Genomic DNA, 47140 nt, shown 5'->3' with positions numbered 1-47140 from the left:
CGGGCCGTCCAGGCCGGTGTCGTCGAGTGCGTGCCCGCCGCCGGCAGTGCCGACGGCTGTCGTGGTCGTTCGGTCAGGCCATCGTCCGCCGGTCCGCGGCCCCGAGTGTCTCCAGAAGCCAGGCGAAGAGCTTGTCGTGAAAGAGCCGCATGGCGCCCGAGTGGCAGTGCGCCCCGCCGCCCTCGTCGGCGGTGAACACGTGCATCGTCTTGGGTGAGTTGAGGCCCGTGTACACCTTCTTCGCGTGCTCCAGGCCGGCGAAGAACAGGTCCTCCTCCGCGTCGAGGACGAGCACCGGACAGCGCACCTGACCGATGACGTCCGCCAGCCCGAACGCGGGCAGCCTACGCAGGAGTTGGGAGGGCGTGTCGACTCCGAACGTCCACATCGAGTGCCGCATCAGCCAGCGGGTGAAGGTCTGCTGAGCGGCGATGCCCCACATCACCGGGTCGGCGAAGGCGTCGCAGTCCTGCTCGACCCACTCCAGTACGAAGGGGGGCAGCCCGACGACGTCGCCCAGCTGCCAGACGGCATCGTGGGCGACGCAACCGGCCAGCCGGTGCTCGAACGCCGCCGCCCGTACCGCGAGCAGCCCTCCGAGGCTGGTGCCGACCAGTGTCAGCCGGTCCGGGTCCACACCGGGCAGGGACAGCGCGTGGTCCACGACCGGAGTGACCACCTTCTCCCAGTCGGGGCGGAAGACGAGTCCCTGCTCCCGCAGGACCGAGCCCTGTCCCGGACCCTCGAAGCAGAGGCAGTGGTACCCGCGAGCGAGAGCCGCGGCCGCCACGAAGAAGTACCCCTCCTCGACGGTGGAGTCGAGGCCGCCGTGGTGGATGATGGTCGGCCTGGGCCCGTCCGAGTCGTCCGCCCGGTAGAAGTAGGCGGGCAGCGAGGTGTCCTCGTAGGGGATACGGAGGAACTGCGGCGGACGGTCCATGAGTGCGGCCGCGTCCGCGAAGGACTCCGTGGACCGTCGCATCAACCGCAGCGCCTCCGGGTCGCGTTGCTGCTCACGCTGGAAGAACTCGGCCGTACGGTAGTAGTTGTGGGCCCGGAGCAGGGAGTGCCGGGCGTCGACGGTGCGGCCCTCCTCCCGCGCCGTGGTGCCCAGCCGGTGCACGCGGTCGGCCAGAGTGCTCCACGCCCGGCGCCAGGCCTCGGTGTCGCCGTCGGGGATGTGCGCGGCGGTCGCCATGACCTCGCCGAGCTGCGCACCGCCGTAGTCGGCGTAGCCGGCGGCGCGCAGCGCCTGGTAGTCGAAGGCGGGGTCGTCGAAGAGAAACTTCATTGCGGCGGCTCCTGGGGAGGTGGAAGGTGCTCCGGTGCCGTGCCGGGTCCTGCGCCGGCACAAGTGGCGCGAGTTCCGTTCAGGAAGGTGTCGACGATGGTCTCGGCGAACGCGGCCGTCGGCACGGGGCGTTGGCGGAGGATCAACCGGGCGGCCATCGGTCCGGTGAGCAGCTCGACCGCGTCGTCCAGGTCGAGGTCGGCACGCAGCTCACCGCGTGCGATGCCGTCCCGCAACGTCCGCACGATGGCTTCGCGCCGGGCGGCGACGACGGTGTCCTCGAACTGCTCCACCAGCTGGGGCCGGCGTACAGCCTCACCGAGCAGGCTGCCGATCAGGCGGTGCAGGTTGGTGTCCTGGCCGCGGTGGCGCAGCTGGTCCACCAGGGTCACGAGCCGGTCTCGCAGTCCGAGTCCGTCCAGCGGCGGGACGGGCAGGTCGAGGGTGCTCAGCGCGGCGAGCACCAGGTCCTCTTTGTTGCTCCAGCGGCGGTAGATGGTGGCGCGTGCGACGCCGGCGCGCTGCGCGATCAAGTCCATGGACAGGTCGCCGAAACTGCGTCCCTCGCCGAGCAGACCGAGTGTGCTGTCGAGGATCGCCCGGTCGGCTGCGGGATCACGTCGGCGGCCGCCCCGGGGGCTGTTTCCCGGGTCGGCCGCCGGACGGTCGGCGTGTTGCGGCATGCGGTTCAGACCTCCGTGGGGTGGAGCTGTCGGTGGGCGACGGCCGCCTCCGCGCCGGGTGCCGCGGCACGTGTGCGCGATGGCAGCGGCAGCGGCAGCGGCAGCGGCAGCGGCAGCAGGTGACGAGGGCCCGGGGAAAGGGTGACGCCCGCGGCGACCAGGGTCGTCAGGTGCTTGGCCGCCATGAAGGGGTGCCTGGCTGCCACGAACGCGTCGTCGGCACGGGCGGCGAGCCCGGAACCAAGTGCACCCGGCTCGTCGGCGACAGTGCGGATACCGGCGACGGACTCCCGCGCCGTGGCCCGCAGCGGCGCGGGCAGCGGCGCGAGGTGGTCGTCGACGTCGTAGCGGTGGGCGACGGGAAGCGCCGGCCCGAGGAGCGCGACGCCGAGCGCGCCGCCCACCTGGCGCAAGACGGTGCTGACGGCCGCCGGTGTCGCCGGCGGCGAGAAGGCCAACTGGGCGGTCGCCAGGGGCAGTAGCAGGCAGCCCGCCCACAACGGGCTCCAGCCCCGCACGCCTTGCAGCGACGTGTCCAGGACGACGAGTAGGAGACTCACCGGCAGGACCGCGAGGACACGCGACCGGCGCGGGTGGGCGGACCGGGTGAGCTGCCCAACGAGCTTAAGGCGTGGCTGAGTTGTCACGGATAGCGCTCCTCGGAGGGGAGAGGAGGTGCGTGAACCGGGTGCCGTGCTTGTGCCGTGTCCCGAAGACGCTAGACCCGCCCACCAATCGAGTCAACGGTGTATCGATACAGACTTGACTTGATTGCTCCATGCTCGGGCGGGCCGCCCTCCCCATCCGCCGAATGGGCCCCCTAGCCCCCAGCCGCCACACGCGCCGAACCCGCTCTGAGTGCACAGCGCCACGTCCGTGCAGGTGCCCACTCGCCCCGGACCCCCTGCGCAGGGTGCTCACTGCCGGCGTCGCGGCCTGTCGCCGCGTCTCACCCGCTTGTCCGCCGCGCTCGTCTGCACACCGCGCCCTGTCCGCCGTACGGCCCCACCGCCCCGGCGATCAGGAAGTCCCCCTCGACGCGGTCGCAGCGCAGATCCCAGCCGGGTGCCGTGGTGCCCAGCCGCCAGGTCCCGTCCTGGGGGTCGGGAGAGAGGCGCAGGCGGCGGAAGTCGTGCGCCAGTCCCGTGCCGAGCGCCTTCGTGTACGCCTCTTTCAGCGTCCACAGCCGGACCAGTCTCAGGTTCCGCTCGGCGGGCGGCAAAGCGTACAACTCGGCGATCTCCAGCGGGTGGCAGAACCTCTCGGCCAGTCCGGCCGCCAGCAGAGGGCGGTCCCACGCCTCGACGTCCACACCGATCCGGTGACCGCGCGCGACGCCGACCACCAACCGGTCCGACGTGTGGCTGATACTGACATCCAGCCCGGCGGGCCGAAGGAGCACCGGCCGGCCGCGGTCGTCGCGGTCCATGACGACCCGGTCCGGATCGGTGCCGCCGACGACGGCCACGATGTGCCGCAGCAGCAGCCGGGAGCCCAACAGCCGTACCCGTACCAGGGGTTCGCGGGCCCGCTGGTACCGGCTCCAGTCCGGACCGAGCACCGCACGCACCGCGGACCCGGTGTGGGCGCCCCGCCCCCAGTCACCGAGCCGGCCGTGGCAGACCACGTGGCCGCGCCGCCGTACGGCCTCCTGGACGGCGCGCCGGTCCGAGGCGGACAGCGGCCCCACCGCGAGCGGCCCGCCGCCCGGCACGCGGCTCCCGGGCGGTGGGCCCGCGTCGGGGACGCGACCCCCGCTCGCCTCGCCCTCGCGCATCCGGTCCCTGTCCGCCATCGGGCCCTCCTTCACCGCTTCGCCAGGCACTGCGTGCCAGCACTGATCGTGCCGTTCCGCACACCCACCGTTGTATCGGCTCGGGTGACGGCCGTCCTCAGAACCCCGAACCCGTGACGTGCGCACCAATTTCCTCTTTACGTCTGCTTTTCACGGCACCCCAAGGCTGAACCCACCGGTGGCACTCGGTGCCTTCCGAGGCGCTGTGCATCGCACCGGTCACCGACCACGGGAAGGACTGTCTGTGCCGCACCAGCCGGACCACCGAACGCTGACGGACGCCGTACGCGCAGGCGCCCAGAACCACCCCGACCGTGCCGCGTTCGTCTACCTGCACGAGGACGGCCCGGACATGCGGGCCGAGGAGCTCAGCTACGGGGAACTGGACCGCCGGGCCCGCGTCGTGGCCGCCCGGCTGCGCGACGCGACCAAGGGCGACCCCCGCCGCCCGGTGCTGCTGCTCTACCCGCCGACCCTGGACTTCGTCACGGCCTTCCTCGGCTGCTTCTACGCGGGCCGCACGGCCATCCCCGCCCCGCTGCCCGACGAGCCCGGCGAACGGCTGGCCCGGGTCAGCGGCATCCTCCAGGACGCCGAAGTGGGCGCGGTGCTGACGCTGCCCGGCTACCGGCAGGCCATCAGCGCCTGGCTGGCCGCCACCGGAGAACAGGACGTGGCGTGCCTGGCCACCGGCGCCGGCGAGGACGACGGCGCGGACCCCGGCCTGTGGACCCCGCCCGGAGTGCGCGACACCGACGTCGCCTTCCTCCAGTACAGCTCCGGTTCCACCAGCGAACCCAAGGGCGTGATGGTCACCCACGCCAACCTCGCCGCCAACCAGGAGGCCATCCGCGCGGCGATGAAGACACCCGAAGGCGTCGTGGCGGGGAGCTGGCTTCCCCTCTACCACGACATGGGCCTCATCGGCATGACGCTCCAGCCGCTGTGGGTGGGCGGCACCAGCGTGCAGATGTCACCGATCTCGTTCATCAAGCAGCCGGTCCGCTGGCTGCGCATGATCCACGACTACCGGGTGGAGGGCACCGCCTCACCCAACTTCGGCTACGAACTCTGCGTACGGCGCGTGACCGAGGAGCAGTCGGCGGGGCTGGACCTCTCCAGCCTGCGGGTCGCGCTCAACGGAGCCGAACCGGTGCGCGCCGACACCCTGCGCGCGTTCATCGGGCGCTTCGCGACGAACGGTCTTCGCCCGCAGGCCGTACTGCCCTGCTACGGCTTGGCCGAGAACACCCTCCTGGTGTCCGGCGACGACCCGGACGCCCCGCACGTGGAACTCGGCGTCGACGCACACGCGCTGGAGCAGAACGAGCTGCGGCCCGCCCGCACCGACCGTCCCACCCGCACCCTCGTCAGCTGCGGCCGCCCGCAGGACACCGAGGTCCTGGTCGTCGACCCGATGACCCTGCGGGTGCTGCCGGACGGACACGTCGGGGAGATCTGGCTGCGCGGGCCTTCGGTGGCGGCCGGCTACTGGAACCGGCCCGCGCTCACCGCCGAGACCTTCCGGGCGTCGACCGCCGACGGCCGTGAGGGCTACTTCCGCACCGGCGACCTCGGGGCGCTGCTCGACGGCCAGCTGTACGTCACGGGGCGGATCAAGGAGATGCTCATCCAGAACGGCCGCAACCTCTACCCCCAGGACATCGAGCAGGCCGTGCAGGAGTCCGCGGACGCCTTCCGGCGCGGCGGCGGAGCGGTCTTCTGCGTCACCGACGACGCCTCCGACCGCAGCCACATGGTCGTGGTGCAGGAACTGCGGCCGCAGGCGACCGGTGACTTGGAGGCGCTGCCCGCACTCGCGGCCTCGGTGCGGGCATTCCTCAGCCGCCAGTTCCAGCTGTCCGCCGTCAACGTGGTGCTGGTCCGGCCCGGCGTGATCCGCAAGACCACCAGCGGCAAGACGCAGCGGAGCCTCATGCGGCAACTGTTCCTGGACGGCGCGCTGCCCGTGCTGCACCGGCACCTGGAACCGGCCGTCGCCGCCCTTGTGCCCGCCGCGGACCCGGCCCCCGAACCCACCGCCGCCGCCGCCGCCGCGTCACCCCACCACTGAGGCGGCTCCGCAACAGGCACCGGCACCCGCTTCCCCCGTGCGGCTCCCGACCAGCCGCCGCACCGCGGGTGCGCGGACCGCGAAGACACCCGTTCCTTCCGCCACCGAGATCCGAAGAGAGCAGCCGCCATGCGATCCGCCCATGTCACACCCACCGCCTTCCCCCTCCTGAACGGCTTCCTGACACACGACGACGTCGTCGGCCTCGAAGCGTGGCTGACCGAGCGCGTCGCCTTCCACCTGCACCGGGCGCCCCACGACATCGACCCCGACACCCCCCTGGCCGACTACGGCATCGACTCGGTCGCGGCCATCAGCATCTGCGGGGAGATCGAGGAACACCACCAGCTCGCGGTCGCCCCCACCATCGCCTACGACTACCCGACCGTCCACGCCATCGCCGACCACCTCGCCGGACTCCTGGCCGAGAAGGCCAAGCACCAGCAGGAGCCCTCATGACCGCACGCGAACCCATCGCGGTCGTCGGCCTCGACTGCCGCTTCCCCGGAGCCCGCGACGCCCAGGAGTACTGGTCACTCCTCATGGACGGACGCGACGGCACCCAGCGAGTGCCCGCCGCACGGTGGGACGCCGACCGCCACCACTCCGCCGCACCCGGCACGGGACACGGCGCCACCGAAGCCCGGCCCACGGGACGCAGCAACACCGTGCGCGGCGGGTTCATCGCGGACCCCGACGCCTTCGACCCCGGCTTCTTCGGGATCGCACCGCGCGAGGCGGCCGCCATGGACCCCCAGCAACGCCTGCTGCTGCAGAGCTCCTGGCGTGCCATCGAGGACGCCGCACTCGCCCCGCAGGACCTCGCCGGCACCGACACCGGAGTCTTCGTCGGCGTGATGGCCAACGAGTGGGCCTTCCTGCAACTCGCCGACTACGACCGGATCACCGCCCGCCACGGCTCCGGCAACGGCTACTTCATGGGCGCCAACCGCGTCTCCTACCACCTCGACCTCAAGGGTCCGAGCCTGGCGGTGGACACCGCCTGCTCCTCCTCCCTCGTGGCCGTCCACCTGGCGGTGAACTCCCTGCGCGCCGGCGAGTGCGACCACGCGCTCGCCGCCGGCACCAACCTGATCATGACGCCCGTCATCAACATCTTCTACACACAGGCCGGCCTCTCGGCACCGGACGGCCGCTGCAAGCCCTTCAGCGCCGCCGCCGACGGGATCGGACGGGCCGAAGGCGTGGCGGTGCTGGTGCTGCGCCGGCTCGCCGACGCCGTGGCGGACCGCCAGCCGGTGTACGCCGTGCTGAAGGAGACCGGCATCAACCAGGACGGGCGCAGCAACGGCATCACCGCGCCCAACCGCTGGGCGCAGCACCAGCTCATCGAGTCCGTGTGGCGGCGGGCCGGCGTCACCGCCGACGACATCCGCTTCGTGGAGGCGCACGGCACCGGCACCCTGCTGGGCGACTTCATCGAGGCGCAGGCGCTCGGCGAACTGACCAGCGGCCGCAGCGGCGGCAGCGTCGCGCTCGGCTCGGTGAAGAGCAACTTCGGGCACGCGGAGGGCGCGGCGGGGATCGCCGGACTCATCAAGGCCGTCCTGGCGCTGCACCACCGCACGGTGCCCCCGAGTCGCTTCGCCGACGACGAGAATCCGAAACTGGATCTGGCGACACGCCGGTTGTCGTTGCCGAAGTCGCCGGTGCGGTTGCCGTCGGGCACCGTGCACGCGGCGGTGAGCAGTTTCGGCATGGGCGGCAGCAACGCCCACGCGGTGCTCGCCTCGGCGCCCCGCTCGGTGCACCGCAGTCCCCGCCCGGCGCCCGGCGTGTTCACCGTCTCCGCCCGTACGCCGGACCGGCTGCGGGCGAACCTGCTGGCACAGGCCGACGCGCTGGCCCGCCGTCCGGAGAACCAGCTGGCGCAGCTGTGCTGGAGCAGCAACCGCGTCAAGTCGCGGATGGGGCACCGGGCTGCCGTGGCCGCGGCCGATCTGCCCACCCTGGTGGCCGGGTTGCGCGAGGCGGCGGGACGCGCCGAGCAGTCCGCTCGGGCGGACGGCGGGCGCCGCGGTCCCTCGGTGGCGTTCGCGTTCACCGGACAGGGCTCCCAGCATCCGCGGATGACCGCCTCCTGGTACCGCTCCTGCCCCGCCTACGCCCGTCACCTCGACAACATCGACCAGTTGCTCGCGCCGCACGTCGGCAGGTCCGTGCGCGACCTGGTGCTCGACGGCGACACCGACGCCCACCGCGCCAGGCTGGCGCAACCCGCCCTGTTCGCCGTCGGATACGCGCTGGCCGCCACCCTGACCGAGGCCGGGGTCACCCCGTCGGCCGTGATCGGGCACAGCATCGGCGAGTTCGCCGCCGCCTGCGCGGCCGGCGCCCTGGACCCGGGCGACGCGGCCCGGCTGGTGGCCCGCCGCGGGGAGCTGATGGACAAGCTCCCCGAGGACGGCGGGATGCTCGCGGTGAGCCTGGGCGCCGCCGAGGTCGAGCCCCTGCTGGTGGGACGAACCCGGCTCGGCGTGGCCGCCGTCAACGGACCGCGCGCCACGGTGGTCGCCGGCGACCTTGACGAACTCACCTCGCTGCACGAGCAGTTGACCGAGCGCGCGGTGCCCGCACGGCGGCTGGCCGTCTCGCACGCCTTCCACTCGCCGCTGATGCAACCCGTGGTCGAGGACTTCCGGCGCGTGTGCGCGGAAGTTCCCGGCCGGCCTGCCCACCTGCCCGTCTTCTCGACGGTCCACGGCCGTGAGCTGACCGGCCCGGAAACCATGGACGCCGACTACTGGGCCCGGCAGATCACCGAGCCCGTCCGGTTCGCCGAGGCAGCCGACGCGCTCCTGGCCGCCGGCGTCACCCACGTCGTGGAGATCGGCCCGCGTGCCGTCCTCACCCCGCTGCTGTCACGGCTGAAAGCCGACGGCGGCCACCCCGTGAGCCTGCACAGCGCGCATCCCGGCGACCACGCGCCGGAGCACCGCCCTCAGCAGTTGTTCGGGGAACTCTGGTGCGCCGGGCTCACTCCGAACTGGGACCTGCTGTACGCCGAGCCGGACCGAGTGCCCCGCCGCCTGCCGCCGTACGTGTTCGACGAGTCGTTCCGCTCCTGGCGTTCCGGCGCCGCGCCGGAGCGTTCCGAAGCGTCCGCGCCCGCCGCCCCCAGCGGCGCGGACACCTCCGCGGCCCCGAGTGGCACGGGCCGCGGGGAACAGTGCCCGCCGGCCCGGGCGGGGGATCCGCCCGACCCCCTCGCCGCCCTGACACGCCGTCTGGTGTGCCGGGTCGGCGGGCACGACCCACGGCAGGTGCGCGACGACGACCGGCTGCACGAGGACCTGGGCTTCGACTCGATCCGCGTCATGGAACTGAAGACCCGCGTCGAGGACGCCCTGCCGCACCTCGGCCCGCTCCCGATCGAGGACCTCCTCGCCCACCTGAGCACCGTGGCCGACCTGGTCAGGTACCTGCGCGGTCAACTCACCGACGGCGGCGCCGCCGCCGTACCCGCCACCGCGGAAGGAAGCCGCTGATGCCCTCCCCCACCGCCTACCTGGCCTCGGTCGGCACCTGCCTCCCCGGGGACCCGGTGGACAACGCGACCCTGGCGAAACTCGTCGGGGTCGACGCGACCTGGGCCGACATGTTCATCGGCAACACCAGCCGGTACTTCGCCGTCGACCTCGCCACCGGCCAGGTCCGGCACAGCCTGGCCGACATCGCGACGACCGCCGCCGACCGGGCCCTGGCGGAAGCCGGCCTGGAACCGGGCGACGTCGACTGCGTCGTCATGGGCACGGCCACCCCGGACCACCTGATGCCCGCCACCGTGAACATCGTCGCCGACCGGCTCGGCATCGACAACGTGCCCACCTACCAGCTCCAGTCCGGCTGCGCGGGCGCCATCCAGGCACTGGACGTGGCCCGCACCCTCCTGCTGGCAGGGCGCTGCGCGACCGTGCTGGTGATCGGCGGCGACGTCTGCGCCAAACACCTGGAGACCGACTTCGACCCCGGCAGCCGCACCTCAGCCGAACTCGTCAACTACGTCCTGTTCGGTGACGGGGCCGGCGCCGCCGTCATGAGCACCGAGGCCCTGGGCCACGGCATCGAGATCCCCCAGATCCTCAACCGGCTGGTGGGACTTGGCCGGGAGCCCGGCCAGGTCATCGACTGGTTCGGGCTGGGCGACCGGCACAGCGAGCGCGCCGCGGTCTTCGAGGACTACAAGGCGATCGAGGAAGCCGTACCCGTCATGGCACAGCAGATGTTCTGGGAGCTCCTGGACGACCTCGGCTGGGGCGCCGACGGGGTGGACTTCCTGCTGCCGCCACAGCTCTCCGGCCGGATGAGCGACCGCATCTCCGCGGGCATGCCCGCCCCGGACGCCCGCCGCGTCAACGTGGTGCGCACCGTCGGCAACAACGGCAACGCCCTGCCCTTCCTCCAGCTCGACGAGCTGCTGCGGCAGTGGGACGGCCCCGGGCGCGCGATCGCGGTCGCCATCGAGTCCAGCAAGTGGATCAAGACCGGTATCGCACTGGAGCGTTCATGACCGAGACCGAACACCGCGTCGCCGACTCGCCCGGCACCTGGCTGGACCCCGGCGCCCTCGCCGCCCTGCGTGCCCTGCACCGGACGGGCACCCTGGCCGCCGAGTACGGGCGGGTCAGGACCCTGCTGGCCCGTATGCCGCCGGAAGACCTGCCGGCCGCCGGGCAGCTGCTCGCCCGGCTGGACCCCAAGGAGGTCTGCCGTCACACCGACGTGCCGGTGGTCACCGTCAAGGTCACGGGACACTCCACGGTGGCTCCCCTGGTGGCTCCGCTGACCGCCGAACTGGCGCGGCACGGGCTGCTTTTGGAGGCGCAGGTCAGTCCCTACGGCTCGTATCTCCAGGACCTGATGCGGCCGGCCGCGGCCGGTGAGGACCAGCCGCAGCTGACACTGTGCCTGCTCGACGCGCACACGGTGTTCGACGACGTGACCGTGCCCTGGCGGGTGGAGGACGTCGAGGCCGCCGCCCGCGCCCGGCTGTCGCTCATCGCCGGCGCGGTGCGCGCCCACCAGGAGTCCGGGCACGGCCTGCTGGTCCTCAACACCGTGCCGCTGCCACGCCGCCACAGTCACCAGCTTCTCGACCTGCGCTCCCGGGCGCGACTGGGCGCGGTGTGGCGGGACTTCAACCGAGGGCTGCTGCTCCTCGCCGAACAGCACCCCGGCGTGGTCGCCGTGGATCTCGACCCACTGGTGGCGGAAGGCGTTCCCGCCTGGGACGCCCGCACCGCGCAGTACGCGCGGGCCCGGCTGTCGCACCCGCTGCTCGCCGCCTACGCCCGCGAGGCCGCCCACGTCGTACGCGCCCGGCTGGGCCGCACCCGCAAGTGCCTGGTGCTGGATCTGGACGGCACGCTGTGGGGCGGGGTGCTCGGCGAGGAGGGGCCCGCGGGTGTGGAGCTCGGAGCCGGCCTCAAGGGTGAGGCGTTCCAGGAGTTCCAGCGGGTCCTTCAGCAACTCGCCTCGCAGGGCGTGCTGCTGGCCGTCAGCAGCAAGAACGACTCCGACACGGTGCACGAGACGCTTCGCACCCACCCGGCCATGGTGCTCCGCGAGGACGCCTTCGTGCGGGTGAACGCCAACTGGAAGGCCAAGCACGACAATCTGCGGGACATCGCCGACCGGCTCGGGCTCGGCCTCGACAGCTTCGTCTTCGTCGACGACAGTCCCTTCGAATGCGGACTGGTCGCCGAGCAACTGCCCGAGGTCGCCGTCGTCCGGGTCGACGAGGAGCCCGCACTGCATCCCACGGCGCTGCTGGCCGACGGCTGGTTCGACCTGTTCGAGCTGACCGAAGCCGACCTGGAACGCGCCGGACGCTACCGCACCGAAGCTTTGCGGCAGGATTTCCGCGAGGACTTCGGCTCCTACCAGGACTACCTCGAAGGGATCGGACTGGAGGTCGTCCTGCGGTCGCCGCAGGAGTCCGAGATCGGCCGGGTCTCCCAACTCACCCTGCGCACCAACCAGTTCCACCTGGCCACCGAGCGACTCCAGGCGCCCGAGGTCACGGCCCGGACGCGGCAGCCGGGCCGGCAGGTGATCGCGGTGCGGGCCCGCGACCGGTTCGGCGACCACGGGCTGGTGGGCGCCCTGTTCCTGCGGCGCGACGCCGACGTACTGCGCATCGACAACTTCGTGCTGTCCTGCCGGGTCTTCTCCCGGGGCATCGAGAGCGCCTGCGTGGCGGCGGTGCTGCAGTACGCCCGCAACACCGGCGCGCGCGCCGTGACGGGCCGCTACGCGCCCTCCCCGCGCAACTCCGCCTTCGCCTCCTTCTACGCCGAGCACGGCTTCGCCGTCACCGGCACCGACCCGGACGACCGCAACGCCGTCGTCTTCCGGCACGACCTTTCCGACCCCGCCCCCGCCCCCGCCCATCTGCGGCTGACCGCCGCGTTCGGGCCGTTCGACGGAGATCCCGTATGACCACCGCCCTCGCCGACATCGACGCGTTCCGCACCCTCCTGGAAGAGGAACTCGGCCTCCAGGTCGGACCCGGTGACCTGGACCGCCCGCTGGACGACTTCGCCGACTGGGACTCCGTACTGCTCCTGCGGCTGGTGACCGTCGTGGAGACCCTCGTCGGCGGACGTGTCCCGGTGGTCGACCTGCTGGAGACCCGGACGTTCCGGCAGATGTACGAGGTGGTGACCCGGTGACCGGGCACCGCGGCGACCCGGTGGCCGAGCAGGCCGGACCCGGCACGGAACGGCACCTGCACGCCTTGCTCCCGGACACCCCCGTGGACCTCGTCCTCCCTCCCGGACTCGGCCGGCGGCTGAGGGACGGCCTCACCCACCTCGTCACCGCCACGCACAGGCCCGGAACGCGAGCGGGCAACCCCACCGGGACAGGGACACGGGCCCCCGTGACACCCGGGGCCGCCGAAGCGGCCCATCGCCCCGAGAGAAGGGGAGCCACACGATGATCCCCGTGGCCGAGCTGCGCGCGTCATCGCTGCCCCACGCCTACGCCCAGGGCGTTCCCGCGGACGTCGTCCACCGGGTACTGGGGTCACTGCGCGCGGACGCCAAGGACGCTGGCCCCGGCGACTGGACCCACGAGTGGTCCTCGCTCGCCCGGGCCGCCGAGTCGCGCGGCCGTGATCTGGACGCGGTGCGCTACTACACGATGGCCCGCTTCCCCTACGTGGACGGGCCGGCGCGGCAGGCCGCCCAGAGCGCCGCCGTCGCGGCCTTCGACCGCTGGCGGACCCGCGTGCGCGGGATCTCCCGGATCGACCTGCCCTTCGAGGAATCGGGCTTCGCGTGCTGGTCGGCCGGGCTCTCCCGGCGCGACCCCCTCCCGCTGCTCCTGGTCCTGGGCGGCGTCACGTCCACGAAGGAGCAGTGGGCGCCGCTCCTCGCCGACGCCGACAGGCTCGGCGCGGCGGTCGTGGTCACGGAACTGCCCGGGGTGGGCGAGAACACCCTCACCTACGGAACGGACAGCACCCGCATGCTGAGGCATCTCCTGGACCTGCTCGGACAGGCCGCCGACGCCTCCCGCACCTGCGTGGTGGGCCTGGGCTTCGGCGGGCACCTGGCGCTGCGCCACGCGCTGGAGGACGACCGCGTCCGAGGGCTGGCCACCGCCGCGGCCCCGGTGCGTGACTTCTTCACCCGCGCCGCGCGAAGGGCCCCGCTGCCCCGCCTGACGGCACTGGCCCTCTCGCACGCGACCCGCACCACGCCGGACCGGCTCCCGGCCGCCCTGGCCGACTGGGGCCTCGACGAGGAGCGACTCGCCCTGCTCCGCACGCCGCTCGCCTGCGCGTCCGGCCGCGACGACGACATCGCGCCGCCCTGCGACGTACACCTGCTCCGACGAACCGTGCCGCACCTGCGCCTGGTCGACAGCGACACCCTCGCCCGCCGGCCCGAGCAGGCCGCGGAGACCGGGCTGTGGCTGCTGTCACAGGCGCTGCGCATGATCGGCACGGCGAGCCGGGTACGCCGGGCCGCCTCCGTCCGGGCCCGGATACTGCGCGTCCGCCGTCTGGCCGGCACCTCGCGCGGAGCCCTCGTATGACCGCCGCGGCCACCGTGTCCTGCCTCGGCCGGGCGCCCCGCCAGGACGCCCGGCTCCGGTTGTTCTGCTTCCACCACGCGGGCGGCGGCGCCTCCTTCTTCAGCTCCTGGGCCGCGCGCATGCCGGCCGGTGTGGACGTCCTGCCGGTGCAGTTGCCGGGCCGGGAAGCGCGCTACCGCGAGCCACGCTTCCGGGACGCGGGCGAGGTCGTCGAGGCGCTCGGGCACGAGCTGGCGCCCCTGCTCGACGCGGGCCCCTGGGCCGCCTACGGCCACAGCATGGGCGCGATGGTGGCGTTCGCGCTGGCGGCGGCCCGGCTGCGGGCGGGCGGCCGGCCGCCCGAAGCCCTGTTCCTCGGGGCGTACACGGCTCCGCACGTGTCATCGACGCTGCCGCCGCCCGACCGGTACGACGACCGCGAACTCGCCCGTCGGCTGGTCGAGTTCGGCGGGCTCAGTCCTCAGTTCCTCGACCGGGACGACTGGCTGCGCGCGCTGCTGCCCGTCCTCCGCGACGACCTGCGGATCTGCGCGACCGCCCACCGGGCGGGGCTGCCGGACCCGGACGACGAACGGGCACGGCTGCCGGTACGCGTCGAGGCGTTCGCGGGCGCGGACGACCCGCTCGTCACCCCCGACGGGGTCGGTGCCTGGGCGCGGTACACAGACTCGTTCCGCATGACGACCGTCCCCGGCGGTCACTTCTTCCCGCGGGAGGCACCCGACCCGTTCTTCGCCCGGCTCACCTCGCTGCTGGCCCCACTGTCGGTCCGGCCGGGCCCACCACGCGCGGCACCCGGCTGATCCGCCGCGTCACGGCGTCGGCGTTCTTCTCGTACAGCGTGCGCTGCTCCTCCACGCCGGGCATCACCCACAGCGGGCGGGAGGAACCGTCGGCGAAGCGCAGTCCCTGCGTGTCGGGCCGCACCCCGGTCAGCGTGAGGGCGAAGGACTCCAGGTAGTCGATGCCACCGTCCGCCGTGAGCCGGAACGGCCGGTCGTGGCCCGGATAGATCACGTCGGACGCGTCCAGCACCCGCTCGATGCTGCGTGCGGCCTGCTCGGCGTCCCAGAACACCAGTGGATTGCGTCCGGTACGGGCCACGTACGCGAAGTGCAGGGCGTCGCCGGTGATCGTGGCGCGCCCCAGGTCGGTGCGGACGACGACGCCGATGCTGCCGGGCGAGTGTCCGGGCAGGCCGATGACCTCGACGCCCGGGATGATCTCCTCTCCGTCGACGACCTCGCGGACGGAGAGCTGTTCCAGGAGCAGGCCCGTCCAGGACGGCGTGGCCCAGTCGTTGGTGTGGGGGGTGTGCGCGTAGCGCCGCTCGTCGGGGTGCAGGACCAAGGTGGCCTGCGGGAACAGGTCGATGTTCTGGACGTGGTCCCAGTGGGCGTGCGTGAGCACGACGGTGTCGATGTCGCCGGCGGTGAGCCCGTGCGCCGCCAGCGCGTTCCACAGGAAGGGGCGGCGGCCGACGTGGGCGGCGTCGACGAGGATGTTCCGCTCGCGTCCGGCCTCGTCCGGGCCGCGCACCAGGAACACTCCGCAGAACGCGGGGTAGCCCTGGTCGGTGTCGATGGCGAAGCCGGGCAGGAGGATGTCGATCGTCGGCATGGGACTCCTTCGGTCGGCGGGCGCGCTGCCCGCTGTCACTGGTCCTGGAGGGCGGTACGGATCGCGTCGAGGCCGGCCGGGTCGGCGAGTGCGGTCACGTCACCGGGTGCCTCACCGGTGACGAGGCCACGAAGGAGGCGCCGCATCACCTTGCCGTTGCGGGTTCTGGGCAGCGCGGGGACGGCCACCACCCGGCCGGGCCGGAAGGCGCCGCCGAGCGCGTCCGCCACCCGGGCGCGGATGCGTTCGGCCTCCGGCGCGCCGAACGGCCGTCCGGCGACGGGGACGGTGAAGCACCACACCGTCTCGCCCTTGACGGGGTGGGGGATGCCGACCGCGGCCACCTCCGCGACGGCCGGGTCGCCGGCGGCGGCGTCCTCGACCTCCGCGGGCCCGAGGCGTTTGCCGGCGACCTTGACGACGTCGTCGAGCCGGCCGTGGACGAACCACTCCTCGCCGCTGCGGGAGACGAGGTCCCCGTGCGACCAGCGCCCGGGCCTGCGGGTGAAGTAGGTCCGGGCGAAGCGTGCTTCCGCCTGCCACAGCCCCCTGGTCATGCCTGGCCACGGCTGCCGTACGACGAGTTCGCCGGCCTGTCCCTCGGGTGGCTGCCTGCCGTGGTCGTCCTCGATCGCCGCGTCGACCCCCAGACAGGGTCCGGTGAAACCGCACGGCGACTGCGGCAGGGTCGGTGCGGACGCGAGCAGGGAACCGCCGACTTCGGTGCCGCCGCAGATGTTGATCACCGGGCAGCGTTTGCCGCCGAGTTCGGCGAAGTACCAGCGCCATGCCTGCTCGGTCCACGGCTCACCGGTGGAGGCGAGCAGACGCAGCCGCGTGGGTGCGGCCGGCTGCGTCCGCTCGCGGCTCATGAGCGTGCGGGACAGGCTGGGCGAGCTGCCGAAGACGGTGACCTGGTGGTCGTCCAGCAGCCGCCACAGCCGGGTGACGCCGGGCTGGTCGATCGCGCCTTCGTACGCCAGGATGCCGGCGCCCGCGAGGGTGGCGCCGACGGCGACGAGCGGGAACATGATCCAGCCCGGGTCGGTGACCCAGAACATCACGTCGTCGGGCCGCAGATCCAGGTTGTACCGGGTCTCGCTGCCGACCTGCACCGGGAAGCCGCCGTGCGTGTGGATCGCGCCCTTGGGACGGCCGGTGGTTCCGGAGGTGTGCAGCAGGAGGAATGGGGCGTCGGCGGGGAGCGACACGGTCTCGGCGGGCGGCCCGTCGGCGAGTTGGCGCCAGCTCGTCGTCACGGGGCCCGCCGCGTCGGGCCTCGCCCGCGGCTCGGAGCCTGGGGTTGCGGACACCGACGCGCGGACCGGTGCGCCGCACGACCGTCCGGTCTCCGGCACAGCGCCGTCGTCGCCCGCCGCTTCCGACTCCCGCTGGACGACGACGAGATGGGTGACGCAGGGGGTCTTCAGCAGTGCCGCGCGGGCGACCGCCTCCATGTCGTGCCGGCGTCCGTGCCGGACCGTGGCCCCGGCGGTGACCAGGACCCGGGCACCGGCGTCGGCCAGCCGCACCGCGAGAGCCTCGGCGCCGAACCCGGAGAACAGCGGCACCAGCACGGCACCGACACGGGCGCAGGCGAACAACAGCAGGAACGCCTCGGGGCCGGACGGCAGATACCCCGCCACCCGGTCCCCCTCCCCCACCCCGAGGGCACGCAGACCGCCCGCCACCCGGGCACTGCGGCCGGCCGCGTCCTCGTAGGAGAGGCCCCCCGTCGTGCCGTCCTCCTGTTCCCAGCGCAGGACCGTCGCCCGTCCGCGTCCTTGCCGCACCTGCCGGTCGAGGCAGGAGTCGACCAGGTTGGTGCGCCCGTCCGGGAACCAGCGGGTGGCGGCGATGCCCCCGGTGTCGTCGTACACACGGGACGGCGGGGTGTGCCAGACGATGCCGATGTCCTCCGCCGCCCGCTCCCAGAACCACCCGGGGTCGGCGACGGACCGTGCGTGAAGGGCGCGGTAGCCGTCCTCGATGCCGTGGGCGCGGCAGAAGACCGCGATGTTGCCGTGCTCGGTGAACTCCGGGGTCGGATGCCACACATACCCGCTCATCGCCTGTGGCCGGGGTTCTCGATCAGCGCGGCGATGCCCTGACCGCCGCCGACACACAGGGCGACGACGGCCAACCGACCTCCGACGCGCCGCAGTTCGTGTGCCGCCTTGAGCAACAGGACGGTTCCGGTGGCGCCGACGGGGTGGCCCAGTGCGATCGCCCCGCCGTTCGGGTTGACGCGGTCGGGGTCGAGCTTGAGTTCGTCCATAACGGCCAGCACCTGGGCCGCGAACGCCTCGTTGAGCTCGATCACGTCGATCGCGTCCGGAGTGAGGCCGTTGCGCCGCAGCAGGCCGCGGATGGCCTCGGCCGGGGCGACGCCCATGATCTCCGGCTCCAGTGCCGTGACGACCATGTCGCGCAGCCGGCACAGCGGCGCGGCGCCGGCCGCGAGATCGGCCGTGCGCATCAACAGCACGGCGGCGGCACCGTCGTTGATACCCGCCGAGTTCCCTGCGGTCACCGTGCCGGTCGCCGAGAACACCGGGGCCAGCCCCGCGAGCTTCTCCGCCGTCGTGCCGGGGCGCGGATGCTCGTCCCGATCGACCACGCCCTCCGCGAGGACCACCGGCACGATCTGCTCCTCGAAGCGTCCCTCGGCGATCGCGACGGCCGCCCGGCGTTGGCTTTCGGCGGCCCACCGGTCCTGGCGCTCCCGTGAGACGCGCCAGCGCTCCGCCACCACCTCACCGGTCACGCCCATCGGGTATCCCCCGAAGGGGTCGGTGACCAGGGACATCGTCCCGTCGACCACCGGCTGTCCCGGGATCTCGTCGGGGGCCCGTTCGCCGTAGTCGAGCATCGGCTGCCGGGTCATCGACTCGTTGCCACCCGCCACGACGACGTCCGTGTCGCCGAGCGTCAGGCTCTGGGCCGCCGCCCAGACGGCCTGCAGACCGGACCCGCACAGCCTGTTGACGTTGTACGCGGTGGTCGTCACGGGCAGCCCGGCGGCCAGGGCCGCCCGCCGGGCGTTGAACGCGTCGGGGCCCACCTGGCCCACGCAGCCGAGGACGACCTCGTGGACCCTGTCGGGGCTCAGCCCGGAGCGGACCACCGCCTCACGGATCACGAGCGCGCCGAGCCGGTGCGCGGGGACCGACGCGAGCGCTCCCTTGTACCGGCCGATCGGCGTACGCGCCCCTTGGACGACGGCGATGTCTACGAGCACCGGATCACTCCTTGGCTGAGGGCTCGGCGTCCGAGGCGGACGCGCTGGAGACGGTCGGTGGGGCGGGAACGGCGGGCGCCGCCGTCGGGTTGGCGGTCACGGATGCGGGAAGGGCCGCAGGGCCGCCGGTCGGTGCCGGGGGCGTTGCGCCCAGGATGAGGGCGTCCCGGTCCGGCCGGATCAGCAGCGCCGAGAGCACGGCACCGGCGATCAGCAGACAGGCGGCGAGGCCGAAGGCCCGGCTGTAGCCGGCTGCCTCGGTGGGCGCGGCGTCGATGATGCGCCCGGTGGTGTAGGGGGCGAGCAGACTGGCGAGGGCGGCGAGGGCGTAGGACAGTCCGAGAGCCGCGCCGCGCCGTCGGGCGGGGCAGATGTCGGCGACGGCCGCGTTGGTCAGCGGGGTCTGGCCGTTGCCCGCGGAGAACGCCAGCACCAGCAGGGGCAGCAGCAGGGCGGTGGGACCCGCCCGGGTCGCCAGCAGGAGACTCACCCCGGCGAGCAGTGGAAACAGCGCGCCGAGGAGTCCCTGGGCGACCCGGGCGGCCACCCCTCCGCGCAGCAACCGGTGCGCGACGGCTCCCGCGGAGAGGACCAGGACGGCCATGGACAGGGCGGGCAGCCCGACGATCCCGCTGACCTCGGCGTCGCTGAAGCCTGCCTGCTCCTGGAGGTAGAGCGGCAGCCAGGCGAACCCCAGGGCGAGCGTCCACATGACCGTGAAGGTGGAGAAGGTCGCGCCGAGCCAGGTGCCCGTGGTGACGACCCGCCGGAGAGGGACAAGGGGAGGTTCGCCCTCCCCGCCGGCCGTCGAGGTCTCACCGACTGACGGACCGTCACCTTTCGTCGTACGGTCTTCCGCCGGGTCGGAGCCGCCCAGGTGGGCGGCGTAGGGCCCGGCCCCGCCGACGCGCAGCCAGACCAGGGTCCACACCAGGCCGGCGGCGCCCAGCACACCGAACGCGGCACGCCAGCCGAGGGTGTTGCTGATCAGGACCACCAGCGGGGCGGCCAGCACCGTACCGCCCGCGCCACCGGCCACCACGACGGCCGAGGGCAGCGCTCTGCGTTTCGGCGGGAACCAGGTGAACGCCGTGTGGTTGGCCAGCGGGAAGCCCGGCCCCTCGCCCGCGCCCAGCGCCACCCGGGTGGCGACCAACGCCCCGAACCCGGTGGCGGGCAGGAGGATCGGCAACTGGGCCGCCGCCCAGACGAGAGCGAGCACCGCGAGCAGGGGCCGGGGGCGGATGCGGTCGCCCAGGAAGCCGACCGATACGGCGGAGAGGCTGAAGAGGAGGTAGAAAGCGCTGGCGATGGTGCCGAACTGCGTTGCGGACAGACCGAGTTCCCTCTTGATGGGTTCGGCTGTCAGTCCGAGTACCGCCTTGTCGGCGGCGTTCACGACGATGAACAACGCCAGCACGACCAGGATCGTGCGCGCCCGGCGCCGCGTGGCGTCCGCGGTGGCTGCCCGCGGGTCCGTCGCGACCGTCATGCGCGGACCGGGCGTACGCCGGGCAGCGCCGGAGAGAACGACGACGCACGGCACGTACGGCCGTCGCGTTCAAGGGAGTCGAAGCAGCCTGCGAGGAAGGTCACCGGGGCTCCATTCTCGAAGAAGAACAGAACGGAACGGGGCCGTTCCGTCTCGCACCTCGGGCGGAACGTACACCCGGCCACAACGGAACGCAACCGTTCCGTCCAGTGCTAATCTCCCGCAGTGGAACCGACCAGCCGCAACGACGTCGACCGCAGGCCCACGGGCTCCGCGGTCCTGCGCGAGGCCGTGACCGAGACGATCAGACGGGCGGTGTTCGAGGAACTGGCCGAGACCGGGTTCGCCCGGATGTCGATGGAGGCCGTGACCCGCCGGGCCCGCGTCGGCAAGGCGGCCCTGTACCGGCGTTGGCCCGCCAAGGAGGCCATGGTGGTGGAGCTGGTCTCCGAGGCGGCGGCGGCACACCTCCCCGCGACCGCCGGCTCCGGTTCCCTGCACGACGACGTCGAACGCTTCGTCCGGGACACCGTGGCCGACCTGCGCCATCCGCTCGTCGGCCGGATCATCCCGGATCTCCTGGCGGAGTCCGCCCGCAATCCCTCGCTGAGCGCCGCACTCCACGACGCGGTGCTGGCGCCCCGGCGCGCCGCCGTGGCAGCCCTGATCCGCCAGGCGATCGCACGGGGCGAACTGCCGGAGGACATCGACATGGGCCTGGCCGTCGACCTGTTCGGCGCCCCGCTGTACTTCAGGGTCCTGGCGGTCGGCGGCCCCACCGACGACGCCTACATCGGCCGTGTCACCCGCGCGGTCCTCGCGGCGCTGGCGGCGGCGGGCGGCTGACTGCGGGACCGCCGCCGCCCGAGGGCCGCCAAGGACGAGCGCCAGCCGCGGAGTTGTGTCCCCGCCACCGCCACAGTCCACCGTTGTACGCACCGATCGCGGCCGCTCGCTTGTCACTCCGGTGCGTAGACGCGGGACCGGCGGCGGGTCTACTGTCCCCCGCCAACACCTGTGCGCGCTGTCCTCACGTCGTCGCGCCGCCCGCGGGCCGGGCGGCCCAGTCCTGGAGTGCCGGATGCGCCGCACCGCCCTGCCCCGGTCGTTCTCGCTGTCCCTGCTCGGTCTCGGAGTCTTCCTGCTCGTCCTCGCGGCGATGCTCGTCTGGTACGTCAGACCGCACGCCGCCGCGAACCCCCTCGACGTCGACGTGACCGCCGTCTACACCGGCACCGGAAGCGTCTTCGACACCGACGCGGCCCGGACCGTCCCTGACCAAAGGATCACGGTGACGCAGCGCGTCCGGGGCGACGTAGCGGCCGGCGAGCGCAGCGGTACGGCGGTCTGGGACGTGGTCACGACGGTCGACACGGACGACTCCCTCCCCGCCGCCGACCCACACGACGCCCTGGAGTTCGTCACCGGGCGGTGGGTGACGGACCGCAGGACGAACAAGCCCGTGCACTGCTGCGGGGAGAAGGGCCACCACGAGGGCGAGGCCTACCTGAAGTTCCCCTTCGACGTGCGGAAGCGGGCCTACCGCTGGTGGGACAACACCCTCGGCGCCACCGTCGTACTCCATTACCGGGGCACTGAAGAGATCCATGGCTACCGGGGGTACGTCTTCACGGGCACCGTCCCGGCGACGGAGACCGGCACGCGACTGGTACCCGGGGCCCTGGTCGGACGCCCGTACAGCGGGGAGGTCCTCGCCGAGGAGTGGTACGCCAACCACGGCATACGTCTGGTCGTCGACCAGTGCACGGGCCGATCGCTCTACGCCCGGACCGGCCCCCGCCGCACACTCCGCGCCCCCGGCGGAACACGTGACGCCGTCGTCCTCCTGGACAGCACCGACCTGACCTTCACCGAGGCCACCCAGAAGTCCCAGGTGAGCCAGGCGAGGAAAGAGAGCGGCCAGCTACACCTGCTGGGCCACACTGCCCCGCTCACCGCGGCGGCGACAGGCTTCGTCCTCACGACAACAGGCTCCGCCCTGCTGACGCGACGCCGCCCGGGAGGTCACACGACGAAGAGGTCGTCCTCACGCAGTCTGCGAGGCGGCACCAGCACGTGAGTCCGTGGGTTGAGCCTCAGGTGAGGACCTGCGACGACGAACATCGACGCTTGTCCATCGCATGAAGCGCCCTCCACCACCGCCGTCGCCTCCGTCCCGTCACCGGTAAAGAACACCCGCCCCAGAGGCGACAACCCCGTGATCGGCGGAGTCGACAGGATCCTGCTGTGCCACCGGCACCTCAAGGCCGCAGCAGGCTGACCGCACCCGTCGCCGCTGTCCGGCCGCCCGCGGAGACGAGGAAGCGGATCCCTCCGGGCTCCGAGGCCACCTCGATCTCGGTGCCGCGCGTCGGAACCGGGGCGTGCAGGTCCCCTCGCAGCCCGACGACAGCCGCGGCCGTGTATCCACTCCGCAGGAGCGCCGCCTGCCGTCCCGCCTCCATCAAGGCGGGCACGGGCAGCGTGCCGTTCCGGCCGCCGATGAGGAGCGGGTGGCAAGGGTCGCGCGGCGCGATCACCAGCCGGCCCCGCGGAGCACGGGCGAGCATCACGTCGGCGTCGGTGGCCGCCCCGACGGCGGGCGCGGCGGGGTACAGCAGCGCGGGAGAGCCGTCCGCGCCGTCGAGGCTCACCGCTTCGGAGCCCGGACGGGTAAGACGCATGCTGCACGATCCGAACGGGGTACCCGCGTGCACGAACTCCGCGGTGACGCGGTACGCGGTGAGCGCCCCGTCCTCCGACGCGAGATCGCTCACCACCAACCGGGCCGAGACGTCGGTGGCACCGCCCTCCTCGGTGGGCCACAGCCGCGGGTCGAGCCCCAGGCTCACCGAGACGGGTTGCAGCGGTGCCCCGTCCGCCCCGGTGATGTCCGCTGCCAGCGCCACGGCCAGTTGACGGGTGGACTCGGCCATGATCAGCGGGTGATGGGCCACGGCTGTCAGGCAACGCTCGTTGAGCGGGTGGAGGCGCGGCCACTGGCACCGGGCCGCGAAGCAGCGGCTGCCCAGCCGCCGCAGTGACACCACCAGCAGGGACGCCATGGTCTCCAGTTGGAGCGTGCGCCAGGTGAGCGGCACGTGCCGCGTGCCGTGCTCCGGCGTGGGGCCGTCTCGGGACACCGTGTCCGCCCGAAGGCCGTGGTCGGAGGGCCAGTCCACTGCCACAGCATGCATATGCGCCTCCCGCACATGAGGGACAGCGGCCGTCGACCGTGTGTTTGCCCCTTCCACGGTCACTTCAGGCCGTCGACCGTCCACGGATGCACCCCGCGGGCGAAAACGCCCATTTCGCCCGCCTGGCCCTGGGCTCGTCCGACGCCGGGGCTCCCTTCACAGCACGTACCGGCGCTGACACGGCGCAGGTCAGTGGACACGCCGGATTGGGATCGGTCTCCGGCCCGGGCCGGAGTGGCGCGGCAGCCGCCCAGCGCGATCTCCACCTCGCCGACCGTCACGAGTCGCCAGGCAGCGCGGTGGGCCGGTGTCATGAGCTCGCGCCAGCCGTCGTCGTACGCGGCCCGAGCGGCGTCCGAGGGGCAGATCTCGTCGCGGTCAGGCACGGTGTTCCAGCAGTTCCAGGCTCGTGCATGCCGGACGCCGCTTCACAACCGGTTCGCAACCCGCCCACCGGGTTTCCACGAGAGGCGAGCCACTGTGGACACCCGCCCGGCGGCAGGGCGGCCACGCCGACGTGGGCACGTAGGGGCGGGCGTCGGGACGGGACGTGGCTCCCGCCCGGACGTCACCCGTTCAGGACGCCGGTGGCACTGCGCATCGGGAACGTCTCGTCGGCCTTCGGGACGCTGACGCGGACCGGCTTGCCGAAGTCCGAGATCCGCATGGTGACGCTCACGTCGGCCCCCGACATGTTGACGGTTGTCCGAGCCTGGACCAGACGGCCGTCGCCGTCGACCCACGCGTCGGCGAAGACGGGCAAGTCGCTGCCCAGCATGTCCCGTGCCCGGTCCGTCTTCTTCCGGACGTCCTCGGCCATCCGGCTCGTGAGCGCGCTGTGTTCGAGGATGCCGCGGTAGTGGGTGGCGCGCTGGCCCCGGATGCTCTCCGTGCCCTCTCTGGACACCTTGCGCATCGCGGAGATCTGGCCGAGGAAGTGTTCGGGATCATTGAGCGGGGCCCGGAGCAGGTAGTGCGCCTCGGCCTTGCCCCGCGGCATCACGCCCCAGGTCTTTTGGTTCGCGGCCGGCTGGCTGACAAAGATCCGGCCGTCCGCGAACACCTCGTCGCTGTGGCTGACGGCGCCACCCGGGAAGTCCACTGCGAGCTTCCCGCGGTCCCTCGCCAGATCGAAGTCGCCCTTGACGGTGAGGACGTACTCGCTCTCCCCGTCCGAGATCCTGACGCTCTCGTCGATGCGCGCCGTCTTCTTGCCCACCGCCGTGACCGCCGCACGGACCGCCGCGCGGTACTCGGTGGCCGACGAGGCGGGCACGCCCGCGTGACCGTTGTCGGCGCCTGCGGACGAACAGCCCGCACACAGCAGCACGACGGCGACGGGCAATAGTGGACGGCGCATTCGTGATCTCCCGGGGTCAGGCAAGGAACGGCGCGACGGGGCCGCCACTGACTGGGCGCGTCCTTCGTGTCTCGAAGAAGACAGACGCCGGCACACTCGAACACCCCGCCCCGGCTCGGGGATGGATCATATAAGCCGCCCACACCCCCGTGCGATCGCGAGTTGCGGGCCGAGCGCTCCCCGCCGCGATTGCCGTCACCGCGCAGCGAAGCCACACGACGGTACCCGTAACCCTCGATAAGCCTTCCGTCGTTCCATCAGGACCGCTTGTGCGGCACAGGCTCCGCCGCCTGCTCCACCGGCACCTCTGGTCCGGGCGGCCCGAGCCTCAGTCCCTGCACGTCGCAGGAGGCCCCACGCCGATGCCGCCCGGACATCATCAACCGCGGAAACGAGCATCCGTTTCCGTCAGGTGGATGGGGAGCGTCTTCGGCACGATAGAAATGACGTATGCCGGAGCGCGAAACCCCTGCGGGGACCATGGACGATGTTGACGCTGTCACGCGGGCGGTCCTCACCGCGTCACGGCTGCTGGTCGCCGTATCCGCCCGCTCGCTGGCCGAAGTCGAGGAGCGGGTGACACTCCCGCAGTTCCGGATGCTGGTCGTGTTGTCCACACGCGGCAACACGAAGCTGGTGACCCTTGCCGACCTCCTCAAGGTGGCACCGTCCACCGCCATGCGCATGGTCGACCGGCTCATCACAGCCGGGCTGGCCGACCGCCAGACCAACCCGGACAACCGGCGCGAAACCCTTCTGCAGCTCACGACGGAAGGGCGCCGCACCGTCGAAGCGGTCACCGCTCGGCGCCGAGCCGAGATCGCCGCCATCGTGGAACGCCTCGACCCACCGCAGCGCGCCGCCCTCATCGATGCGCTCACCGCCTTCAACGAGGCAGGAGGAGAACCGCCGGCGCCGGCGGCGGACGATCCGGAACACCCGCTCGGCTGGGTGACGGACGTGGCAGCCTCGCAGGAATCCTGACTGCCTTTCGGCTGAACTCGGTTTTCCCCGTGCTCGACCGCACCTGGCACGTCCTGTTCCACTCCGAATGCCGCCCCCCGGCCTCAGCCACTCGACGGCCGCAGGGGCGAAGCCGACGGTGCGCTCGCCTCGCCGGATGCGTGCGGGATTGCTCCAGGCCCACTCGCCCGCACCGCCCCTGGTGCCCTTGCTACTGGTCCGACTCAATTTCGAGCGCACGAGCCCTTGGGTGATCAGCTGTTCGTCGGAGACGGCGCCGGGGGCGCCGTGTGCACGTCCAGGTCCGGACGGGGCTTGAGGACCAGCACCGGTGACCCCGGCTGGGGAGCCGGCGGAGTCACGTCGTCCTTGGGCAACTTCGGCGGCGCGGTCTGCTGGAAGTTGACCTGGTCGAAGTTGACGAGGCCGGTCTTCTCCAGCACGGTGATGTGGTCCAGAACAGTGTCGTTGGCGAGGTCGGCCAGTTGGCGCACCAGGGTGTTCTGGGTGCTTGCCCGGATCTTGGCGATGGCCGGGAAGATCTGTCCGTGAGTGACGCGCATGATGTTGACGGCGGTGGAGTCGAATTCCCTTCCGCTCTTGGAGTCAACGGTGGCCACGAACTGCTGCTGCTGCGGCGTCGCTTGGTTGGGAAGGGTGAGGTTCAGCTCGGGGGCGATCTTGCGGCACAGTTCGTCCAGGCCTGCATGCCCGACGATCAGATGTGCGCCGGCCTCCCTCATCGCCGGCGTCGTGCCCCGCTGCATCGCCATCTCGCCCAGGGGGTACTCCCACAGGCCGGCCGAACGGACTTTGACCACGAAGTCGCGGTCGGCCTCGGTGAGCGGCCCGTAACGCGTGTTGGCGATGTTTCGCGACGAGGAGGCCGTCGTGTTCTCCACCCCGAGCATTGCGGGATACACCAGGGCGGCGAGGGTCAGACTCAGCGCCCCTCCTACGAAGGCGGTTCCTATCCAATTACGTGAAATGGGCATGCGGCCTCCAGCGACGGGCGATCCGGTACACCGACAAGTACGGTCCCACCCGGCCGAATTATCATTGCCCTAGGTAAAATTTGCACACTGCCATGTATCGCGGGTGACGTACGGCGCGGGTGCCCATCACCTTGCGGTGGGCCATCGTCGCCCGGTACCTGGCCCCTGCGCTGCACACCTCCCCGCTCACCAGGCCGAGAACGACGACATGAGCGCCGCCCCGGACATCACCCTCGCACTACACGACAGGCCTCGACCTGGCCGCGGGCGCCGCGCGCTGAGGGCCTCGCCCCCTTCGGTCACCATGCGACCCGCTGTCATCGACGCCCGACGACGCAGCGCGCCCGGACGGTCCTCGAACCGCCCGGGCGCAAGTGGCTTCCGTCGCGCGGCGTCCTTGCTGCCACGTGCATCCCGGGCGGGCTTTGGCGGCACGGGCGTGGCGCCTCCATTGCCGCGCGCACCCCGCATGACGTCAGGTGCCGCGCTTCACGTGGCGGACCAGCCACATCAACAGGGCGTCCAGATCGGCGGCGGCGGAGAGGACCCGGTCGACTGCCTCGGGGGTGTGCAGCCACTCCTCGCAGCCGAGAGGACGGGCGGCGATGAGCGAACGGTGGCGCAGCAGGTCGGCACGGGAGTGATGCGCCGGGTAGCCGCGCGGGGGGCGCTTCATCACGTCCCCGGAGATGTCGTAACCCTTCCTTCGCACGTCCTCGACGATGGCGGACAGTTCCCGCCCGCTCCCCTCCGCAGCCACCGCCTTGCGGAACATGTCCACCTGGCCGGGATCGGGGTACCACCAGGCGCCCTGGATACGCAGGCCCTCCAGCGAGAACCGGAGGCCGATCTCGATCTTCCGACCGAGCCGGATGACCGCGCCCTGGTGCTGCCACCACCAGGAGTCGGTGCGGTAGTGCCAGACCGAGAAGTCCTCGTATCGAGGATCGGTGTCCGCGACCTCATTGAGCAGAGCGATCATCGGCTGCCGGACGAGGCGTTCGCGATCCGCACGACAGCGCTCGCGGGTCGCCTGGGTCGGTTCGCCCTGAAGCTGCCACAACACGTCCATGGCCTGCTCCGGCCAGCCGGTGAACTGTCCGCACATACGGGCAGGTTAGCCCAGCATGGTGTCCGCACGCGGAGAGTGAGACGGGTAGTGCGCCTTGCCTCGGACCGAGTGAAGCGGGGAGCTGGTGAGGTTCTTCGCGCTGCGTCGGACGGCTCCGAACCTGCTGGCGGAGTTGCCCGAGTTGCCCGGACCTCGGCTCATGGTACGAACCGCCGCGGCGCCACAGCAGACACGCCGCGTGCGTTAACCGTCGTGTCCGCGACGCGTACGGACGGGGGGACGACCGCACGGTGCCGGCACGCTCATCGGCCGTCGCCCCTCGCGTCGTCTCCTCGCCCTCACCTACGACCGGCCGCACTCTCGCCGGAGTGCTGGTGGCTTCCATCCCCTCCGGAAAGGGCATGGCCGGGACGGGCGCGATATCGGGCAAGGATGCGCATGCCTGGCTGCTTCGCCCCACACAGAGGTGATCCAGCCCAGCTCGATACTCTCGCTGGATGAGCGCAGGCGATCGTCACGACCCGATCCTTGTCCCCCGACGGGTGATGCCCGGCTACGTGTACAACGCGAGGAACCCCGTGGGACGCGCACTCATCGTGCTGACCACCGTGGCGCTGGTCGGCTTCCTTTACTACATCTTCGACAGTTCGCGATGGAGCGAAGGCGAGTGGCGGGACGCCGTCAACGAGGCGGCCGACACCTTGGAAGCGAAGCCGTACACGCTCAACGGCTACACCCGCTACGAGGATCTGATCGAAGAGGCCGTTCAAGCCACGAGAGAGGGCCCCGAGCACTCCCTCATCCGCGTGGAGGCGATCACGGACTCCAGTGCGACCGCGGGAAAAGCCGCGGGCACGGGCCAAGGACCTGACACCTACGTGATCAGCACGGATGACGTCGACATCATCTACTGCATGCGCGTGTCCCCTCCGCAGCCAGCGACGACCATGTCGACCAGGGTCGTCACACTGAGCGTGCAGCTGAGCAAGGGCGATACGGACGCGGCGGAGCCGTGTCGCGCCCCATGAGTGAGGATTCAACTCCGTTACCTGGTCGACGTCCTGGCGACAGCGTCGAGAGCCGATGCGGGCGTCGGCTGGACGACTTACTCCCCGTACGGTCGGACGGCGTGGCGGGGCGTCGAGTCGACGACGGTGTGGCGCGGGTCGGAGGCGCGGGTGATGGCCGCCTCTACGGCGGCGATCCGGTCCGCGAGGAGCCCGAGGGCGCCGATCGCGCGAGTGAGCTGGTCGCTGTCCGGTCCTCCCAGCGCCTGGGTGCGGACATGGGCCGCTTTGACAGCGGTCCAGCGGAGAGCCTGCGCGGGGGTGAGTGTGCCGCGCAGCTCGGCCAGCTTCAGCAGGTTGGCCTCGGCTGCGGTCGTCAGGGTTTGGGCCTCGGCGGTGTAGTGGTCGTCGATCAGCGCGGACAGTTCGGTGTCGTTCATGACCGGCTGGATGCGTTGGGCGATCTTGTTCATGTTGCGGTAGGAGCCCTGAAGTCGGAAAGGCGGTTCCGTGCGCGTGATGTCGGACTGGGCTGCCGAGGCGATGTAGGCGCTGTTCACCGCCATGACGGTCTCGCGTGCCGTCAACAGGTGACGCAGCACGGTCACGATCTGTTCCCGTTCGGCGGGAGCGTAGGGGTAGGTGAGCTGGTCGGCGCGGACCGTCGGGTTGCCGTGGGCGAGCTGGATCAACAGGTCGAGGTCGGCCCGGTCGCGGCCGGCGAGCGGGGCCAGGACCGGGTTCGCGGTGAGTGCGTTCTCGATGAAGCTGAGCGCGAAGGCGTCCTGCTTCCCGGTCAGGATCTCGCCGAGGTTCCATACGTCGGCGCGGTTGGCGAGCATGTCGGGGATGCGGAAGCGGGTGCCGGATTCGGTGTAGGGGTTGGCGGCCATGCAGACCGCAAAGCGTTTGCCGCGCAGGTCGTAGGTGCGGGGTTCGTTGTGGTGCACGCCTTCCATGCGGCGGGTGGTGTCGCACAGGGGGATGAACTTCTGGAGCAGTTCGGACGAGGTGTGCTGGATGTCGTCGAGGTACAGCAGGGTGTTGTTGCCGGCCTCCAGCGCGAAATTGATCTTTTCGACTTCGCGGCGGGCGGTGGCGTCGGGGGCTTGCGCAGGGTCGAGGGAGGTGAGCATGTGGCCCAGCGCCGGGCCGCTGACCTTCACCAGGATCAGGCCGAGGCGCTCGGCGACGTATTCCACGAGGGTTGTCTTGCCGTAGCCGGGTGGGGAGATGAGCAGGAGCAGTCCGCCCGTGTCGGTGTTGGAGGCGCCGGTGGTGCCGATTTGCTTGGCGAGGCTGTCGCCGATCAGCGGGAGGTACACCTCGTCGATGAGTCTGCTGCGTACGAACGTGGACATGACCCGCGGCCTGAACTCGTCCAAGTGCAGACGGGTGTGTTCGGCGGCCAGAAACTCGGCGCGGCGGCGCTGGTGGGCGCGGTGCCCTGGGGCGTCGTGCGTGCGGAAGGTGCGGGTACGGGTGAGGAATTCGTCGATGCGGACCGGCAGGGAGCCGGCGGTGATGCGGGGGTGGGTGCCGAGCAGTCCTGTGACTGTTGCGGTCAGCGGAGCATCGGCGTCATAGCGGGGTAGGTCGGGCGAGAGCTCGGCTGCCGCCGCTTCGGCCAGGTCACCCGGGGTCGCCTCCGTGCCGGTGGAGGCGGTGTAGGAGGACAGCCATGCGTGGACCAGTTGCTCGCGTGCGCTGAGGTCGTCGAGTGAGGCGAGGTCGCCGTCGTAGGCGGCCGTGTCGATGGTGCGGCGGAATTTTTCGAGCAGGGTGCGGGTGCTCACGCCGAGGGCGAAGCCGTCGGGGCCGGTGGTCAGTTCCTCGAAGAGGTAGACGGCGGCGCCTGTGGCGTCCGGGCCGGTCATCGCCTCGGCGAGTTCTGCTTGCAGTTCGGTGATTGCACGGGTCAGGCCGAAGGTGTCGCGGGCGCGCGCCAGCGACAGTGCGCGGCGGGTCCAGTCTTCCCGCGCTCTCGTCGTTGTGTCGTGGGCCCAGAACATCTGGGCCGTGGCGCGGGCGGCGGGTTCGTGGCGCAGTACGCCTGCGCGTTCGTGCAAGGGCAGCAGTGCGGTGAGGATCAGGGTCGCGTCGTGGTCGTGGACGCCGCGCTCGAACCCCTCGTCGTAGGCCGCCTGAGCGGCCTGCTGTACGAGGGCGGGCAGGTCGCTCCCCTGCAGCGCTGTAGGGCCGTGTTCGTCCAGTAGTCGGGCTGCCAGGTGTTCGGCGCGGTAGACGTCGGGGGATTCGCTGGGCAGGAGGCGGTCCCAGTGGAGGCGGGTGGCGGTGAGGCCGGGGTCGGTGACGGGCGAGCGGTAGTCGGTGCCGGTGACAGCGACGGCGAGGCCGTCGCCGTGCGGGACCAGCGTCAGGGCCGGGGGCTGGGTGTTGACGGCGAAGTGATGGGTGCCAAGACGCAGCGTACGGCCGTCGTTCGTGTACAGATCGGTGCGGTCGCGCAGGGCGCGCAGGGCCTCCTGGCGGGCGGCGGTGAGACGGCCCTGGAGCTCCTCCGCTCGAACCTGCTCGTTCAGTTCGCGCAGTTCGTCGGCGATGCGGCGGATGCCGGCGGGCAGCGGGTCCGAGGTGAAGTAGGTGGTGACGGCGTCGGTGTCGGTGAGGGTGGTGGCTCGACGGGTGACGGTGCGCAGGATGCGGGCGGCTGAGTCGGCGAGGCGTGCGGCGCGGCGTTCGCGGTCGTCGGCGAGCATGTGTTTGCGGGCCGCGAACGCCTCCTGGACCTCCTCACGCTTGTCCGCCAGTTCGCTGAGGAAGTCCTCGTGCTCGGTGAAGCGGGACTCCAGGTTCTCCAGTTGGAGGAGCATCCGGGCGAGCTGGTCGTCGCAGGCCTCAGGGCTGTCCGTGCCGGCGAGTGCACCGGTGACGGTCTGGCCGAACAGGGCGAATTCGGCGGCGAACTCGGCGCGTCCCTCGCTGTCCCGCAGTGCGCGGCGACGGCGGTCGAGAAGAGCGCGCGTCCGGTTGATGCCGCCGAGCACTTCGGCGATCCGCTGCAGGACGGTGGTGCGGATGGTGGCATCGCCGACGTCGAACCCGGCGAGGATTTCGGTGACGGTGCCCAGTCCGTCCGCCAGTTCCTCGATGCGGGCGAGGAGCGGCGCGGCCTGGGCGACGGTGGTGATGTGCTCGGCGTCGGCGGCGAGCCGTTCGATGTCGGCGTGGTGGCCGGCGAAGGCGTCCTCGCGGGCGAGGTGAGCGACGGCTCGCTGCCCGAAGGAGGCGAGGTCGCGCTCCATCTCGGCGGCCAGCGCGTCGATGCGGTCGGTGTCGGCGTACCGCATGTCCTTGAGGGCGAGCAGATGCCCCATGGCATGGCGGAGTTCGCGCAGGCCGGTCACCCATTCGATGGCACTGTGGGGGGCCTGTCCGCGCAGGCGCCGGACGACTGGTGCGGCCCGGTCAGTGGCCTCGGCGAGCGTGTCCGCGGCCTGACGAGTGAGGGCTTCGACGGCCTCGAACTGCGCCAACACCTGTTCGGCGGTGACCCGCAGTTGGTTCAGCGGTGTGCCCAGGTCACCGAGTTCGGGCTCGGCCAGCCAGTGATAGGCGTCGGCGGTGCGGACGCAGGAGGCCGCAAGCGCCCGGTACAGCTCGCTCGTGGGGCCGCTCCGGGTGGCGGAGTGGGTGAGGGACAGACAGTCCGAGATGCCGCGTACGAGATCGGCGTTGCCGATGCGGGCGAGGGGGCCGGTGCCGGTGGGCCGCAAGCCGGCGTGGGTGTCGGAGACGTAGGGGGAGGTCCAGAACTGCAGGGGGTGCACGCGCTGCGGTTCGTCGCCCTCGGTGCGCAGGACGGCGAGGTGGCCGTCGTCGAAGAGCGCCCAGCCGTGGCAGGAGAGCGGAGTGGCGGCCTCCTTGCGGATCACGTTGTAGGGCAGCAGCAGACTGCGGCCTTGCGCGCGGGCGTGGAAGGCGAAGAGGACGTCCTCGCCGTTGGGCGAGCGGATGACCCGTTCGAACTCCCAGGCTGCCGTGTCGAGGGCGGCGGCACGGTGGTCGAAGGTCTTGTACGCGCCCGTGGCCAGGCAGTAGCCGCCTGGGAAGACGATGCCCTGGTCCTCGGGCAGCCGTCGGCACGCCTGCCCGATGCCGTCCAGGCGGACCACCGATCGTGTGATCGTGTTGAACACCAGGTAGCGGTCGGTGTCCTCCTTGTAGGGGCGGACGCGGAGCACGATGAGGACGCCCACGCGGGCGTAGGCGATGTCGGCGTCGGCGAGGGACTGCAGCGGCTCGTCGACCGGCTCGGTGTGGATGTCGGCGCCGCTGTCGGCGGCGTGGTCGGCCCAGACGGTGAGGGTGCCTTCGAGGGTGGAGAGGAAGACCTCGCCTTCGATGGAGACGTGCGGGTGACGGCCGAGGACGTGGTGCTCGCGGGTGGTGTGCGTCCAGTCGAAGTCGTGGGCGGGAGGCAGGACGTGGTCGCGGTCTCCGCGTGCGTCCAAGAACGTCAGGGTGCTTTCGGCGGTCACCGCCCAGCGCAGAACGCGGATGTCCGCGGCCTGCTTCCCGGTCCGGAAGACGGCCAGGAGTCTGCCTTCGGTCCGGCGTAGCTGCAGGAGGCGGGCGTCACGGTAGTAGCGGTACAGGGCCTTGAATTCCCGGACGAAGGCAGGATCGTCGAGGAGGCCGGGAACGGCGCCGTGAGGCAGCGGGTTCAGGTCGCGGTCGTAGAGCGCGAAGACCTCACCGATGCTCGTCTCGGGCCCTCGGCCGGGCACGGGATTGTGGCCGACGAGCAGGGTGTCCCCGACGCAGACGGTGTCTTGGGGCAGGCAGCTGTGCTCGGTGTGCAGTTGCGCGGTGGCGACCAGCTCCAGATGCGTGGCACCGAACTCCTGGACGCGGCGGGCGTTCAGCGTCTCGGCGCGGCGCGCGAGTTCGGCGGCCTGGGCGGTGAGGCGGTCGCGGAGCACCTCGTAGGTGCCGGTGTCCCAGCCGGTGGTCATGACGGCCCTTTCGAAGAAGGAGGGAGCGCGGTCTGCAGCCGCCGTCCCCTGTGCGGCGGCTGCAGACTGCGCGGCTGTTCAGGCCTTGGCGCCGCCGTTGAGTGCGGCCAGCGAGGTGTCGGCCAGGCCCAGTTCACCCGCCTTGTCCAGGAGTTGCCTCACCTGTTTGACGTCGGCGCCGCCGCTGTTCATCAGCTTCATCAGCAGCGCGGAGACCGTCAGGTTCTGCACGTCGGCCGTGGAGACGGCGCCAAGGACGCGGCTGAGGTCGTCGGTGAAGCTGGATGTGCCGTCCAGCCAGGGCCCTGCGAGGGCCTGGGCCGTCTCGGAGTGCCGGACGAATCCGTCGATGCTCCGGCCGAGCGCGACGGAGGACATCAGCCGGTCGAAGAAGACCGACTCACCGCCGACGATGCTGATGTCGGCGTTTTCCAGTCCGGTGGCAAGGACCGTGGCCTGAGCCTCGGCGACGTGCCGTTGCACGTCGAGTCCGGCCAGGCGGATGTCCTTTTCCGCCTGCAGGCGCAGCCGGTACTCCTCGTGGCCGCGGGAGGCGTCGTCGAGCGCGGCCATCGCCGTCGCCTTCTCGGTCAGGCCGGCCGCCTCCGCCTTCAGCTTCTCACTGATGCCTTCGGCTTCGGCGAGTGCCTTCTCCCGGGCGCCCTGGGCCTCGGCCCGCATCCGCGCGGCGGCCGCTTCCGCCTCCGCACGGCCGGCCTTCTCGATGACCTCCGCCTCCTTGTCCCGCACCTGAACGGCTGCCAGCCCTTCGGCGGCGGACTCGGCCTGGACGCCTTCGGCCATGCGCAGCTTCGCGCGCGCGTCGAGATCGGCGGACTTCAAGCGCGCCTCGGCCCGTGTCAGTTCCTCGGCGGCGTGGTGGACGGCGGCCTGCTCCGCGGCCTCAGCGGCCTTGATGTCCTTGACGAGGTTCTCCTGCGCCTGCGCCTCAGCGGCGATGATCACGGCTTGGCGCCGCCGCTCGGCCTCCTCCACGGCTCGCAGCCTCTTGATGGCCTCCTCCTGCTCGGCCACGGTGCGGTCCACCGCGATACGTTCCCGGATGACTTCGGCGATCTCCCGCCTCTCACCCTCGACCTCCTTGGACGCGGCGATCTGCGTCAGCTGCGTCTCCCGTTCCCGCGCGATGACTTCCAGCAGGCGGTCCTTCTCGATGCGCTCGTTCTCGACGGCGATGACCCGCTCACGGTTCTTCTGTGCCACGGCGACCTCGCGGGCCTGGTTCTCGCGCTGGACGCCCAGCTGTTCCTCGGTTCTCAGGAACGCGGACTGGGCCCGCAGCCGTTCCTCCTCCACCACCCGCGCGGTCTCGGCCTCCTCCCGCGCCCGGACGGTCTCGATCTCCCGGCGCTGCTTGATCTCGGCGTCCGCCTGCCTCCGCTCCAGCTCCAGGATCGCCTCGCGGGCATCGACGTTCTGCCGGGTGATCTCCTTCTCCTCGTGCCGCTGGAACTCGTTGGTGCGGACGTGCTCCACGGCCGTCAGTTCGGTGATCTTCCGGATGCCCTGGGCGTCGAGGACGTTGGCCGGATCAAGCTGGGTCATCGGTGTCTGCTCGAGGTAGTCGATCGCCGCGTCCTCGAGGTGGTAGCCGTTGAGGTCGATACCGATCAACTCGATGATCTTGTAACGGAGTTCCTCACGCTTGGTGTACAGGTCGGTGAAGTCCATCTGCTTGCCGACCGTCTTCAGCGCTTCGGAGAACTTGGCATGGAACAGTTCCTGCAGCGTCCTTTGGTCACTGGCCCGTACGGTGCCGACGGCCTGTGCGACCTTGACGACGTCCTCGACTGTCTTGTTGACCTTGACGAAGAACGAGATCCGGATGTCGGCGCGGATGTTGTCCCTGCAGATCAGCCCCTCCTTGCCGGCGCGGGTGATCTCGATCGTCTTCACCGAGATGTCCATCACCTCGGCCTTGTGCAGCACCGGCAGAACCACTTGACCGGTGAAGGTCACATCGACCTTGCGCACCTTGGAGACGATCAGGGCCTTGCCCTGCTCCACCTTGCGGAACAGGCGGGAGACGACCAACAGCGCGGCCGCGGCGATGAGCAGGCAGGCGGCGATGAGCACGCCGACGCCCATGGAGATGGCATCCATGCGAAATCCTTGAAGTATGCGAGGAGTTGATACCTCGGTGGCCAGGCCTGCCGTGCCGCTGGGGTGCGGGCGCTTATGTCAGGCGTGCGAGCGCGGTACAGGCGCGGGACAGGTGATCGCTCGACAGCGGGCGCGGCGACTGCCAGGGTCGTACGGCGTGGTCGTTGCCCCGGTTCGGCGGCGAAGCCGGCCCCGAACCCGGGACGCGAGAACGGGAAGAGCCGGGCACGCGCGGGCCGCCAGCCAGGCGGCGAGGCCGGACACGACGAGCAGCGCACCGCGGGCGACGGCAGCCCCGGATTCGCTCAGGTGTATCAGGTCCATCGAGAGCGTCCCGGTGAGGCTGACCAGCCAGGCCGACCCGATCACGACGGTGGCCGCGACCGTGACCGGCATACCGCCGAGTGCAGAGGCCAGCAGTGGCGCGTCGGCATCGAAGGCACGAGCGTCTGCCTGGCCCAGCAGGACCAGCAGCCAGAAACCGAGGACGACGACAACGGCCGACGTGAAAGTGACGGTGGGGAACCGCGCGGCAGCACCGATGACGTCCCCCATGCCCTCACCCCGGATCGAACCGCGCATCCCGGTGCCGGCCCTGCTGCCAGGGACCGGCACCGGAATTGCTCCCCTTGTTCCTGCAGCCCCTATCCTTGCCCGGCCGCCGCATGCGGCGCATTGCCGCGTTCCGGCAATCTTCTCCGTCTCCCCCATGCCGTACACGAACAGAGACGGTTCCGTCCGTGTACTTGATTTGCCAGTCCGTCCGGCCCGCGCCAGGATCACGCAGCACAGTGCCGAGAACCGAGGAGAGCCCGTGACCGGGTCGCAGATTCCCGACGAGTATCTGGAGGGGTACGTCCAGATACTCCACGAAGTGCGTGCGACGGGCCGCCGCCTCAGCAGGGAGGAGCTGGAGTCCCTGAGGAACTGGGGAGAGCGCGCGGCAGAGGCCGGCTACGGGCTGAGAGCGGCCGTACGCCGGCACCTGTCGCTGGCCCGCGAAGTCTTCGCCGCCGCGGACGACGGGGTGCTGGCCGCGGTCGAGCAGGCCATCGACGCCTTCGCCGAGGGGCACGAGCGGGCTCAGCAACTGGCGGTGCGTCAAGAGGAGGCCATGCGGAGGGAGTTCATCGACGATCTGCTCTACGGGCGCAGCGACCTGGGCAGGCTGTCGGAACGCGCCGAACGCTTCGGCTTGCTCCTCTCACGCGCTCACGCCGTCGCGGTCGCGCAGGGCGACAGCCCGGTCGAGGAGACCGACTCCGCCGTCCGCCACGTGGAGAGCGCCGTCGTCGGCCGGTTCGGTGAGCGGCGCATCCTGCTCACCACCAAGGACGGGCGGCTGATCTGCATCGCTCCCGGGGACCAGGACGACGTCCTGGCGTTCTTCGCCAAGCAGGCCTACGCAGCCACAGGCGGTGGCCAAGTCGCCATCGGGCGCCCGCACCCGGGGGCGGGAGGAGTCGTCCACTCCTACGAAGAGGCGCTCAACTCCCTCGATCTGGCCACTCGGCTCCAGATCCACGAGCCGGTGCTGCGCGCGGCCGACCTCCTCGTGTATCCCGTCCTGACCCGAGACCGGCAGGCGATGGCCGACCTCGTCAGCAACACGCTGGATCCCTTGCTGAGCGCGCGCGGTGGCGCCGGTCCCCTCCTGGAGACGCTGACCGCCTACTTCGACTCCGGCTGCGTCGCGGCCCAGGCGGCCAAGCGTCTGAACTTGAGCGTGCGGGCCTTCACCTACCGCCTGGAGCGCATCCACAAGCTCACCGGCGCCGATCCGGGAGACCCCGCCCACCGCTACACCCTGCAGACCGCCGTGATCGGCGCCCGGCTCCTGGGCTGGCCGGACGACCTCTGACAGCAGCCACGGCACTTCGGCCCGGGTGAATCCCTCTGGCTCAGCGGCCTGTCGTGCCCCGACGGGGGCGTGCGCCCAGGACATCTCTTCCCACCGCTTCCAGACTTCCGGTCGGGTGAAGGGTCCGATGCCCGAGCGGTGGTGCTCCTGCTGAGGGGTCAGGCGAGGGCGAAGTAGCGCAACCACAGATATCCCGCCGACGCGGCCACGGTCGCCGCGGTGACGATGAGGCCGTACTTGGTGAAGGTCCAGAAGCTGATGGGCTGCCGGTTGCGTTCGGCGATGCCCAGGACGACGACGTTGGCGGACGCGCCGATGGCGGTGGCGTTGCCGCCGAGGTCGGCGCCGAGCGCGAGCGCCCACCACAGCACATGCTGGCCGTCGGCGCTGCCGCTGATGTCGTGGACGAGGTCGCCGGTGATGGGGGCCATGGTGGCGACGTAGGGGATGTTGTCGACGATGCCGGACAAGGCGGCGGAGCCGAAGAGCAGGCCCATGGTGGCGCCGAGCTCGTTGCCGCCCAGAGCGCCGGCAAGGGCGTCGGACAGGGTGCCGATGACGCCGGTTTCGATGAGCGAGCCCACCATGATGAACAGTCCGGCGAAGAAGGCGAGGGTCGGCCACTCGACCTCCTTCAACACCGTGTTGGTGTCGACCTTGGAGATGAGGACGAGCAGGCCCGCGCCCAGCAGGGCGACGACGCTGGGGGCGAAGTGGAGTACGGGGTGCAGGACGAAGCCCGCGACGACCAGGGCCAGGACGGCCAGGCCCTGTACGAGCAGCCGCGGGTCGTGGATGGCGTCGCGTTCCCTCAGGGCCATGACGTCGTCCGCGCGGGCGGGGTCGTGGACGAAGAAGCGGCGGAACATGAGGCGGCACAGCACCAGCAGGATGACGACGAGGACGGCGGCGATGGGCGCCAGGTGGACGAGGAAGTCGTTGAAGGTCAGGCCGGCCCGGCTGGCGATGATGATGTTCGGCGGGTCGCCGACCAGGGTGGCCGTGCCGCCGATGTTGGAGGCCAGTACTTCGGCGATGAGGAACGGCGCGACGTTCAACGCGAGGCGCTCGCACACCAGGAAGGTGACCGGGGCGATGAGCAGGACGGTGGTGACGTTGTCCAGGAGGGCGGAGGCCAGGGCGGTGATGACGATGAGCATGGCCATCACCCGGAAGGGCTTCCCGCGGGCTCGTTTGACGGACCAGATCGCCAGGTACTCGAAGACGCCGGTCTGCCGCAGCACGCCGACGATGGCCATCATGCCCAGGAGCAGCAGGATGACGTTCCAGTCGACGCCGGTGTGCTCGCTGTAGAAGGCCGCCTTGTCGTCGCTCGCGCCGATCAGCAGCATCAGCCCGGCCCCGCCCAGGGCGGCTGCGGTGCGGTGCACGCGTTCGGTGATGATCAGGGCGTAGGCGCCCGCGAACACCGCGATCGCCGCCCAGCTGTGCCAGTTGTTCACGCCGCTCCCAGAAGTCGTTCCAGCAGGTGCGCGGCCGTGATCACTCCCAGCAGCCGCGAGCCGGCCTTGTCCTTCCCGACCACCGCGACCAGCGGGCTGCGCTCTCGCGCCATGAGTGCCGCCACCTCCAGGGCGGTGTCGTCCGCGTCCGCGAGGGGCGGCTTCTGCCGCTCCTTGGGCAGGGCGTCACGTACCGGTTGCCCTGCCAGCGCCTGGCACAGACGGTCGGCGTGCCGCTCGTCGATGACCGCCGCCAGAGCGGGATCCTCGATGACGTAGTCGGGTACGAGCAGCTTCACCAGCCGGGAGGCCGGCAGGATGGCGTACGGCAGGCCGTCACCGTCCACCACCAGCACTCCGGGCAGCTGCCGCTCGGCCAGCAGCCGGGCGGCGTCCAACGCATCGCTGTCCAGACTCACCGTCGGGTACTGCACTGCGAGATCAATCGCGCGCATCGCAGCTCTCCTCCTTCTTCCGGGCCGCGGGACGCGGCACCCTGTGCTCGTGCGATCCTTCCTGCTCGTCGTCGGGGATGCCGACGGGGTCCTCCACGTCGAGCATCCGGGCCATGGGAACATCCGTGCTGGAGTACGCCACGATGGAGAAGGCGATGCCGACCGCGATCAGCGTGCGGGCCTGCTCGCCCTGCGGGATTCCGGACCGCAGCACCAGCAGTCCGTAGACCACCGAGGCGAAGCCCTTCGGCCCGAACCAGGCCGCCGTCAGCTTCTCCCCGCGGCTGATCGAGCGCGTGCCGGCCAGCGAGACCAGCAGGGGCGCGGGACGGATGAACACGATCGACAGCACCACTGCCACGTACCCGCCTACAGGCAAGTCACCGAACAGATGCGGAGTCAGCAACGCCCCGAACACCAGCAGCGCCGCGAACTCGGCAAGCTCCGCCAAAGACCCACCCAGCTCCTCGAAGGCGCGGCTGGACTGGGGAGCCACCGACGTCCACACGACGCCCGCCGAGGACGCCGCCGGGTAAGGGTTGGCGTGCGTGAGGTGGCAGCCCGCGTACCGCATGACGCCGATGGTCAACGGCAGCAGCGGCTGGAGCTTCGGCTCCGCGCCCAACAGCCGTGAACGCATCAGCAGGTTGGACCGCAAGGCCCGACAACAGCACTGCCACCAGCAACGCGGCACCGAACACCGCCACAAGCACCATCAAAGGCCCCCGATCGGCAAAGAGAACTGTCCCCTGCTCGCCGACCAGGCTTCCCGGCACACCACCGGGGACCCTACCGGATCTTTACGCAGTCCCGGCAGACCCCGCCGCAGTCGCGCTCGCGCATCCGTGATCCTCGGAGCCCTTCGTCCAACGCACCCGGCTCGTCGTCGCGTTACGGCGAAGCGCTGTCCGCCCCTGTCCCACGCTGTGCCAGGCACCACGCACCGGGTTGGCCACGCATCGCGGAACCTCGGCCCGTCGGAGCAGAACGGTCGGCGATCACTTGCTCTGCCCGAGGATGGCACCGCTAAGATCCCCACAGATGAGCCGGGAAGTCCGGCCGGCGGCGAAATCCGCCGACCCGGAGTGCCTGCGCCTCTCCCCCGCCGACCGCTGCTCGCCGACACGCCGTGCCCGCCGCCGGACACCTGCCAGGCACGCTCGGAAAGGGCGGGTGTAGGTCCGGCCCACCGGTCGCCTACGGACCGCTGACCGCTGACCGCTCAACTCCGATCTCCAACAAGTGGATGCCCGTCAGCGGCGCCGCACCACTCCGTCCCACAGCCACAAGAAGCACACGCAGGCCCAACCAGGAACAACCTGTAGCGGCCCTGCGCACCGAACTGGAGGAATGACATGGACTGGGTGGTCGGAGGCGGCATGCTCCTTGGATGCCTGGCGATTGCGCTCGGTTCCATCGCCGTATACAGCGGATGGACGCCGTCCTGGCAGCGTCGCCGCACAACCCGCCCCCGCGTGCACGGACTCGGGGTACTGCTGGTCGGCACGCCGTGCGTCCTCCAAGGGCTGTTCTTCTTCCACCTCGTCCCCAGCCCTTCATGGCAGGTCCGCTTCATCGGCACGAACGCCCTGCTGCTGAGCGGACTGGCGCTGATCACCGTGGGCCAGATGCTCCCCCCAAGCCGCAGCACCACACGGGAGCACAGCCCGGGACCCACCGCCTGACGCGCACGGCAAGACAGAACATGGCAGAGGGCGCACGGCACGAGAGCGTGTCCCGGACTCGTTTGTTTTGTTTCGCTGTCTCCACGGGGGCGGGGCGGGCCTGCCCTGTCTGTTGGCCGTAGGGGCTCGCCGTCAGGCCGGACAGCGCCGCCCCGTAGGTCAGGACAGGAGAGCTGCGATCTGCGCGGCGGCCTCTCGGGCGGGGCGTCCGACGCCGATCAGGGTGGCCGAGGCGGGGCCGGTCCAGTCGCCGTAGCCGAGCAGGTGCAGCCGTGGCTCGTCGGCCGCGCGCGTGCCGTCGGTGGCGATGTGCCCGCGTGTTCCGCGCAGGCGCAGCGGGGCGAGGTGGGACAGGGCGGGCCGGAAGCCGGTGCACCAGATGACCGTGTCCGCGGGAGCAGACGTCCCGTCGGCCCACACCGGTCCGTCGGGGGTGAGGCGCTCGAACATCGGCTGGGCCTTCAGCAGCCCGGCGTCCCGGGCGGCGCGGACCGGCGGCACGGCGACGATGTCGCCGAGCGAGGCCACACCGCCGGTGTCGGCCGTGCCCGCGTCCAGGGCGCGGCGGCGGGCGGTCGCGGCGTCGAAGAGGGCGCGGCCGTCGATGTCGTCGGCGAGATAGCGGGGCGGGCGCCGGGTGACCCAGGTCAGGTCGATGCCGTGACCGGCGAGGTCGGCGGCGATCTGTGCGCCGGAGTTGCCGCCGCCGACCACGACGACCCGCTGCCCGGCGAAGTCGGCCGGGCGGTGGTAGCCGGTGGTGTGCAGCCGGCGGCCCCTGAACACCTCCCGGCCCGGGACGGCCGGCAGGAAGGGGCTCCACCAGGTGCCGGTCGCCGAGACGACGGCCCCCGCCGACCAGGCGCCCGCGTCGGTCTCCACCCGTAGCCGCCCGGCGTCGGACCGCACCGCGCTCACCCGGACCGGCCGTCGTACGGGCAGGTCGTAGCGCTGCTCGTAGTCGGTCAGGTAGTCGACGACGTGGGCGGCGTCCGGGTACTGCTCGCCTGCCTGGGCGGGCATGAGGCGGCCCGGCAGTGAGGAGTACGCCGCCGGGGAGAACAGGTGCAGCGAGTCCCAGGTGTGCCGCCAGGCGCCGCCCGCCGCGTTCTGGGCGTCGAGGATGACGAAGTCGAGCTTCTTGCGGCGCAGGTGGTAGCCGGCGGCGAGCCCGGCCTGGCCGCCGCCGATCACCACCACCTGTGTCGTGCGGGTCATTCGGCCGGTCGTCCGCGCATGAAGATCAGGGCCACCAGCGCCAGCCCGACCGCGCCGCCGACGATCTGCATCCCGATGAAGCCCAGGAGCGAGCCCGGCGCGATGCCCGCGAACGTGTCGGTGAAGGCACGGCCGATGGACACCGCCGGATTGGCGAACGACGTCGAGGAGGTGAACCAGTAGGCGGCACCGATGTACGAGGCGACGGCCACGGGGGCGAAGCGCAGCTGGTCGGTGCGGGCCAGGCCGAAGATCAGCAGGATCAGGCCGGCCGTGGCGACGACCTCGCCGAGCAGCAGATGCCCGGCGGAGCGGTCGTGCGTGGACCACTGCACCAGCGGCCTGCCGAACATCGCGTCCGCCAGGATCGCGCCCGCGATCGCGCCGACGATCTGCGAGGGCACGTACACCGCGGTCTCACGCAGGGTGACGCCGGCGCCCCCGCGCCGGGCCGTCCACCACTCGGCCAGGGTGACGACCGGGTTGAAGTGCGCGCCGGAGACCGGGCCGAACAGGAGGATCAGGATGCCCAGGCCGAAGACGGTGGCCGTGGAGTTGGCCAGTAGCTGCAGGCCGACGTCCTCGCTCAGTTCGGTGGCCTGGATGCCGGAGCCGACCACGACCGCCACCAGCAGCGCCGTGCCTGTGAGTTCGGCGGCGGCGCGGGCGGCCAGGGGGTTGCGGGGCGGGGTGGCGCCGGGCGCGGGCGCGACGGAGCCCGGTGCGGTGGCGGGTCTCGCGGACGCCTCGGTCGTGGCGGCTTCGGCGGGGGTCACGGGCAGGCCCTCTTGTTCTCGGCGGCGGTGCGAGCGGACTCGGCCAGGTCGGCGAACTGACCGGCGAGCAAGGCGATGACGTCGGGCTTGAGCCGGTAGTAGGTGTACCGGCCGCACGGCTCCGTCTCCACGACCCCCGCCTCACGCAGCACTCGCAGGTGGTTGGAGAGGTTGGTCTGCCGGGCTCCGGTCTCCTCCACCAGATGCGTGGTGCACAGCGTCTCTTCGGCGAGCAGGGTCACGATCCGGAGCCTGAGCGGGTCGGCCAGCACCCGGATCAGGTCAGTGTCGACTGACGTCATCATGTGCTGATACTGTCACATCACCCGGAGCTGATACCAGTCCGCGCTGACCTACAGGCCCGTCGAAAGGGTCTCGCCATGTCCGCCTCTCCCCCTCCCGGACTGGCCCGTCGCCGACCCGACGGCGCCCCCGTCGCCACGGTCCGCCGTATCCGTGACGACATCGACGCGCGCGTCACCGACCTGCTCGGCACGCCGCTCGCCTGAACCACCCCGCATCCCGCATCCGCCGCTGATCACGAAGGAAGAACCCATGCCCGCCGCCCCGCTCGCCTCCGTGCTGTTCGTCTGCGTCCACAACGCCGGCCGCTCCCAGATGGCCGCCGGATTCCTCCACCACCTCGCCGGTGACCGCATCGAGGTCCGTTCCGCCGGCTCCGTCCCCGGCGACCAGGTCAACCCGGCCGCCGTCGAGGCGATGAAGGAAGCCGGCGTCGACATCGCCGACGCCAAGCCGAAGATCCTCACCACCGAGGCCGTCCAGGCGTCCGACTACGTCATCACCATGGGCTGCGGTGACGCCTGCCCCGTCTTCCCCGGCAAGAAGTACCTCGACTGGGCCCTCGAGGACCCCGCGGGCAAGGGCGTCGAGTCGGTGCGCCCGATCCGCGACGAGATCAAGACCCGCGTCGAGGCCCTGATCGCCGAGATCGACGCCCAGCAGCAGTCGTGAGCGCGGCCAACGGCCACGGGACCTTCGCCCCCACCCGGACCCGGACGGCCCCGGTCTCCGTCTGAACTCCGGCCGACACGCGGCGGGTTCAGCTCACCACGAATGCCGAGTGCGTCGGCCCCAGGGGATGGAGCGTCGGGTTCGTCCTCATGCCGGGCATCCTCACTGGTCGCGAGCCTCCGTGGCTACGGTGTGCACGCACCTTCGGGGCAAGGCAGGACCGGTCGATGCCCAACGCGGGCTTTCGCCTCCACGTCCGCCCGTAGCCGACCCGGTCCTCTCCGGGGTGGGGGCGAGACCGGCGTCGAGTGCCGTCCTGCGGCCCGCAAAACGGGCCCGTCCGTGTCGCGCGCGCGGAGCGGATGCCCCGTCCTTACCATCACACGAAAAACTATGGGGCGTTATGCCCGATTCGGTGGTGGCGGATGAGTGGCAAGGACCTGGACGCGGTGCGGGTGACGGCGGCGGAGGGGTGGGTGTACGGCCATCCGATGCTGGAGAACTACCGGACGATGTACGCCCAGGCCCTGGACCCGGACGACCCCCGATACGTCGGCGGTTTCGGTACGTTCCGGCACTATCCTCAGCCGTCGCGACCGGACAACACCGACATCGTCACGCCGAACAACGACACCCCGTACTCGTGGTGCTGGCTGGACCTGCGCGCGGAGCCGTGGGTGGTGTCGGTGCCCGCGATGGACCGCTACTACGTACTGCCCTTCCACGACCTCGACACCACCTACGTCGGCTACGTGGGCTCCCGCACCACCGGCCAGGGGGCGGGGCACCACCTGATCGCGGGGCCCGGCTGGTCCGGCGAGGTACCCGAGGGCGTGTCCGGGGTGCTGCGCGCCGACACTCAGCTCGTGGGCTGCCTGGGACGCACCACCTTGACCGGTCTGGCCGACGCGGATGTCGAGGAGCTGCGCGCGGTTCAGGGGCAGTACGGGCTGCGGCCCCTGAGCGCCTTCACCGGCACGGACGCTCCGGCCCCCCTTGCGGAGCCCGTGTGGCCGGTCTGGCGTGAGGAATCCGGTCAGGACATCGAGTTCTTCACCGTGCTGGACTTCCTCCTCGGCTTCTTTCCCGTCCTGCCCGGGAGCGAGGAGCTGCGCGCGCGGCTCGCCGCTCTCGGTGTGGACGGCACTGGCACCTTCGAGGTGGCCGCGCTCGAGCCCGGGGTGCGCGCCGCGATGGAGGACGGCATCCGCGCGGGCCGCGAGCGGCTGGAGAACGCGAAAGCCGGGGCGACCACCTCGTCCGGCCTCTTCGGCACACGCGCGGAGCTGGGAGAGGACTACCTCGCCCGGGGCATCGGCGCGGACAAGGGCCTGTACGGGCTTCCCCCGGCGGAAGCCTGGTACGGAGGCTGGGCCGCCGACAACGCGGGAAACCGCCCGCCGGACGCCTCGGAGCGCGACTACGTCGTCCACTTCGCCGCCGACCAGCTTCCCAAGGCGCGGTTCTTCTGGTCGGCCACCCTCTACCGGCTGCCCGAGCGGCTGCTGGTGGACAACGAGATCGACCGGTACTCCATCGGCGACCGCACCGCGGGCCTGGTCCACGACGCCGACGGCGGCCTGACCCTGTACGTCCAGCACGCCCGGCCGGCCGACCCGGGGCAGGCGGCGAACTGGCTGCCCGCTCCCGACGGCCCCTTCACCGTCATCATCCGCCTCTACGGGCCGGATGCCCCGGTGCTGGACGGCACCTGGCAACTGCCGGCCCTGACCGTGGCAGGCTGATCGTGGGCGACGCCATCGGGCAGATGCTCGCACCGGCCGTCGGTATCGCCATCAGTCCGGTGCCGATCATCGCCATCGTGCTGATGCTGGCGACACCCCGCGGGCGAACGAACGGCATCGCCTTCACGGCCGCCTGGGTGGTGACTCTGGCAGCGCTGAGCACCGCCGTCGTCCTGCTCGGCTCCGGCGCCGACGCGCACCAGGACGGCGAGACGGCTTCCTGGGTGTCCTGGGTGAAGCTGGCGGCCGGTGTGCTCTTCGTGCTGCTGGGACTGAAGCAGTGGAGGAGCCGACCGCGCGCAGGGCAGGAGGCCGGCCTGCCAGGCTGGATGAAAGCCATCGACACCTTCTCCCCCGGTAAGGCGGCGGGACTGGCCGCCGCGCTGTCCGCGCTCAACCCGAAGAACCTCGTGCTGGCCGTCGGAGGCGCCGTCTCCATCGCGGGCAGCTCCGCCTCCACCGGAGGCAAGAGCGTCGCCGTTGCCCTGTTCGTACTGATCGGCTCGCTGTGCACGCTGCTGCCGCTCGGCGTCTACCTCGTCGGGGGGAGGAAGTCGGCGCGGGTCCTGGAGTCGTGGAAGGGCTGGATGGCCCAGCACAACGCGGCCATCATGACCGTGCTGCTGATGGTGCTGGGAGCCAAGTTCATCGGCGACGCCCTCAGTGGCCTGGCCGGATGAGCACCGCGGCACCGGCACGGCCCTGGCCGCTCCCCGGCTGGCTGCGCCGCTACCGCAAGCGATGGCTGCGAGGCGATGCGCCGGGCGCGCTGACCGCCTGGGCACTGATCGTCCCCGAGTGCGTCGCCTACGCCCAGATCGCCGGGGTGCCGCCACAGAACGCCTTCTGCGCCGCAGAAAGGCGTCACCCTGCGCCTTGCCCGCCTCCGCACCCGCGCCGCCGAAGAGCTGGCACGCCACCCCCTCGCCGACAAACTCACTCCGCAGGCCGTCCACGCCACGGTTGATGAGGCCGTATCGGCCGCGGCGCGGACCTCGGACT

At 71.5% G+C, this 47140-nt stretch carries 39 protein-coding genes and 1 pseudogene; 18 read left to right on the top strand and 22 right to left on the bottom strand.

Annotation, left to right across the window (positions count from 1 at the left end; genetic code table 11):
- Positions 1-73: 73 nt before the first annotated feature.
- The 4 genes from ACWGIS_RS16305 to ACWGIS_RS16290 all read right to left on the bottom strand — a co-directional run bounded on the left by ACWGIS_RS16305 (position 74) and on the right by ACWGIS_RS16290 (position 3769).
- Complete coding sequence (locus ACWGIS_RS16305; RefSeq protein WP_453363069.1) at positions 74-1291, bottom strand: alpha/beta hydrolase family protein; 1218 nt, start codon at positions 1289-1291, stop codon at positions 74-76.
- Entirely contained in the window at positions 1288-1974 is a 687-nt protein-coding gene (locus ACWGIS_RS16300; protein ID WP_453363068.1) for a TetR/AcrR family transcriptional regulator, read from the bottom strand. Before ACWGIS_RS16300 ends, ACWGIS_RS16305 begins: the two co-directional genes overlap by 4 nt.
- A gap of 5 nt (positions 1975-1979) precedes the next feature.
- Positions 1980-2534, bottom strand: coding sequence for a hypothetical protein (locus ACWGIS_RS16295; protein WP_453363067.1), 555 nt, complete (start codon positions 2532-2534; stop codon positions 1980-1982).
- Positions 2535-2923: 389 nt separating this feature from the next.
- Complete coding sequence (locus ACWGIS_RS16290; RefSeq protein WP_453363066.1) at positions 2924-3769, bottom strand: 4'-phosphopantetheinyl transferase family protein; 846 nt, start codon at positions 3767-3769, stop codon at positions 2924-2926.
- A gap of 244 nt (positions 3770-4013) precedes the next feature.
- Here ACWGIS_RS16290 and ACWGIS_RS16285 point away from each other — a divergent pair, with 244 nt between their 5' ends.
- From ACWGIS_RS16285 to ACWGIS_RS16250, 8 genes are all read left to right on the top strand, one after another.
- Positions 4014-5843: a fatty acyl-AMP ligase gene (locus ACWGIS_RS16285; protein WP_453363065.1), complete on the top strand. Its 1830-nt coding sequence runs from the start codon at positions 4014-4016 to the stop codon at positions 5841-5843.
- Between the two features lie 129 nt (positions 5844-5972).
- Positions 5973-6302, top strand: coding sequence for an acyl carrier protein (locus ACWGIS_RS16280; protein WP_453363064.1), 330 nt, complete (start codon positions 5973-5975; stop codon positions 6300-6302).
- The gene (locus ACWGIS_RS16275) at positions 6299-9352 is read left to right on the top strand and encodes a type I polyketide synthase (protein ID WP_453363063.1); all 3054 of its coding nucleotides are present in this window, start codon (positions 6299-6301) and stop codon (positions 9350-9352) included. Before ACWGIS_RS16280 ends, ACWGIS_RS16275 begins: the two co-directional genes overlap by 4 nt.
- The gene (locus tag ACWGIS_RS16270; protein ID WP_453363062.1) at positions 9352-10374 is read left to right on the top strand and encodes a 3-oxoacyl-ACP synthase III family protein; all 1023 of its coding nucleotides are present in this window, start codon (positions 9352-9354) and stop codon (positions 10372-10374) included. The genes ACWGIS_RS16275 and ACWGIS_RS16270 overlap by 1 nt, the downstream gene beginning before the upstream one ends.
- A complete protein-coding gene (locus ACWGIS_RS16265) occupies positions 10371-12305 on the top strand; it encodes an HAD-IIIC family phosphatase (protein WP_453363061.1) in 1935 nt (644 codons plus the stop codon). The genes ACWGIS_RS16270 and ACWGIS_RS16265 overlap by 4 nt, the downstream gene beginning before the upstream one ends.
- Positions 12302-12538: a phosphopantetheine-binding protein gene (locus tag ACWGIS_RS16260; protein ID WP_453363060.1), complete on the top strand. Its 237-nt coding sequence runs from the start codon at positions 12302-12304 to the stop codon at positions 12536-12538. The genes ACWGIS_RS16265 and ACWGIS_RS16260 overlap by 4 nt, the downstream gene beginning before the upstream one ends.
- Before the next feature lie 274 nt (positions 12539-12812).
- On the top strand, positions 12813-13910 hold the full coding sequence (locus ACWGIS_RS16255; RefSeq protein ID WP_453363059.1) for an alpha/beta fold hydrolase: 1098 nt from the start codon (positions 12813-12815) through the stop codon (positions 13908-13910).
- Entirely contained in the window at positions 13907-14713 is an 807-nt protein-coding gene (locus tag ACWGIS_RS16250; protein ID WP_453363058.1) for a thioesterase II family protein, read from the top strand. The genes ACWGIS_RS16255 and ACWGIS_RS16250 overlap by 4 nt, the downstream gene beginning before the upstream one ends.
- Here the strand turns inward: ACWGIS_RS16250 and ACWGIS_RS16245 are convergent.
- Genes ACWGIS_RS16245 through ACWGIS_RS16230 form a run of 4 tightly spaced genes read right to left on the bottom strand, consistent with a single transcriptional unit; the run spans position 14652 to position 20263 of the window.
- Positions 14652-15530 carry an MBL fold metallo-hydrolase gene (locus ACWGIS_RS16245; RefSeq protein WP_453363057.1) on the bottom strand — a complete coding sequence of 293 codons (879 nt, stop codon included), beginning with the start codon at positions 15528-15530 and terminating at the stop codon, positions 14652-14654. The genes ACWGIS_RS16250 and ACWGIS_RS16245 overlap by 62 nt on opposite strands.
- A 35-nt stretch (positions 15531-15565) precedes the next feature.
- The gene (locus tag ACWGIS_RS16240) at positions 15566-17599 is read right to left on the bottom strand and encodes an AMP-binding protein (protein ID WP_453363056.1); all 2034 of its coding nucleotides are present in this window, start codon (positions 17597-17599) and stop codon (positions 15566-15568) included.
- Positions 17596-18771, bottom strand: coding sequence for a thiolase family protein (locus ACWGIS_RS16235; RefSeq protein ID WP_453363055.1), 1176 nt, complete (start codon positions 18769-18771; stop codon positions 17596-17598). The genes ACWGIS_RS16240 and ACWGIS_RS16235 overlap by 4 nt, the downstream gene beginning before the upstream one ends.
- Before the next feature lie 4 nt (positions 18772-18775).
- Positions 18776-20263 carry an MFS transporter gene (locus ACWGIS_RS16230; protein WP_453363054.1) on the bottom strand — a complete coding sequence of 496 codons (1488 nt, stop codon included), beginning with the start codon at positions 20261-20263 and terminating at the stop codon, positions 18776-18778.
- A 225-nt stretch (positions 20264-20488) separates the two neighbouring features.
- Here ACWGIS_RS16230 and ACWGIS_RS16225 point away from each other — a divergent pair, with 225 nt between their 5' ends.
- A complete protein-coding gene (locus ACWGIS_RS16225) occupies positions 20489-21109 on the top strand; it encodes a TetR/AcrR family transcriptional regulator (RefSeq protein ID WP_453363053.1) in 621 nt (206 codons plus the stop codon).
- 235 nt (positions 21110-21344) lie between these two features.
- A complete protein-coding gene (locus ACWGIS_RS16220; RefSeq protein WP_453363052.1) occupies positions 21345-22343 on the top strand; it encodes a DUF3068 domain-containing protein in 999 nt (332 codons plus the stop codon).
- Positions 22344-22524: 181 nt separating this feature from the next.
- Here ACWGIS_RS16220 and ACWGIS_RS16215 read toward each other — a convergent pair whose 3' ends face one another.
- From ACWGIS_RS16215 to ACWGIS_RS16205, 3 genes are all read right to left on the bottom strand, one after another.
- On the bottom strand, positions 22525-23460 hold the full coding sequence (locus tag ACWGIS_RS16215; RefSeq protein WP_453363051.1) for a hypothetical protein: 936 nt from the start codon (positions 23458-23460) through the stop codon (positions 22525-22527).
- A gap of 59 nt (positions 23461-23519) precedes the next feature.
- On the bottom strand, positions 23520-23846 hold the full coding sequence (locus ACWGIS_RS16210) for a DUF3253 domain-containing protein (RefSeq protein WP_453363050.1): 327 nt from the start codon (positions 23844-23846) through the stop codon (positions 23520-23522).
- Positions 23847-24028: 182 nt separating this feature from the next.
- A complete protein-coding gene (locus tag ACWGIS_RS16205; protein WP_453363049.1) occupies positions 24029-24820 on the bottom strand; it encodes an LppX_LprAFG lipoprotein in 792 nt (263 codons plus the stop codon).
- Between the two features lie 450 nt (positions 24821-25270).
- On the opposite strand from ACWGIS_RS16205, the gene ACWGIS_RS16200 reads away from it, so the two are divergent.
- Positions 25271-25804, top strand: a complete 534-nt coding sequence (locus ACWGIS_RS16200) for a MarR family winged helix-turn-helix transcriptional regulator (RefSeq protein ID WP_453363048.1) — start codon at positions 25271-25273, stop codon at positions 25802-25804.
- Positions 25805-26037: 233 nt separating this feature from the next.
- On the opposite strand, the gene ACWGIS_RS16195 is transcribed toward ACWGIS_RS16200, so the two are convergent.
- On the bottom strand, positions 26038-26778 hold the full coding sequence (locus ACWGIS_RS16195; RefSeq protein ID WP_453363047.1) for a DUF4142 domain-containing protein: 741 nt from the start codon (positions 26776-26778) through the stop codon (positions 26038-26040).
- 475 nt (positions 26779-27253) lie between these two features.
- Positions 27254-27886, bottom strand: coding sequence for a DUF2461 family protein (locus ACWGIS_RS16190; RefSeq protein ID WP_453363046.1), 633 nt, complete (start codon positions 27884-27886; stop codon positions 27254-27256).
- Positions 27887-28347: 461 nt separating this feature from the next.
- On the opposite strand from ACWGIS_RS16190, the gene ACWGIS_RS16185 reads away from it, so the two are divergent.
- Positions 28348-28878 (top strand): hypothetical protein, encoded by a 531-nt coding sequence (locus tag ACWGIS_RS16185; protein ID WP_453363045.1) that lies wholly within the window; start codon positions 28348-28350, stop codon positions 28876-28878.
- Between the two features lie 77 nt (positions 28879-28955).
- Here ACWGIS_RS16185 and ACWGIS_RS16180 read toward each other — a convergent pair whose 3' ends face one another.
- The 3 genes from ACWGIS_RS16180 to ACWGIS_RS16170 form a co-directional block, all read right to left on the bottom strand.
- Positions 28956-33836, bottom strand: coding sequence for a DNA repair ATPase (locus tag ACWGIS_RS16180; protein ID WP_453363044.1), 4881 nt, complete (start codon positions 33834-33836; stop codon positions 28956-28958).
- A gap of 78 nt (positions 33837-33914) precedes the next feature.
- Positions 33915-35960: an SPFH domain-containing protein gene (locus ACWGIS_RS16175; protein WP_453363043.1), complete on the bottom strand. Its 2046-nt coding sequence runs from the start codon at positions 35958-35960 to the stop codon at positions 33915-33917.
- Between the two features lie 78 nt (positions 35961-36038).
- Positions 36039-36515 carry a hypothetical protein gene (locus ACWGIS_RS16170; protein WP_453363042.1) on the bottom strand — a complete coding sequence of 159 codons (477 nt, stop codon included), beginning with the start codon at positions 36513-36515 and terminating at the stop codon, positions 36039-36041.
- Positions 36516-36774: 259 nt separating this feature from the next.
- On the opposite strand from ACWGIS_RS16170, the gene ACWGIS_RS16165 reads away from it, so the two are divergent.
- Positions 36775-37821 (top strand): PucR family transcriptional regulator, encoded by a 1047-nt coding sequence (locus ACWGIS_RS16165; RefSeq protein WP_453363041.1) that lies wholly within the window; start codon positions 36775-36777, stop codon positions 37819-37821.
- A gap of 158 nt (positions 37822-37979) precedes the next feature.
- Here the strand turns inward: ACWGIS_RS16165 and ACWGIS_RS16160 are convergent, their stop codons facing one another.
- From ACWGIS_RS16160 to ACWGIS_RS16150, 3 genes and pseudogenes are all read right to left on the bottom strand, one after another.
- A complete protein-coding gene (locus tag ACWGIS_RS16160; RefSeq protein WP_453363040.1) occupies positions 37980-39284 on the bottom strand; it encodes an SLC13 family permease in 1305 nt (434 codons plus the stop codon).
- Positions 39281-39739 carry a CBS domain-containing protein gene (locus ACWGIS_RS16155; RefSeq protein ID WP_453363039.1) on the bottom strand — a complete coding sequence of 153 codons (459 nt, stop codon included), beginning with the start codon at positions 39737-39739 and terminating at the stop codon, positions 39281-39283. Before ACWGIS_RS16155 ends, ACWGIS_RS16160 begins: the two co-directional genes overlap by 4 nt.
- Positions 39726-40388 (bottom strand): annotated as a pseudogene (locus ACWGIS_RS16150) (cation:proton antiporter); the annotation flags it as partial. The gene ACWGIS_RS16155 and the pseudogene ACWGIS_RS16150, both read right to left, overlap by 14 nt.
- A gap of 706 nt (positions 40389-41094) precedes the next feature.
- On the opposite strand from ACWGIS_RS16150, the gene ACWGIS_RS16145 reads away from it, so the two are divergent.
- Positions 41095-41424 carry a hypothetical protein gene (locus ACWGIS_RS16145; RefSeq protein WP_453363038.1) on the top strand — a complete coding sequence of 110 codons (330 nt, stop codon included), beginning with the start codon at positions 41095-41097 and terminating at the stop codon, positions 41422-41424.
- A gap of 159 nt (positions 41425-41583) precedes the next feature.
- On the opposite strand, the gene ACWGIS_RS16140 is transcribed toward ACWGIS_RS16145, so the two are convergent.
- Genes ACWGIS_RS16140 through ACWGIS_RS16130 form a run of 3 tightly spaced genes read right to left on the bottom strand, consistent with a single transcriptional unit; the run spans position 41584 to position 43723 of the window.
- On the bottom strand, positions 41584-42642 hold the full coding sequence (locus ACWGIS_RS16140; protein WP_453363037.1) for an ArsO family NAD(P)H-dependent flavin-containing monooxygenase: 1059 nt from the start codon (positions 42640-42642) through the stop codon (positions 41584-41586).
- The gene (locus ACWGIS_RS16135; RefSeq protein ID WP_453363036.1) at positions 42639-43418 is read right to left on the bottom strand and encodes an aquaporin; all 780 of its coding nucleotides are present in this window, start codon (positions 43416-43418) and stop codon (positions 42639-42641) included. Before ACWGIS_RS16135 ends, ACWGIS_RS16140 begins: the two co-directional genes overlap by 4 nt.
- A complete protein-coding gene (locus ACWGIS_RS16130) occupies positions 43415-43723 on the bottom strand; it encodes an ArsR/SmtB family transcription factor (RefSeq protein WP_453363035.1) in 309 nt (102 codons plus the stop codon). Before ACWGIS_RS16130 ends, ACWGIS_RS16135 begins: the two co-directional genes overlap by 4 nt.
- A 75-nt stretch (positions 43724-43798) precedes the next feature.
- On the opposite strand from ACWGIS_RS16130, the gene ACWGIS_RS16125 reads away from it, so the two are divergent.
- The 4 genes from ACWGIS_RS16125 (at position 43799) to ACWGIS_RS16110 (ending at position 46818) form a co-directional block, all read left to right on the top strand.
- The gene (locus ACWGIS_RS16125; RefSeq protein WP_453363034.1) at positions 43799-43927 is read left to right on the top strand and encodes a hypothetical protein; all 129 of its coding nucleotides are present in this window, start codon (positions 43799-43801) and stop codon (positions 43925-43927) included.
- 46 nt (positions 43928-43973) lie between these two features.
- A complete protein-coding gene (locus tag ACWGIS_RS16120) occupies positions 43974-44393 on the top strand; it encodes an arsenate reductase ArsC (RefSeq protein WP_453363033.1) in 420 nt (139 codons plus the stop codon).
- A 425-nt stretch (positions 44394-44818) separates the two neighbouring features.
- Positions 44819-46138, top strand: a complete 1320-nt coding sequence (locus tag ACWGIS_RS16115; RefSeq protein WP_453363032.1) for a DUF1254 domain-containing protein — start codon at positions 44819-44821, stop codon at positions 46136-46138.
- 2 nt (positions 46139-46140) lie between these two features.
- Positions 46141-46818, top strand: a complete 678-nt coding sequence (locus ACWGIS_RS16110; protein WP_453363031.1) for a GAP family protein — start codon at positions 46141-46143, stop codon at positions 46816-46818.
- Positions 46819-47140: the final 322 nt, after the last annotated feature.

The organism is Streptomyces sp. NPDC054842 (genome assembly GCF_053611025.1).
Note: the sequence above shows the minus strand (reverse complement) of the source record. Positions and strands in the feature narration are given on the sequence as shown.

Coding starts and splice junctions, on each gene's coding strand:
- ACWGIS_RS16240 (WP_453363056.1), bottom strand. CDS start 17,599: ATGAGCGGGTATGTGTGGCATCCGACCCCGGAGTTCACCGAGCACGGC.
- ACWGIS_RS16180 (WP_453363044.1), bottom strand. CDS start 33,836: ATGACCACCGGCTGGGACACCGGCACCTACGAGGTGCTCCGCGACCGC.
- ACWGIS_RS16305 (WP_453363069.1), bottom strand. CDS start 1,291: ATGAAGTTTCTCTTCGACGACCCCGCCTTCGACTACCAGGCGCTGCGC.
- ACWGIS_RS16195 (WP_453363047.1), bottom strand. CDS start 26,778: ATGCCCATTTCACGTAATTGGATAGGAACCGCCTTCGTAGGAGGGGCG.
- ACWGIS_RS16115 (WP_453363032.1), top strand. CDS start 44,819: ATGAGTGGCAAGGACCTGGACGCGGTGCGGGTGACGGCGGCGGAGGGG.
- ACWGIS_RS16230 (WP_453363054.1), bottom strand. CDS start 20,263: ATGACGGTCGCGACGGACCCGCGGGCAGCCACCGCGGACGCCACGCGG.
- ACWGIS_RS16175 (WP_453363043.1), bottom strand. CDS start 35,960: ATGGATGCCATCTCCATGGGCGTCGGCGTGCTCATCGCCGCCTGCCTG.
- ACWGIS_RS16300 (WP_453363068.1), bottom strand. CDS start 1,974: ATGCCGCAACACGCCGACCGTCCGGCGGCCGACCCGGGAAACAGCCCC.
- ACWGIS_RS16270 (WP_453363062.1), top strand. CDS start 9,352: ATGCCCTCCCCCACCGCCTACCTGGCCTCGGTCGGCACCTGCCTCCCC.
- ACWGIS_RS16145 (WP_453363038.1), top strand. CDS start 41,095: ATGGACTGGGTGGTCGGAGGCGGCATGCTCCTTGGATGCCTGGCGATT.
- ACWGIS_RS16220 (WP_453363052.1), top strand. CDS start 21,345: ATGCGCCGCACCGCCCTGCCCCGGTCGTTCTCGCTGTCCCTGCTCGGT.
- ACWGIS_RS16130 (WP_453363035.1), bottom strand. CDS start 43,723: ATGATGACGTCAGTCGACACTGACCTGATCCGGGTGCTGGCCGACCCG.
- ACWGIS_RS16185 (WP_453363045.1), top strand. CDS start 28,348: ATGAGCGCAGGCGATCGTCACGACCCGATCCTTGTCCCCCGACGGGTG.
- ACWGIS_RS16260 (WP_453363060.1), top strand. CDS start 12,302: ATGACCACCGCCCTCGCCGACATCGACGCGTTCCGCACCCTCCTGGAA.
- ACWGIS_RS16190 (WP_453363046.1), bottom strand. CDS start 27,886: ATGTGCGGACAGTTCACCGGCTGGCCGGAGCAGGCCATGGACGTGTTG.
- ACWGIS_RS16290 (WP_453363066.1), bottom strand. CDS start 3,769: ATGGCGGACAGGGACCGGATGCGCGAGGGCGAGGCGAGCGGGGGTCGC.
- ACWGIS_RS16205 (WP_453363049.1), bottom strand. CDS start 24,820: ATGCGCCGTCCACTATTGCCCGTCGCCGTCGTGCTGCTGTGTGCGGGC.
- ACWGIS_RS16120 (WP_453363033.1), top strand. CDS start 43,974: ATGCCCGCCGCCCCGCTCGCCTCCGTGCTGTTCGTCTGCGTCCACAAC.
- ACWGIS_RS16250 (WP_453363058.1), top strand. CDS start 13,907: ATGACCGCCGCGGCCACCGTGTCCTGCCTCGGCCGGGCGCCCCGCCAG.
- ACWGIS_RS16280 (WP_453363064.1), top strand. CDS start 5,973: ATGCGATCCGCCCATGTCACACCCACCGCCTTCCCCCTCCTGAACGGC.
- ACWGIS_RS16215 (WP_453363051.1), bottom strand. CDS start 23,460: ATGCATGCTGTGGCAGTGGACTGGCCCTCCGACCACGGCCTTCGGGCG.
- ACWGIS_RS16265 (WP_453363061.1), top strand. CDS start 10,371: ATGACCGAGACCGAACACCGCGTCGCCGACTCGCCCGGCACCTGGCTG.
- ACWGIS_RS16200 (WP_453363048.1), top strand. CDS start 25,271: ATGCCGGAGCGCGAAACCCCTGCGGGGACCATGGACGATGTTGACGCT.
- ACWGIS_RS16275 (WP_453363063.1), top strand. CDS start 6,299: ATGACCGCACGCGAACCCATCGCGGTCGTCGGCCTCGACTGCCGCTTC.
- ACWGIS_RS16245 (WP_453363057.1), bottom strand. CDS start 15,530: ATGCCGACGATCGACATCCTCCTGCCCGGCTTCGCCATCGACACCGAC.
- ACWGIS_RS16170 (WP_453363042.1), bottom strand. CDS start 36,515: ATGGGGGACGTCATCGGTGCTGCCGCGCGGTTCCCCACCGTCACTTTC.
- ACWGIS_RS16155 (WP_453363039.1), bottom strand. CDS start 39,739: ATGCGCGCGATTGATCTCGCAGTGCAGTACCCGACGGTGAGTCTGGAC.
- ACWGIS_RS16125 (WP_453363034.1), top strand. CDS start 43,799: ATGTCCGCCTCTCCCCCTCCCGGACTGGCCCGTCGCCGACCCGACGGC.
- ACWGIS_RS16140 (WP_453363037.1), bottom strand. CDS start 42,642: ATGACCCGCACGACACAGGTGGTGGTGATCGGCGGCGGCCAGGCCGGG.